Source organism: Clostridium sp. Cult3 (assembly GCF_021655115.1).
In the GTDB taxonomy this organism is placed as follows: Bacteria; Bacillota; Clostridia; order Tissierellales; family Tepidimicrobiaceae; genus PPXY01.
The window spans coordinates 1-41,284 of sequence record NZ_PPXY01000011.1 but is presented as its reverse complement, the minus strand read 5'-3'; the positions used below and the strand labels follow the sequence as shown (position 1 = coordinate 41,284).

The window sequence follows — 41,284 nt, the reverse complement described above, 5'->3', positions numbered from 1 at the left end:
TCTCTTTCTTAGATATTAATATATCTATATACATAAGACGGTCTACCTAAAGAACCATATTCTGCTTCTTGTTTTACCAAGCCTATTTTTTGTAAATAGTTCATATATCTTCGTACTGTTGCTTTGGTAACTCCTATTCCTTTTGCTATTTCATCACCACTCATAGTTTCAGATTGGTTGGATTTCATAAAGGATATAACTCTATCTAAAGTTAGTTTATTCAATCCTTTCGGTAAACTAACCTCAAAAGTAGATGCACCAGTCATCATAGCATCAATATCTTCTTGGTCAACAGAATCTTTGTTTTTTAATATATTTGCCCTCATAGTATAGTTTTCAAGGGATTTTTTCAACCTTTCATATTCAAAAGGCTTTATTAGATAATCTACTACCCCTAATTGCATAGCATCATGAATTTTATCGACTTCCTTAGCAGCTGTCACCATAATAACATCCGAATCTACTTGATTTTTACGCATTTTTTTCAGAAAGTCTATGCCATCTAGTTTTGGCATATAAATATCCAGTATTATCAAATCAACAGTTTTTTTGTCAAGATATTCTAATGCTTTGTTTCCATCACCAAAAATGTTGACCACTTTAAATCCTTCTACACTTTCAATATAATTCTTGTTAATCTGTGCAACCATAGGGTCATCTTCAATTATTAACACCCTAGTCATGTTTATCCTCCTTTGGTATCCATGCTACTATCTTTGTACCTTGTCCAAGTATAGATTCTACATCTATTCTACCACTGTAGTTTTCCACCCTCTCCTTGACCAGTGAAAGTCCTATGCCTCTACCACTAGATTTTGTACTGTAACCATATTCAAATATCCTATGGAGATCTTCTTCGGATATTCCTTTGCCTGTATCCTCTACTTCTATTTTTATACTCTCCCTATTTTCATTTAGTCGCAGTAATATCCTTTTATTATCCTTTTCATCTTCAATAATGGATTCTAAAGCATTTTCTATAAAATTGCCCAAAATAGTAGTCAATACATTGCTATGTATTTTGCCATGATTTTTTTCTATATTGGATTCCTCATCTAAAATTAACTCTATACCTAATTCCTCCCCCCGACTATATTTTCCTATTATCAACGCTGAAACTACTGGATCTTTAATCTTATCCATAACCAAGCTGGTTATGTTTTGTTGTTGTTCTCTTATATCTACTATCTGTTTTTTAGCTTGATCTAATTTTCCCGTTTGAATTAATCCTAATATTACATGTAATTTGTTCATAAATTCATGGGTATTTGCTCTTAAGGCATCCACTATTTGGTTTACTCCAGTAATCTCCTCAGCTAATCTGGTTACTTCCGTTCTATCCCTAAAGGTACTTATGACTCCAATAGTATTTCCTTCATAGACGATAGGTATGGTGTTGATTACCACATTGATACCATTTAATATCCTTTCCTTTTCAATCTCTGTTTCTCCTGTAGCAAGAACCCTTTCTAAGCTATTGTTTGGAAATACTTTTCCTATTTCCATGCCCACGACATTTCCATCGTCAACTCCCAATATCTTTAAAGCAGAATCATTTATGGTAGTAATTCTTGAATTATGATCTATGGCAATAATGCCTTCTTGAATTGCCTCTAACATGGCATTTTTTTCATTATATAATCTAGTTATTTCATAAGGTTCTAATCCCAACAAGCTCTCTTTAATATCTGTTGCCAGTAGTATTGCTCCTATAACTCCTAAAGATAATCCACCGATGGCATAGAATACCATATTCTTTGCTGCAATATATTGATCATCTATTATACCATCAGTTAAAGTTCCTACCATTACAAAACCCACTTGTTCCTCATTACTGTCATGGATAGGTACAAAAGCTCTAAGGGAATGTCCAAGAGTTCCTGTAGCTTCTGATATATATTTATGGCCTGTCTCAATAACCCTTTTTTCATCTCCGCCAACAAAATATTGTCCTAATCGAGCTTTGTTAGGATGAGCATATCTTAAACCATACATATCTGCTACCACTATCATGTTTATATCTTTTAAAGAATCCAATACCTTATCAGTATAGTTTTGAATTATTCCTTCTGGATCTCCTTCTCTAAGAATGTCACCAATAAATGGTGCATTAGCCACATTGATCGCTGTATTCATATTGTTGTTCTCCACTTTTAACTTCACATTATTTGTAGCCCATCTTGTAACAAAAAACAAAGTAATAGTTACGGACGATAGCAAGATTATTATGGTATATAATATTATTTTCCTCTTCAGGCTAATTCTTGTTTCATTCATATATATCACCACGATACAAATTTTAATTAAATTCTCTATCCAATAGATAAAACATTATAGTAGCAGCTAAAAGGTCTGCACTTCCTCCTGGACTAATGGTTTTTTCGATAAATAATCTGTCCATCTTCTCTATGGCATTTTTTCCTTTTGTAGTAGTAATACCCCCTAAATTCAAAGCTTTTTTTGCTGAATTTTGCATAAGTTCTAAGGCTTCCATGCCGCCTCTCCACACCACATTGGTATCTTCTGCATAGATCATTATTTGTAGTAGAGTGTTGACAAAAGCATTGTTTAAGCTTAAGCCTCTATCTAAGCTACTATAAAGTTTAGGTAAACCATATTTCCTAACTGTAGGAAAGCCATTCTCCACCTCCCCCCTTATTCCAGTTATCCCATATTTTAAATATATTATTTCTCCTGCTGTCAATTTATCCGGTTTCTTAGTTTTGTCTAAATAGACAAGTTCCCTATCCACAATACCTTGAACCATATTAGATGAAAGACGACAAAGTTCTCCTATACATATCTTGTTATCGCTAGATATCTGTCTGGCTGCATTAGCACATATAATACCTAAAATAAATATCAATCCCTTTTGTGTATTAACTCCCTTTGTTGCACTAAACATTACTCTCTCCGCTTTGATACCAATATCCCTTAAATATTTAAACAGTTCATCTGGATTATTTCTTCCATATCTATAGCCTAATCGACTACACTTATACATATAAGGATAAAGGGAAATGGAGCTGTCTATAAAAGTAAATACATCCATATCCTTATGAGAACCAGTATTGTAACTATCTACAAGTCCAGGTTTAGGTGCTGTAACTACTTCATATAGCATTGATTTCAAAGCTAATTCAGCTATTTTTTTCGAAATTATCTGCTCCATTGGGGTTCTCCTCCATTAACTTGTACTTGGATACTAGCTCATCTATAACAATTAGAAGGTCTTTCAAAGTATGAGTGTTTGACAATATGCATTTCCTAGCGGGATTATCACATATTAAACATCTTCTTTCATCTAAACCCAAATCCCTTCTGCTCACCATTTTTTTATCCTTTCCTTTTACATCTATATCTGCAACTCTACCTAAAAAGTGGTTTTCTTCAAAATCAATGGCTATTTTTTTCAGATCATTAATGCTGGAATTAACTATGATAAAGACTTCTGGACCGTCTTTATCAACTCTAGCCTCAAAATAAAGGATAGATAATTTCCTAGAGTATAACCAATCTACAAAATCCTTTGTTATGGCATTGTGGCAGTATAAATAATCTTCATTATACTTATGCTCTCCAGGGATGTTTAGGGTGATTATTATTACAGGTAGTTTATATGTTTCTACTAAAGTATTAGTATACAACCATCTGTTTTCTCTAGCTGTTAAAATTTCCATCATCATTATTCTCAACTACACAATATTATAGATAGAATCTATTATATTGCCATCCCTATATTCCACTAGGCCTACTACCTTGTCTCCAGTTTTAATTTTGTTAGGTTTCCCAGTCATAGATTCCGCTTTTTTCTTTAAGTCCTGAATATCTACTATAGGTAAACCTGCCTCCATAAGTCTTTCCCTTAAATCTTTATTTCTGGGGTTTACTGCTATACCCCTTTCCGTTACTATTACATCAATGTCATTTCCAGGAGTAGTAGTGGTAAGAACTTCATCTACTATTATAGGTAGCCTTGCCCTAATTAAAGGTGTTACAATTATGGAAAGCTTAGATCCTGCTGCTGTATCATTGTGCCCTCCTGATCCTCCAATAATGAAGCCATTAGAATTGGTATGGACATTAACATTAAAGGATGTGTCTATTTCAGTAGCTCCTAATATAACTATATCTAGATTGTCAACAGCACAGCCTTTTGAGTTTGGATTTGCATAAAATGAAGCGGAAACTTCTAGGTGATCTGGATTAGATTTTATAGATCTTACCGCATCTAAATCAAAACATTGTACATCTATTAGTTTTTTAAACAAACCTTCCTCTAGAAAGTCTACAAAATATTTGGTTATACCTCCCATACCAAAACTACCTACGATATTTTTTTCAATCATAATTTGCTTTAAGTAATAGGCTGCAGCAAGGGAAGATCCACCTGCTCCCGTTTGAAAAGAGAAGCCATCCTTCAAAAGCCCAGAATGCTCTATTACTCTGGCAGCATATTTAGCAATGGTAAGTCCAATAGGATCCCTAGTTATCTGAGTAGTACCTGATACTATTCCACTAGCTTCACCTATGGCATCTACCTCTACCACATAATCTACTTGAGTCTGATCTATTGATATTGGCGATATAGGATAATCCATTAAATTATCTGTAATGGCTACAACCTTTTTTCCATGGCGTGCATCAGGGAAGGCATACCCTAAAGAACCACAGGCCGACGGTCCATCTACTCCATTGATATTTCCGTAATAATCTGCTGTTGGAGCTGCTATAAAGGCTACATCTATTTCCAGCTCCCCTGATTCAATAGCCCTAGGTCTTCCACCGTGACTTCTAAAAGTTACTGGTTCATCCATTATTCCTTCAGAAATTGCCTCTCCAACTACCCCACTCATATAGTTCGTATCAATTGATGTAACTACGCCCTCTTGTATATGCTTTATGAGTGGTTCATGTATTGGGAAAATGGAACTTGCTGCCAGTTTGATGTCTTTGTAACCCATTTCAGCAATAGTAGCCATAACCATATTTAATACATAGTCTCCATTTCTTAGATGATGATGGAATGAAATAGTATCTCCATCTTTAAGATTACATAGTTTGATTGCTTCCTTAATGGAACCAACTAATTTTTTCATATTTTCATGCCTCCCCCTATGCTTTCCCACATGTTAATAATCTGTTTTGCCCTATTGACTATAGGAGCATCTACCATTTTTCCATCAAGGGCTATTACACCTTTACCTTCTTTTTCCGCTCTCTCTATTGCATTTACAACTCTTCTTGCATACTGATATTCTTCGATACTAGGTGTAAATACATGGTTAACAGTATCTATATGTCTTGGGGATATGACGGATTTGCCTGTGAAGCCTAAATCCTTAGCAAATTCAGCGTCGTTCCGCAATCCTTCGTCATCATTAACATCTGTAAAAGGTGTATCTATAATGTCAACTCCAGCGGCTCTACCAGCTACTACAAGTCTAGATCTACTGTAGAATATTTCCAGCCCCTCTTTGGTTCGTTTAGCACCTAAATCAGCAGTTAAATCTTCAGCTCCTAAAAATAGGGCGGTTATTCTACTGCTAGCTTTAGCTATTTCAAAGGCGTTTTCTACCCCCAATGCAGTTTCTATTAGAGGTATTATAGTCACCTTACTTACATCTATACTTAGCCTTTCCCCGACTTCTCCCAAATAGGATTCAACTATATGTATATCTTCTTTGTTTTCTACTTTTGGTATTAGGAAACCGTCAATATCTGCTAGCAATATTTCATCTAAGTCCTTCTTCCAATATTCTGTATTTATAGCATTGATTCTCACTATCTTCTCTATATTGCCAAAGTCACTCTGAGATAGAACATTTCTCACCAATATCCTAGCCGAATCCTTCTCTCCTGGTGAAACAGCATCCTCTAGATCATAGATAATGCTATCTGAACCAAAAACATCTCCATTTATTATCATAGAGGGACTGTTTCCTGGTATAAATAGCATAGTTCTTCTTATCCTAGTCATATTAATCAGCACCTCCCCTAAGTACTGCCGTCTCTATTCTAGCTTCCAACACACAATCTAAGGCTCCTCTATCCTGTATCTTCAATGAGACACTATCCACTCCCAATCCTTCCAAAGTCCTATAGGCAACTTCCTCAATCCTATCAAAAAATTGTTTACCTACTATGCTATCAATTTCCAACTTTATTCCCCCTTCTATAGGCCTAATAGTTACTAAGGCATCGTTGGACTCTAGTGAGCCTGCTATAGCTATTTTGTTAATTTTCATATCTATCACCTCTCTATTTTTCTATACTTTGAATCTTTTTCATGATATCTTTTCCCTTGGAAGACATTATAAAATTATAGGTTGATTGAGGTACTATGTTTTTAATGCCCTCAATATCACCTGTTCTCATAGCCTCTCTAACCCTAGAAGCACTAACCCAACTTCCTTCTATTTCCAGCCTTGGTATCTCAACCACTTCTATGCCCCTTCCTGGAAGAAGTTTCTTCATAGTCTGATTATAAATAGAAGTCACTGGGCAATAGGGCTCTTCCCCTACATATCGCTTTTTAACCTTTAAAGATGGCCCAATATATCTTGAAAATAAATCTAAATCTAACGACGTCTGAGCTATGGCTAAATCTAGCTCCTTAGTAAAATAGGAAGGAAAAGTAGCAGCCGATATAATATAATTCCCACCTGCTATAACTTCTATATTTTCTATATCCTTTACTCCTTCCTTAGTAAGCTCAAACCTTATATCAAAGGGAAATATGGACTTGTCTTCTTCTACTACCAAAACGTACAAGAAGGGACTATGGGTTACAGCCTTTTCAATTAGATATCTATGACCTAGGGTAAATGGATTTCCATTAATAACAATGCAAGAAGCATTGGAAGGCTTGTCCATAGAAATTTGTTTAAGATTAGAAACATAATCGTCTATATGACCACCCCATTCTAACAACACTGCATGAGGCAAAGCTTCAGCTATCTTTTTAAATCCCAATTCTAAGAACATGAATTGAGAATTGGGATTTGTATAGATAAAAATATTATATATTTCGTTTTCTATGGCCTTTTTAATTAAATTGGTGATTATTAAGGATGCTATGCCTTTTCCTTGATATTCTGGAGAAATGCCTACTCCTTTAATAATATTCTTACCTAAAGAGCCTGTCCCAATTAGAGCATCATCATGATAGATTCCAATAGTATAATCTAAATTTTCTGGCATCCTTAGGTTTAAATCTTTTAGAAAGGTTTTAACTTCCATATAATCCTTATTTTCATCTAAATACAACTCTCTTTCAGTATACATTTTATCACTCCAAGGTTTTAGCTTTCCAATTTAAGTTCATTATAATGAAAATTCAAATCTTTGTATTATGATTTGCTATACTTTTCCCTAAACAATTCTTTTATTCCACCTTTTTCGATTATATTTAAAATATATGGTGAAATCTTTTCCCCTTGCAATATTTCATCAGTACTTTGGTTGATTATAGTTCCTTCGTGAATATGAATTTCTAATACATTTCCATCTTCCACCTTCCTACTTATATCCTTGCATACCATTAAAGGTAAAGCTAAATTAGTAGCATTTCTATAAAATATCCTAGCAAAAGATTCAGCCACTATCATTGATACTCCACAGGAAATAAGGGCAATGGCTGCATGTTCTCTACTAGATCCACACCCAAAATTTTTTCCTGCGATTACTATATCCCCTTTTTCAACTTCATTAGCAAACTCCCTGTCTACGCCTTCCATACAATGTAATTTTATATCTTCAGGTTTTACAAGTTCTAAATATCTACCTGGATAAATTTGATCAGTATCAATATTATCTCCGAATACAAATGCTTTCCCAATTATAATATCCTTCATCTATATCCCTCCCTTATATTGTATGTGCTGTAATATATCCATTCAGGGCAGAAGCAGCTACTGTCATAGAAGAGCTAATATAGATAGAAGCCTTAGTACTTCCCATCCTCCCTGGGAAGTTTCTATTAGTAGATGTAATACATACTTCATCATCTGCTAGTAATCCCCCATGAGTTCCTAAACAGGGACCACATCCGGGGGCTGTGAAAGTAGCTCCTGCTTCAATTAACTCTTGCACATAGCCTTTTTCTATAGATTCCTTTAGTACCTCATCTGAGGCAGGAATTATTATTAGTCTTACATCAGAATGAACTTTTCTGCCCTTAAGAACTTCATAAGCAGCTTTTATATCATCTACACGTCCACCAGTACAAGAACCTATAAAAGCTTGGTCAATTTTAATACCTTCAGTCTTTTTTACAGGGATAACATTGTCTACACTATGAGGAGCTGCCAATTGAGGCTCTAGGCCCCCTACGTCAAAGATATAATGCTCATGGTAATCATAGTTTTCATCGGTTTCAAATATTGTATATTCTTTGTTAGCCCTACTATTTACATAGTCAATCACCGCTTGATTTGGCTTCATATAAGCAGTTTTTGCCCCCATTTCTACGGACATGTTACAAATTACCATTCTTTCAGGTACACCTAGATTCTCTATATAATCACCACAATATTCTATGGCTTTATATACAGCTCCATCGGTCTTTAACTTTCCTAAAATATATAGAATAACATCTTTAGCATATACATTTTCTCTTGGCTTTCCTCTTATCTCCACTTTTATTATTTCAGGTACTCTAAACCATAATTTGCCGCTAATCAATATAGTAGCCATATCCGTGGCTCCTACTCCAGTTCCAAAAGCGCCAAAGGCCCCATGAGTTGTCGTATGGGAATCAGTTGCTACTATAATCATTCCTGGATATATTAGTCCTGCTTCGGGCATTACCTGGTGACAAACACCCTTATTAATATCAAAATGATAGGTAAGCCCCTGTTCTTTGGCAAAATCTCTCATTTCCTTATGTATCTGCGCTGTATTTATAGTAGGTGCAGGAGCATAGTGGTCAAAAACAAAAGCTATCTTGTCCTTATCGAACACTTTATCTCCTCCCATCTCATAAAAAGAATATACAGTCTGTAAATATAGATCATTTATTTCGGCAAAATCTATATCGCAGTTTATAATATCTCCAGGCTTAACGCTGTCCAGTTTTGCGGCCCTAGTTAAAATCTTTTCTAACGCATGCATAAAATTCCTCCTTTATGTTATGTTTCAAAATATTCTGACATAAATGAGTGTATATATTTAGTCGATATGTTTTCTATTTCTTGATAGAATAATAGATTTAGCACTTAATAGAGACGAGAATTAATTACTATAAAGATGTACAAATATTCTTCTAGAAATTTTATATATTGAAGTAATGTTACGTGGATAATTGATAGGTTTAATTTATTTTATTATATACAAACTTTCCCCCACATGCAAGCAATTCACCAAATGTCTAATGTCTTTCTCATCCTAATCTTGGCATTAAAATCATATAAAGAGGAATAAATACCAAACTTACTAATGTAGTTATTGTTACTGCTGTAGCTACATACTGAGAATCTGCATTATATGTTTCACTTACAGTAACGGTTTGGATCATTACTGGCATGGCTGTTTGTACAGTAAATACTTGAGTGGCTATTTCTTCTAATCCAGCTCCTCTAGAAACAAAAAAAGTTAACATAGGAGCCAATACAAATCTCATAAGCATTATAAAAAGGATTGAAATATCTATGTTAATATTTTTTAAACCAATCTCATACATAATTCCACCAATAAATATTAAGGATAAGGGTGTGCTCATATTTCCTAAATATTTAGCAGTATTTAATATTAAATTTGGTGGCTTAAAGTCTAGAAGTACTAGTGCTAAACATACCAACACCGTAATTAATGGTACGGAAAATATATTTTTAATAAATTCTTTAAAATTGAAAACTTTCCCTTGTCCATCTTCTTTTATCTTAGGGCTACATAATCCCCAAAACACGATGGTATTTGCTATATAATAAAACATTACATAAGGAATGCTCTTTTCTCCAAATAATCCCATAGATACAGGTAGCCCCATAAATATACTGTTAGACACAGTACACATGGCTATGAAGCTACCTCTTCTTGATCTTTCAATATTTAATATACTGCTTAAAAAAATACCCAATCCGAAGGAAATCAACATTGTTGTTAAAGGTATCAAAAGTAATTTACCCGATGATAACATCATGGCTCTAGGAAAAGAATTAAAAAAATTATTTATAGTCACTGCAGGAATAGAAATGTTTACAACCAATTTAGTCATTAAAGATTTATGTTCTTTTGTATACCAGCCCTTCCAAGAGATAAAAAATCCTACTAACATCAATAATAAAATTACCAATACGGTCTCAATTGCATTAAATATCACACAAACACCTCCAACTTCTATTATGATACACTTTTATTATCCGAGGATTCCATAACTTATAGTTGATACTATTATTCCAGCCGTTAACACTCCTGATAAGATTACAAACAAAGCCTTTTTGTAATCTAACTTTAGCAAAGACGCAGCTATACAGCCTGTCCATGCTCCAGTAGTAGGTATAGGGATGGCTACCAATATAAATAGGCCTAGTAGACTATATTTTTTAATGGTGTTTCTAGTCCTTTTCATGGTTCTTCTCTTAACCCAGCCGATGAATTTAGAAAACAGGGCAGTCCTTTCCAGATAATTCATCAATGGGTTTAATATCTTAAGCAATATAGGTACTATCATCATATTACCTAATATACTGATTATAGTACTATGTATAGGGCTTAATCCTAAAGATATACCTAAAGGAATAGCTCCTCTAAGTTCAGATAAAGGCATTGCAGCTACAATTATAACTAGTATTTCTCTTTTTACTTCCTCCAATAGTTCCCACATAAGCATATCTCCTTTTTTTGCTCCCTTAGATTATATTATATTCTATTCCTTATGTCCAAAGTCCTCTATTGATTTATAAAAATTATTTTCGGATTAGATGGAAATAAGTTAGTAAGTTAGTGCCGGGGGTAGATATTTACCGGGGGTAGATATTTACCAGGGATGGATATTTACCGGGGGTGGATATTTGGGGGGGAGGTGTTTAGGGAGCTGTCCCTGTTGTCCTATATAAAATTCATAGATAAATTACGATTTAGTTATATTTTTAATGATAATCGTCATTTTTGATTCTTTTTAACTGTTTTTGCCCCATTTTCATATCTTGCATTTATAGTGAATTTCCCCTATACTATAATAGTCAGCGGTTGCGGGGTGTAGCGCAGTTTGGTAGCGCACGTGGTTTGGGACCATGGGGCCGGGGGTTCAAATCCCTCCACCCCGACCATATTAAAAAAAGAAGGATTGAGAATCTCAATCCTTCTTTTTTTATATTATATCATTTGTCAATGTATTGTAATACTATTGTAACCATATTGATATATTCAAATTATATAATCATATTGTAAACCTATATAAAATGGGTTTTCTTGTAGAAAGGTGGATATTGTGAAAAAGATATTAGGTCTTACTAGACGATGTACTCAGGATTTTCATATGATTGAAGATGGAGATAGGATAGGGGTTGGAGTTTCTGGCGGAAAGGACAGCCTAGTTCTTTTGTACGCCTTGAAATTATATCAAAATTTTAGTCCAGAAAATTTTGAACTAGAGGCCTTTACCATAGATTTAGGCTTCGATGGATTTGATGTAGATACTATCAAAAACTATTGCAATACTATAGAAGTACCCCTTAACGTAAAAAAAACCAATATAAAAAATATAGTATTCGATATTCGCCAAGAGAAAAATCCCTGTTCTCTATGTGCCAATATGAGAAGGGGAGCTCTTCATAACGCTTTGAAGGACAAGGGTTTTAACAAACTAGCCTTAGGTCATCATGCCGATGATGCTATAGAAACCCTGTTTTTAAGTATGTTCTATGAGGGAAGATTTAAAACCCTACCTCCCAAATCCTATTTAACTCGAAAAGAATTATATGTTATAAGACCTTTTTTGTACGTAGCTGAAAAAGATATTGAAGGAGCTGTGGACAAATTTCAGATCCCTGTAGTAAAAAGTCCTTGTTATGTAGATAAGAAGACTAAAAGGGAAGAGATTCATAATTTACTACAGGATATCTACAAGAAAATACCAGGAGCAAGGGATAAAATCCTTACAGCTATAAAGAACGAGGAAGAGATCAACTTGTGGTTTTAACTTTAGAAGAGGTGATGATTATGAACAAGTATTTTAAAAAGTATTTTGCTTATCTGTTAATTTTATGCACCATCGTTTCTTGGGCTACACCCTCCCTTGCTGCTAAGTCAGTCAGTATGCCCTATGTAATCCACGAAACCGTAGATTCCCAATACCTAGGATCAGGAATAAAGTATGAAAACGTAAAGAAATTCACATCTAAGGGTTGGTGGAATATCAATGTAGTTAGAGTGGATTTAACGGATGAATACGCAGAGGTCAAGGGCCTTATGAATAGCAAGGGATTATCTAATAGTACTACTGTAAGCAATATGGTCAATGACCAAAAAGCAGTAGCAGGTGTAAATGGGGACTTCTTTAATTTTAGACCTATACCCCATCCTATGGGAACTTTTATTGAGGACGGAGAAATCATATCTTCTCCTATTGAAAGAGCCTATGCCTTGCCTACTTTTTATTTAGATAATGATAACAAGGCAGATATTACATTTTTCGATAGAAGGATGAATATTGTTAATGTTAATTCAGGAATAAGCGTAGCTATAAGTCTAATCAACAAGGCAGCGGATATGAATATGGTCACCTTGTTAAATAAAAATTGGGGATACCAGTCTTTTGGAAATAAATTTAATAAAGACACCGTTGAATTAGTAGTCATAGATAATATTGTACAGGAGATAAGAATTGGACAGCCTCCTATCAATATCCCAGAAAACGGATACATAATCACCGTTAGTGGAGATAGAAAACAACCTTTGCTTGATAATTTCAATGTAGGGGATGAGGTCAAATTAAATATGGGCACTACCCCAAATCTAGAAAATATCAAATTTGCCATTGGTGGCGGTAGTATTATCCTAAAAAATGGAGTGCCTACCAATTCCAATATTAATATAAAAGGAGACCAACCTAGAACGGGATTAGGTATTTCAAAGGACGGCAAAGAACTTATCATAGCCACTATAGATGGTAGAAATACTTCCTATAAGGGAGTAAGTCAAGAGATATTTGCAGTCATCCTTAGAGACTTAGGAGCCTACAATGCAATCAATCTAGATGGTGGGGGTTCCACTACTATGGCAGTAAAACCTGTAGATGAACAGGTAGCCAAGGTTGTAAATAGACCTTCTGATGGCGGTCAACGTCGGGTAGTTAACGGTGTAGGAGTTTTTTCCAACGCACCTAAGGGAGAACTTAGCTATATAAAGGTTACTACCGATGATGCTAATATGTTCTTAAATACCTCTAGGAGATTTTCTATTAAAGGTTATGATCAATACCACAACCCAATAGAAGTAAATCAAGCTGGGGTTGAATACAGCTTTGAAGGAATAGAAGGGGAAATGGAAGGAAACCTACTAAAGGCTAAATCTAAAGGAAAAGCTACTATTACAGCTAATTATAATGGACTAACTGCTAGCATGGATGTAAAGGTATTAGACGAAGTAAAATCCTTCACTCCAGCCTTAGACAAGTTTAATATAAGTACCAACAGTCAAAAGAATATTGGAGCCCTATCTGGTATAGATAGGAATGGATTTAAAGCAAAACTATATCCAGAAGATGTTAACTGGACTGTAAACAAGGATATAGGATATGTGGAGAATGGAATATTCTATAGTGGTGAAAAGCTAGGTTCTGGTGCTATAACTGGACGCATCGGTCAAGGGGTCAACAATATTTTAGTATCCATTGGCAGCACCGGAGTACTGACAGAAGGCTTTGAAGATACAAATAGTATTAAATTTAACTCCTATCCTGAATATGTAAAGGGTAGTGTAGACATAAGTCCTGATGCTAAACAAGGAAATAACAGCGTTGTACTAAGATATGATTTCTCCCAAGGAGATGCAACTAGAGCAGCTTATTTAGACTTTATGCCAGCAGGTAAAAAGGGATTGACCTTTAACGAAGCTCCAATTAAATTAGGCCTTTGGGTTAAAGGTGATGGACAAGGTAGTTGGTTAAGAGGAACTATTAGGGATAAGGACGATAAGGAATATACCATAGATTTTGTAAAGTCCATAAACTTTACAGATTGGCAATATGTAGAAGCAACTATTCCTAATATAGCTAATCCAATTACACTGGATAGAATATACGTAGTAGAAACAAATCCAGAGAAAAAACATTCTGGAGAAATACTAATAGATGGATTGACTGCCGTATATCCAGCAAAATACGATAGTACTGGATTACCAAAACCAACTAGTTTCACTGACGAAAAAAATATAAAAAGTGAGAAAACTCAGGAGGGTTTTTCCTTCATAGTGACTAAGGCTCAACCAGATATAGATAAGATAGCTGAATTTAATGCTAGCGGCCAGATTCAAAACAAAGCCAATGCCCACGATGTTAGTATATTTATGGGTGGATCTAATACAGAGTTTATTAAAAGCATACAATCTAAATTAGTATTAAATACAGGCATCAATTATATGAAGAGAGAATACCAAAATGTACTATTTATCGACGCCAATAGCTCTAAGGGCGGAATAAGACCTACAAACCCAGAACAATGGAAGTGGCTAAAAAGCGATTTAGCTAATTCCACAAAGGATCATATAGTATTAATACTAAATACGCCTATATTTGGTAATGGCGGATTTACGGACAAACTAGAGGCTGATCTATTACATGATGTATTAGTAGAAACAGGAGAAACTGGAAAGACCATATGGGTTATCCATGGCGGTAATAGTACTACAACCCAAGTAAAAGACGGTATTAGATATATTCAATACGACAATAGGGCTGTAAAAGATACTAATCAAATAAAAAGCATAAAAGCAATAGAATTCATAGTAAATGGTAAGGATATAACCTATCAGATAAACCCAATGTTTGGGAATTAAGAGATTGGAAAACCTGGATAAAAAACTATCCAGGTTTTTAGTTATATAGTATTATACCTAGGGCTAATATAGTTAATATGATGGCAAAAGCACTATAGACATATCTTTTTCTCATAAAAATCCTCCCTTCAGCTGTTAATATTATAAACAACTAAAGGGAGGATTATTCTTAATAACATCAATTATCAATTTTAGAAATCCAATTTCCATATACCCACCCGACATCCTTCTTTCCATCTATTTGAACCTTGTAAAAATAAAATCCTTTGTTTAACACTGGCTCTTCCATTATGGTCATAATTGCATCTTTTTTTACTCTGCCTATTTCTTTACCTCTAGGTTTATCGAATAACACTAAAAAATCCTTCCCGTCTATAGCTACCACATCCCCTGGGTCATACTTCAATATGTCTCCCTTATGATATGCCTTAGGAGTTGGGATATTTTTGCCTTTCTTAGGATACCCCTTCTTAGGTATATGCTCCCTACCAATAGGGGTTATCTTCTGACCATAGTCCTTCAATGCTACTTGAAATATCTTATCCTGATAGGTCTTGTTATAGTTTACATTAGGATTATTCCTATCCAATAATCCATTATAAGCCCATAGGGCAAAATACCAATGTTCCAAAATATTAGGGTCTGTATTACCTATTTGTGGCATCTTGTCATTTACCCATTTCCATTTAGCCAGTAGATGATCTGCTCCAGCCTCAATATTATATACGGGATCATTTTTTAGCTTAGCCAGATCATATCTACCATCTCTTCCGCTTATCTGCATTATGCCAATATGTCCACCTCTACTAACCTTTGGTCTGCCATCTCTATTATACTGCATTAAAGTGGATTCCACTTTACCGATGGATTTTAATATAACACTAGGTATCCCCCTTTTGGTGGCTATATCTTCTATAAGAGCTTCTACTTCTTTTCTGGATAAGTTTTTATCAGCACAGATTGTGGTATTGGCAAACCCAAATATCAAAGCACAGAAAATCAGAACAGAGGCCATCCTTCTTTTCATCTTTCTAACCTCCTACCAACTTACATACCCTTTTTTAAACTGTTGATACATCATATCCGCTATACCCAATCCAGCATCTTGTTTAGCAACCTCATTAGATATTTCTTCCACATACAAATCCTCAAATATCCTAGTACCAAGACCTTTCTCTACTAAGTCTCCTTCTGGAACTGTCTTTTTCATCTCCTTGAACATCATAGATAGAAATAGGGCTTCAAACTCCTTACAAGCTTCCATGAGAGTTTCATCATCCTGATCCTTGTTGATCTTATTATGTAATAGTTTTGGATCCTCCATCTCTCCTATTATGAAACTATTGTTTATTATTTCCACCTAGACCACTCCTCTATCTTTTCAAGTTGTTTACTAGTTGAAGCATTTCATCAGCTGTTTGTATGGTCTTTGAGTTGATTTCATAGGCTCTTTGAGCAGTAATCATCTTCACCATTTCATCTACTACTTGAACATTGGAAGCTTCTAAATAGCCTTGTACTACTCTTCCTTCCATTTCATCAGCCTCAACGGGTATCTCTTCTCCCGAAGCTGGTGTAGCACTATATAGGTTTAGTCCCTCGCTTTGAAGTCCTTCTGGATTGGTAAATTTAACTAATGCAATCCTACCTAAATCCACTATATCACCATATTCATCTACTCCTGTAATATAGCCTAAATCGTCTATGGCTATATCACTAAGACCTGATTCTATGATTATCTCATCATCATCTTCCGATAATACTATATAGCCTTCAGATGTAACTAACATACCTTCTTCATCCTCTACGCTTAGCTTAAAACTTCCATCCCTAGTATATCTAATATCTCCATTTGGCAACTCTACTACGAAGAAACCATCTCCATCAATAGCCAAATCAAAGGTGCCATTGGTCTCGATAAAACTACCATTTCTAAAGTCCTTTTTAGTAGCTGTAGGCATAACTCCATGTCCTACTTCTAAATTTACCGGTCTACCCTCTTCATCTACTATATTATTCCTCTTTAAGTTGGCATAGAACAAATCTTTAAATTCAGCCCTAGATGTCTTGTAGGATGTAGTGTTTACATTGGATAAATTGTTGGAAATAGTATCTATATTAAACTGTTGTGCTCTCATACCTGTAGCGGCAGTCCATAAAGCTCTCATAACTTTCTCCTCCTATACTCTTCCTATTTCATTTGAAGCCTTCTCTAACATCTCATCTTGTACCCTTATGGCCCTTTGTCCAGCCTCAAATTCCCTTAAGAGGGTGATCATCTCTACCATTTCACTTATAGCATTTACATTGGAACCTTCCAACGCCCCTTGAAGTACATCTCCTTCAAAAGGAACCTCTTCTGCTGGTATTTCCTCGCCATTTTCATTTACTTCCATCTGAAATAGATTATCTCCTATTTTCCTCAAAAATTCTTTGTTTTCTATATCTACTATATCTAAAGAACCTACTACATTTCCATCTACTCTTACCACACCATCAGAGTTTATTTCTACCTCTTCCCCATCGATTGCTATTGGACCTCCCGTCCCTAGAACCATCTCTCCTCTTAGGGTAGTAAGATAGCCTTCCTCATTTACTAGGAAGGAGCCATCTCTAGTATAGTAGGTATCCCCTTCTTCACCTTGTATTTTGAAAAAACCTTCTCCTATTAGAGCCAAATCATAGGTACCACCAGTTTCAATCAGATTACCTGGTGAATAATCGGTGGCTATTTTTTTAAACTTAACCCCTGCATTCATGGTCCCTATAACGTGGGAAGGTGGATGGTAGACTATTTCATCAAGCAATCCTTCCAAATTCCCAGCTCCTTGAATAGGATTTCCTGCCCCATCGGTAATATAGTTTTCGTAATCCGTCTTGTACTCACCTTTATCATCTTTATAATACGTCCTTAGATATCCTTCATCGTCAATGATAAATTGAATCTCCTTTACATAGCTATCTTCCCCATAAGGAGTCCTAACTACGAAGTATCCATTTGGAGTTCTAGCCCTATGTACTTCACCAATTTGTTCATAATCTATCTGGTTTTCGCCAGTCCTTCTAACCTTTGGTTTTGTATCCTTTATTCTAGATAGTAACTTTTCCGGAAAACTTTCCGTTAAGGATACATCCTTCTTGTATCCAGTAGTATTTACATTGGCTAAGTTATTAGCCAGAACATCTAATTTTCTTTGATTAGTGGCCAAAGATGTGGCACTAATATATAGCCCTCGGTTCATTTAAATCCCCTTCCTAAGCTAATCCTTTTCCTCATCCAATATTATCGTCATATAAAATGTATACTTTAGTAGTTATTTGTACCTATAGAATCGGAATTAATTAAGTCATTTTCCATTAAATCAACCCAATCCAAAGCTTTCCCCGTACCTATAGCAACAGAGCCAATAGGGTTGTCCGATATATTAACCTCAATTCCCGTCTTAGATGTAATTAACTTGTCCATACCCTGTAGCAAGGCTCCTCCGCCACTCATGAGTATTCCCTTATCTCCTATATCTGCTGCCAATTCTGGAGGCGTCCTCTCCAGTACTGAGTGAATAGTTTCTACTATTTGGTATAGGGGTTCTTCCATGGCTTCTAACATTTCACTAGATGATATGGTGATGGTCTTTGGTAGCCCTGTCAATAGGTTTCTACCTCTAACCTCCATAAACACTTCCTTATCTCTTGGGAATGCTGCTCCTATGTTAACTTTCAAATCCTCTGCCGATCTTTCACCTATCATCATATTGTACTTCTTCCTTATATACCTAGCTACAGCCTCATCACAATCATCTCCAGCAATCTTTATGGAACGGGATAGGACTATGCCTCCTAAGGAAATTACAGCTACATCTGTAGTTCCACCACCTATATCTACTATCATGTTTCCATTAGGCTCAGTAATATCTACTCCTGCACCAATAGCAGCTGCAATAGGCTCCTCTATGAGGAAGGTCTTTCTAGCTCCAGCATGGATACTAGCTTCTAATACTGCTCTTTTTTCTACTTCCGTTACTCCACTAGGTACACATATAACAGCCCTTGGTTTAAAAAGGGATTTGCCAATGGCCTTGGTAAAAAAGTATTTTAGCATCCTCTCAGTAATTTGATAATCGGAAATTACTCCATCTCTCATAGGTCTTAAGGCTACAATATTGCCAGGAGTTCGCCCTAACATCTTTCTAGCCTCTTCTCCTACGGCCAAAAACTTACCATTAGTTTGATCTATGGCAACTACAGAGGGTTCGTTTAATACAATGCCCTTACCCTTGGCGTAAACTAATATGCTTGCCGTTCCTAAATCTATACCCAAATCGGTTCTAAAAAAAGCCATATTTGATTTTCCCCCTTTATCATCTACTATATAATAATATATCACAACATATAAATAATTCTATATAAATCCAAAAATTCCTTCTCCATTATGCAAAATTATCCAAAAAGACCGAAAGGTCCTCAAGGGATATACCCTTAAGAACCTATTTAATCGTTCACAGCTTTGTATTTTAATTTTGTTGCTTTGCCGCCTCTAATATGTCTTTCCGCTTTGTTCTGCTCTAAGACCTGCTTTACCATAGATGCTATAAGAGGGTTTATCTTTGGAAGCCTTTCTGTAACATCTTTATGAACGGTGCTCTTTGAAACACCAAAAACACCTGCTGCTTGGCGGACAGTAGCCTTTTCGCTTATTATGTACTTTGCAATTTCTAATGCCCTTTCCTCTATATAATCCTTCACTTATAGTTAACCCCCTTTGAACTTAATTTTGGGTTTTTAATCTTTGTAAATACTTATGCATATTAACTTTCTATTAGAACAAATATAATCAGTGTAAATGGCTAAATGCTGGCAAAATTTTAGTAGGATCTATATTAATTCCATCTTGGATCACCTCAAAATGAATATGGGGCTCCATCATCATCTCGATGGCAGCTGTTCTACCAACTTTTGATATAGGTTGACCCTGGTTTACCCTTTGACCTTCTCTTACCATATCTTTAGTAGATAGATTAGCATACTTAGTCATTAGGCCTTCCCCATGATCCATTATGATTACTATTCCCCAAAGCTCATCTTCATATACCTCCATTATGGTACCAGATAGAGCTGCATTAACCTGAGTACCTTCATCGGCAAATAGATCTATGCCCTTGTGACTGGTCCATTCTTCTAAAGTATCTGAATAGACTAAGCTATCAGTGGTAAATGTTGCTCCTAACTTTCCCTCTACTGGCAATATCATCTCTACTTTGTCCTTTAACGGTTCTGGTTCTTCATCTGCTACAAAATCTAAATCCTCTTCCATATCCTCATCCTCAGGATTTTCCCCTTCTACTGTATCATCTGCTTCCCCTACTTCCTCTGCTTCTCCTACTTCCCCTACATACTCTTCCCTAAGGTGTTCTTCGGGGATCAATTCTTCCATCCGAGCTATTTCCAGAGAAGGCTCTGAATTCTCTTCATCTACTATGATAAAATCCTCTACCTTTGATAGTTTGTCTTCCTTTGTCTTTTGAACATTGTCTCTAGTGACCATTGTCGCCGTTACTGCCACAATGCATACACAGATAAATAGAATAATATAAAATCCGTCTTTCTCCATTAAATTTATCAATCTATTTCTCATTCCCCCACCTCCATTAGGTATTATTTCCACAAATAACTATTTAATACATGTAGAAATAAAATTTTTTTCAATAAAAAAATCCTGGTTATATAACCAGGATTGGGACGGTGGGGACGGTTCTCAATGTCCCACTAATCTTTCTTTTCAATTGTGCTTTGTGCATCATCCCCAGTGAATTGTCTAATCTCCACCCCTGTGTAGAAATGTTTTAATATTTCTTCATAATCACTGCCTTTTTTCGCCATGCCGTTGGCTCCCCATTGACTCATGCCTACCCCATGGCCATAACCAATAGTCTCTATATCCACTATATTGGTCTTTGGATTATAGGTTATTGTAAAATTAGTTGAATTTAGCTCAAATAAATCCCTTATTTCTCTTCCATTTACTACTGTGCCATCTATAGCCAATTTCTTTATCCTGCCCGATTGGGTTTTCTCCACCAATTTTATCTTTTCCCCTAAATTATCCTTGGTAATATTAGACCCAGGATATTTCATAAGAAGTTTCTTCACGAATTCATCTCCTGTTAAGGTTACTAGTGATTTATATTTGGGTGCCTCTTCCTCATAAGGGCTTACAACCGACTTTAAATAAGGTCTGTCTACTTGAAATACATCTAGAGCGTCTTCTGTCATACCTCCACTGGTAGAATGGTATAAAGGTTCAATTATCTCCCCATCATGGTATAATATCTGACCTTCCGTAGCCCTAACAGCTTCTTCTATTTTAGGCCAGTACTTCTCTTCCCAATCCTTAGCGTGCATAGAATTTAGCTCCTCTAGAGTTAAATAGGCTTGACAATGGATGCCTGTACAAATAGGAGCTTCTATGTGGTCTGGATGGCCTTCAGGAAAACTTAGGCTTCGACTTAATGCATAGGTCCTGCTAGCAATAGCTTGAGCCTTTAAAGCTTCTATATGGAACTCTGCTGGCATCTCAGCTGCCACTACTCCTTTTACATATTCCTCTAGTGCCATAGTTTGAACCTTATCATTTCTAGTATCGTAGATCTTTATATATCCATCAAAAATAATTTCATCTATTTCTAGCTCTCCCTCTTTATTTTTTCCCTCCTTATGAGGTCTCTCAGATTTGGTAGGATTTATATTTAATCTATCTCCTATAGGGACAAATTTAAAGGTTTTAACTATGATAGTTGGAAGAATTATTGTTATTATTAGAACTATCACAGTATATATGCCAAGTTTTTTCATCTCTTCCCCCTCTTTAACTTCAGTATAGAATATAATATGCAAAGGAAAGTGAAATTATAACAATAAAAAAAGAGCGTACTAGACGCTCTACAATTGTGCATTGTCTAAACTCTATATATCTTTGCACCTAATTTGCTAAACTTCTCCTCTATATTGTCATATCCTCTGTCTATATGGTAGATATCGCCAATTTCAGTTATTCCATCGGCAACTAAACCTGCCAACACCAAAGCAGCTCCTGCTCTTAAATCTGTAGCTTTTACTGGTGCTGACATAAGATCGTCTACCCCTTGTATAATGGCAGATCTACCATCTATTTTAATATCCGCTCCCATCCTCTTCAGTTCATCCACATGCATAAAACGATTCTCAAACACCGTCTCTATTACAACACTTGTCCCTTCACAGATACTCATCAATGCCATAAATTGAGCCTGCATATCCGTTGGAAAACCTGGATAAGGCAATGTCTTAATATCTGTGGCCTTTAAATTTTGTGTTCCTATTACCCTAATCTTATCTCCATTTTCATAGACTTCACAGCCTACCTCTCTAAGCTTTGCAATGACCGGCTTAATATGACTAGAGATTACGTTTTCTACTATTACATCCCCTTTAGTTATAGCACTAGCCACCATGAAGGTTCCCGCCTCAATTCTGTCGGGGATAATTGAATGAGTAGCTCCACCTAATTCCTTTACTCCTTTGATCCTAATGCTACTGGTACCAGCACCTTTGATATCAGCACCTAATTTATTTAAAAAGTTAGACAAATCCACTATTTCCGGCTCCATAGCCGCATTATCTATTATGGTTTCCCCTTCAGCCATAACTGCTGCCATCATTATGTTCTCCGTAGCTCCTACACTAGGAAAGTCTAAATATATCCTATCACCAACCAATTTATCGGCATAAGCACCAATATTTCCATGATCCACATCTATCTCAGCTCCTAGAGCTCTAAATCCTTTTAGGTGTAAATCTATAGGTCTAGTTCCAATGGCGCATCCTCCTGGTAAAGATGTCTTAGTCTTGCCTATCCGGGTCAATAATGGCCCCATTACCAAAAAAGAAGCTCTCATCTTACTCATCAGTTCATAGGGAGTTTCATAATTATCTATATTTTTAGAATTGATCTTAATAACTCCTTCATCTAAAAACTCTACCTTTGCTCCTAAACATGTCAATACCTCACAGATTACCTCTACGTCCTTCAATTTAGGTACATCTTCTAAAATTATATCCTCTGTACCCAGTAAAGATGCTGCCAAAATTGGCAATGCAGAATTCTTAGCACCACTAACCCTTACATTTCCTTTTAATGGAGGACTTTTTTCCACCATTATTTTATCCAAATGAATCCCCTCCTACTTCTAATAACCAATAGTAATAATAGGTGTTCCTATCCAAATATAATTTTTGTTTTCATATTCATTATTCCTTACTACAATATTTAAATTCATCTTTTTCCTACCTGTATATATATGTTCTTCTATATAGGGGGTAAATATGGAGAAACTCAATACTTCCTCATCCCTATACTTTTCTACTACTTTTCCTTTACAAGCTTTGGTAGCCCTAAGGATATCTTTTTCCCTTTGTTCCAATTTAATATCATCATCAAAGGTTCCAACAATACAAGTAGTAATATTGGCAGGCTTGTTATATTTTTGAAAAATTTTTTCTACCCTATCTATTATATCATTAATTTCAACAAATTGCTCCCTTTTTATTAAATTTATGAACAGAGAGGTTTCACTATAGTCTCTATCTTCATATGAGGACAATGTAAAGGTTATCTGATTTTGATGGTCATCGTAGCCTTGGACTATTAATTGGATAAAGCCTTCATCTTCCACTAATTCCTCCCAATAATATCCCTTTACATCTACATCTCCTTTTATCTTGTTAATTTCTAACTCCCTACTGATTTCATCTCCGATATCCTCCAAATACTCTTTTCCTACAAAGTTATCTAGAATAACACCACCTATATCTACATCCCCTTCTACAAAATCTGCTCCCAATTCGTCAAGGATTCCCATCAATAAATCCCTTTCTTCTACATTTTCCTGAGATCTGCTACATACTGGAATAGATAAAGAAATAATAATACCTAATAATAATAGATGTTTTAAACTTTTCATACCCTTCCCTCCTAGGCCTTAAGGCCAACTTTTAGTTGTGAATTGTACAAAGGAAGGGTATCATAATAAAAATGTAAAGGGGGACAAAACATTTTTATCATAAAAAAATACCCTTTCCTTATGATAAAAGTATTGCCAAGAAAGGGTACTTTTTATACCTTATTGGTTAAATTTTTCATCGTCAAATTTTTTTAGATTTGCCACTTCTAGCCTATTTAATGCACGCCTTAAGGCTAGCTCAGCCCTATCTATATCAAGGCCTTCTGGCTTTTCCTTTAGACGTTTTTCAGCTCTTAATTTTGCTTCTTCTGCTCTTTTAACGTCTATTTCTCCAGGCCATTCAGCAGAATCGGTAATGACGGTGGTAGAATCCTTATCTACACTTATATATCCATTTACAGCTGCTGCTATTCTTTCCTCTTCACCTTGTAATATCCTAATCTTCCCAATGGCCAAAGGTGTAACAATTGGTGCTCTATTCTTTAGTATAGCTAGATCTCCTTCTATTCCACGTACTATTATTCTATCTACTTCACCGGAGAAGAATTCTCTTTCTGGAGTAACTATTTTAAGCATAAAACCCATGAATTATCCCTCCATCTTTTTAGCTTTTTCCAATACTTCATCGATAGTTCCTACCATGAAGAAGGCTTGCTCAGGGACATCATCATGTTTTCCGTCTAATATCTCCTTGAAACCTCTTACGGTTTCCTTAATAGGTACATATTTCCCTTCCATTCCCGTAAACTGTTCTGCTACGGAGAAGGGTTGAGATAGGAATCTTTGAATCTTTCTTGCCCGAGCTACTGTTAATTTGTCCTCGTCAGAAAGTTCGTCTATTCCAAGGATAGCTATTATATCTTGAAGATCTTTGTATCTCTGTAATACCTCTTGAACTCCTCTAGCTACCTCATAATGTTCATTCCCCACTACTTCTGGGTCTAAAATTCTTGATGTAGAATCCAATGGATCTACTGCTGGATATATACCTAATTCAGCTATTTGCCTAGATAGTACTGTAGTAGCATCTAAGTGGGCAAAAGTAGTAGCTGGTGCTGGGTCTGTCAAGTCGTCAGCAGGTACATATACAGCTTGCACGGAAGTAATGGATCCTTTCTTAGTAGAGGTAATCCTCTCTTGAAGAGCACCCATTTCCGTTGCTAATGTAGGCTGATAACCTACTGCTGAAGGCATCCTGCCTAGAAGGGCAGAAACTTCTGACCCGGCTTGGGTAAATCTAAATATATTGTCAATAAACAGTAGTACGTCTTGACCTTCTACATCCCTAAAGTACTCTGCCATAGTAAGACCTGTAAGCCCAACCCTCATCCTGGCTCCAGGAGGCTCATTCATCTGACCAAATACTAGAGCAGTCTTGTCTATTACTCCAGATTCAATCATCTCGTAGTAAAGGTCATTTCCCTCTCTGGTACGCTCTCCTACTCCAGCAAATACGGAAAGCCCACCATGTTGAATTGCTATATTGTTGATAAGTTCCATTATCAAAACGGTTTTACCTACTCCAGCCCCGCCGAATAGTCCTATCTTACCACCTTTTGAATAAGGGGCAATTAAGTCTACAACCTTGATACCGGTTTCAAATATCTCCCTAGATGTTTCCTGTTCCTCAAAGGATGGTGCAGCCCTATGGATAGGTGCAGTTTGCTTAACCTTTACTTCGCCCTTTTCATCTATAGGCTCACCTAATACGTTAAATAGTCTTCCTAAAGTTTCATCCCCAACAGGCACTGCTATAGGTTCACCTGTATCCACACCTTCCATACCTCTTACAAGTCCATCGGTAGAACCCATGGATACACATCTTACGGTATCATCACCAATATGTTGTGCTACCTCTACAACTAATCTTTCTCCATGATTATCTATTTCAATAGCATTTAACAACTCTGGTAAATTTTCTTCACTAAATCGGATATCTACTACGGGGCCAATTATCTGAACTATTTTGCCTATGTTCTTTTCCATATCCCCACTCCTTTCTCTGTTACTCAAGAGCTTCAGCACCTGAAACAATTTCCGAAATTTCTGCAGTAATGGCAGCTTGACGAGCTCTATTAAAGCTTAGTTGTAGCTCATCTATCATCTCTTCTGCATTTTCTGTTGCCGATTCCATAGCCGTTCGCCTGGCTCCTTGTTGACTACTAGAAGATTCTATCAACGCCCCATATATGACGGATTCTATATATTTTGGAATCAAGTAGTCTAAAACCTCCTCTGGGGAAGGTTCAAATTCTACTACAGATCCTTTTTGGCTTACGCCCTCTCTCATCTCTTCACTTGGTAGTAGTTTCAACTTCTTTACCTGTTGGGATATAGTAGTAACAAATTCAGTATATACGATATATACTTCATCTATCTCTTTCTCTTCAAACATATCCATTGCTATCTTGCCTATATCCTGGGCATGGGAAAAGGTAGGATTCTCCGTCATACCTACAAATTCCCCAGCTACATTATATCCTCTTCCCTTGAAATATTCTCTACCTTTTAAACCAACTAGTATTAGTTGAGTATTTTCCTTCTTATCTCTTATTTCATGTTCTACACTTCTAATTACATTGGAATTAAATCCTCCCGCCAAACCTCGATCGGCAGTGATTACTATATATAGGGAGTTTTCCACATCCCTTACATCTAAATAGGGATGTTTAATATTCCCCGTTTGGCCAAGAACCTGCTTAATATTATCATAGACCGTATTGTAATAGGGCCTAGACCTTGCCATCTTTTCCCTTGCCTTTCTAAGCTTAGCAGAGGATACTAATTCCATAGCCTTCGTTATCTGTCTAGTATTAGATATTCCTCGTATTCGCCTTTTAATATCTCGTGTTGATTCCGCCAATTAATCCACCCCCAATTTAAGGGAATATTAAATACTCTTTTTGAATTCCGTAACAGCTTCAATTATTTTTTGTTCCGTTTCCTCTGTCAAGTCCTTAGTCTCTTTAATAGAGTCAACTATTTCAGGGAAATTGTTGTCTACAAAGTTTAAGAACTCTCTCTCAAATTGGCTAATTTGGTCCACTGGTATATCCGATAGGTATCTGTTTAATACAGTGTAAAGGATTATAACCTGATGTTCTACCCTTACCGGCTTATATTGAGGTTGTTTTAATATTTCCATTATTCTTTCCCCTTGGGCCAGTCTTTCCCTAGTATCCTTATCCAGTTCTGAACCAAATTGAGCAAAGGCTGCTAAGTCTCTATATTGGGCTAGTTCAAGCTTTAAGCTTCCTGCTACCTTCTTCATAGCCTTGATCTGAGCAGCTCCTCCAACTCTGGATACGGAAAGTCCAGTGTTTATAGCTGGTCTTTGGCCAGCAAAGAATAGATCCGTCTCCAAGAATATTTGACCATCGGTTATGGATATAACATTAGTTGGAATATATGCGGAGATATCTCCTGCCAAAGTCTCTATAATAGGCAGCGCTGTAATACTACCTCCTCCATATTTTTCATCCAATCTTGCAGATCTTTCCAACAATCTTGAGTGAAGATAGAATACATCTCCTGGAAAAGCTTCCCTTCCTGGTGGACGTCTTAATAATAAAGACATAGCCCTATAGGCAATAGCGTGCTTAGACAAATCGTCATACACTATAAGTACATCCTTGCCATTATCCATAAACTCTTCTCCCATACTGACTCCAGCATAAGGAGCAATATATTGTAATGGCGCCAATTCACTAGCTGTAGCTGAAACTACAATAGTGTAGTCCATGGCTCCTTGTTTTTCCAATACATCTACTATTTGCGCTACTGTAGATTGTTTTTGGCCAATAGCTACATATATACATATTACATCCTGACCTTTTTGATTTATTATGGTATCTACTGCTATAGCAGTTTTACCCGTCTGTCTATCTCCAATGATAAGCTCCCTTTGGCCTCGGCCTATGGGGAACATGGAGTCAATGGATTTTATACCGGTTTGCAAAGGTTGGTCTACGGATTTTCTAGTAATAACCCCAGGGGCTATTCTCTCTATAGGTCTAAATTTAGTAGCATTAATAGGTCCTTTACCATCTATTGGCTGACCTAAGGCATTAACTACCCTACCTATCATTACATCTCCTACGGGGACCTCTACTATTCTATCGGTTTTTTTAACTATATCCCCTTCCTTAATGCCCTTATCTGATCCTAAAAGTACACAACCTACATTATCTTCTTCTAGGTTTAGGGCCATCCCATATACTTCTCCAGGGAATTCAATCAGCTCTCCAGCCATACAGCCTTCCAGTCCATGAACCCTGGCAATACCATCTCCTACTTGAATGACAGTACCTACATCTACCATATCAAGCTTTTTTTCGTATTTTTTTATCTGTTCCTTTATAACTGAACTAATTTCTTCTGGTCTTAACTCCATTTTATCACCCCAGCTTTCCTATAATGATACGTTCTTTATGGCTTTTTCCATCGATTCTAGCTGTCCTTTTACGGTTCCATCTATGATCTTGTTTTCTACCTTTAGTAGTACTCCTCCTATTATGTCCTTATCTACGATATTTCTTAATCTTATTGTTTTATTTATTTTGTTGCCAAGGACTACTGCTAATCTATCTTGTGCTTTTCTATCCATGGGTACTGCCGTTATAGCAGTAACTTCTACAATATTCTTATGTTCATTAAACAACTCATTAAATTGATCAGATATTTCCATCAAATTTCCTTCTCGTCTTTTATCTACTATGATATATAAGAAGTTTAGCATCTCTTGGGATACTTTTTCCCCAAAAATACTTGATAGTAGATCCTTTTTTTCATCCTTTGAAATCTTTGGATGGGATAGTATCTTCTGAATTTGCGGCTCCACATTTAATACATGGGCTATAACCTGCAAATCCTCTTTAAATACATCTAATTTGTTTAACTCTAAACCAGCTTCAAATAAGGCATAGGCGTATCTTTTGCTAACTAATTTTGCCATTCTCTTGTACCTACCTCATCGACAAATTGGTTGATTAAATCCTGTTGCTTTGCCATGTCTATATTTTGTTCTACTATTTTTGATGCAATTAAAACCGCCATTTCTCCTGCCTGCATCTGTACATCTAGCATAGCCTTTTCCTTTTCTACTTGTATTTCCCTTCTTGCCTTTTCTATTATATTGTTTGCTTCTTCTTTAGCTTCAAGGATTATATCTTCCCTTACTTCTTCTCCACGCTTTCTGCCTTGTTCTACTATGCCTTGAGATTCCTTCTTGGCTTCTTGAATTCTATTTTCGTATTGTTCCTTCAAGGCCAAAGCTTCTTCTTTAGAGGTTTTAGCTTCGTCAATATTTTTTTGAATATTATCTTGTCTATCTCTTAAGGCTTTTGAAACTGGTTTGTATAGTAGTTTTCTAAGTCCAAATAGCAATACTAAAAATGCTAATAGTGTCAAGATCATGGACATGAAATCTGGTATGACGTTTACATTTATATCCATTATGAAACCTCCTTTTCATAAGGCCCTTCTTAATTTAGGAGCCCTGAGGGCCCCTGGATGTGATTATAGTCCTAAATTTACATATGCTGATAATAATGGTCTAACGAATAGTAGTATTATAGCTATTAATAAACTATAGATACCAGTTGTCTCAGCTACCGCTTGACCTAAAAGCATGGTTCTAGTAATATCTGCTGCTGCTTCTGGTTGTCTACCTACTGCCTCAGCACCTGCTGCTGCTGCACGGCCTTGACCAATTCCAGGTCCTAAACCTGCTATCATTGCAATACCTGCTCCTATTGCTGAACACCCTAATATAAAAGCTTCACTAGTTATTCCTTGTAACATTTTATTTCCTCCTCCCAAATTTTAAAAAGTTAGTCTAAATTGCCACCTATAAATACCATGGTTAGCATGGTAAATATAAAGCTTTGTAATACTCCTGAAAACAAATCAAAATAAGCATGAAATGGTGGCGCAATTAACGGCGCCAAAAATCCTACAGCACTATAAAACAATGTCATAATCAATCCCCCTGCCAATATGTTTCCAAATAGACGGAAGGACAGGGACACTGGGTTAGCCAACTCTCCTATAACATTAAGGGGAGTTAAAAGAGCTATAGGTTCGGTGAACCCCTTTAAGTATCCTATGAAACCATTGTTTTTCAAACCATAGTACTGTGTCAATGTAAAGGTGATCAATGCCAATGTAAGGGTTACACTATAATCTGATGTAGGCGGTGTAAGACCTATTAAACCAATTAGATTGGCAAACAACAAAAATGTCATGAGAGTAAATATATAAGGTCCAAACCTTATGTGTTTCTCTCCCATAGTATCACCAATTAGATTGTTTATCATCTCTACATACATCTCAATCACATTTAAGAAATTTGAAGGTTTTTCGTCAACGCTTGCCTGTTTCACTTTTCGATTTACAACTGCAGCAAATATTAATAGTGCGATAACTATGATCCAAACATTTACAATAGTTTCCGGTATTATAAAAGATTTACCAAACATATTTACTGTAAATTCTATTGTCAAATTCTCATCAACCTCCTTTCCAAAATCTCTAATTAATAGTATAACAAATTTCTCAAAGGTGATTAAGGATTATTGAAATTTATCTTTAAAATAATCAATAATTGCAAAGGATGTGATTACCATCTTTACCATAAGAAGCCCTATAGCTACCGTAAGAAAGCTTAGATAATCGGCTAAAGCTCCTATGATTAATACTATAGCATATATGAAATATCTTATAAAATACTGACGTACTGAATAACCATAGGCCCTTGAAGGTTTCATAGTTACCGCCTTTTCAGCGGATTTTTCCATTAGTTTAAATGTTAGTATGCTAATAGAAGTTCCAAATATATATCCTAGTATATAAGGTTTTGGCTCTTTAATTCCTATAAGCATTATGCCGATAATTATAAGGCCTAATACGGCAGTTCTTTTAATTATTATAGTTACTATATTTTCATCACCAAACATGCTGTCACTTCCCATAGCATTACTTTTTATCGATAAATTTAAACAAATTTAAAAAACCAGCCCCAGCTCCTATTACTATGAATGTTAATGTAAAAATCATTTCTGTCTTTAGTTTTTTATCCAATAATCCACCTAAATATACCCCTAATAATATAGGAGTTATAATGGATAAACCTATTTGAGTTATAAGAGCTAAATTCTTATACATATTCTTGTTATTCTTTTTTTTCAAACCAAACACTCCTAGGCCGATTAACCATTTAATATTATAGTACGTTAATGCATAAGTCCATAATATACATAATATAAATATACATAATATCTCAAAATATTGCAAATGTTTTATTAAGAAATTTATGGATTATTATTGCATTAATCCATGTCTATTTAACCTAAAGGAGTCCTTGTTAACAAGGACTCCAATCTATTTAAACTTCCATCTTTGTTAATTCCTCTGATATTATCAATTCCGCTTCTGTGGCTTTTTGTACTTCTTCTATTGTATACTCTGGATTTATCTCTTTAAGTACCAAACCTTCTTCAGTGATTTCCATAACTCCCATTTCGGTAATTATCATATTTACTTGTTTTGCTGCAGTTAGAGGTAGATTACATTTTTTAAGTATTTTGTGATTTCCTTTTACCGTATGTTCCATGGCGATGATTACCTTTTTAGCTCCTACTACTAAGTCCATAGCGCCACCCATACCTGGAACCATCTTGCCTGGTATCATCCAGTTGGCTAGATTTCCCTCCTGATCTACCTGTAGCGCTCCAAGAACTGTTACATCAACATGACCACCACGGATTATCCCAAAGGATGTAGCTGAGTCAAAAAATGCTCCTCCAGGTAGTATAGTTACATATTGACCTCCAGCATTTACTATATCCTTGTCCTCTTTTCCTTCTTCAGGAGCTGGTCCTAAGCCTATGAAACCGTTTTCTGATTGGAATAAAATATTTACCCCTTCGGGTACATAATTAGCTACAGCCGTAGGTAGGCCTATACCTAAATTTACAACATCACCATCTTCTAATTCACGGGCAACTCTTTTAGCTATGAATTGTTTCATTTGGTTTCTATCCATTAATGGTCACCTCCAACTACTATATAGTCTACAAACAAACCTGGAGTAACTACATTATTAGGATCTATCTCTCCCACTTCTACTAAATTTTCTGCCTCAACTATTACCATATCAGCTGCTGTTGCCATCAAAGTATTGAAATTCCTTGTAGCCCCTCTGTAGACTATATTACCATTCTTATCTACCTTGTGTCCCAGGATCAAAGCTACATCGGCTCTCAAGGGCAATTCTAGTAGATAGGTCTTCCCATCTACTTCTACCTTCTCTTTTCCTTCTTCTACAACGGTGCCTAATCCTGTAGGAGTTAGAAAACCTCCTAGTCCTGCCCCTCCAGCTCTAATTTGCTCAGCTAAAGTTCCCTGAGGCACTAAAACCACTTCCATCTCCCCAGAATTCATCTGGTTGCCTGTTTCCCTATTGGTTCCAATATGGGAAGCAATGAGCTTTTTAATCTGTTTGTTTACTACCAATTTTCCTACGCCAAAATCTTCAAATCCTGAGTCGTTGCAGATTAGTGTTAGATTCTTGATGCCCTTTTCTACCAATGCATCTACTAGTTTGTGGGGAGTACCACATCCTAAAAATCCACCAACCATAATGGTCATGCCGTCTTCAATATGATTGATGGCCTCATCAATACTTACAAGTTTAGCCACAAAACCACCTCCGAGTTTTTTCAGTCCACATTCCTTAATCTGTCATTGTGAACAACAATTGTCGGTGCTTGTCATAATTTTATCAAAGTTTTCATGATTAATCAACATAAATTTGCTTCTATTAAATTAAATATGGGACAGGAACCGTCCCCAGTGTCCCATTATCTTTCAACGATTAAGGATATGCCTTGGCCTCCGCCTATACATAGGGTTGCTAGGCCAGTTTTAGCATCCCTTTTGTCCATTTCATGGAGGAGGGTTACCAATATCCTAGCTCCTGATGCACCTATAGGGTGTCCTAGAGCTATAGCGCCACCATTTACATTGAGCTTTTCTAGATCTAAATTTAATTCTTTGGCTACCGATAGGGATTGAGATGCAAAAGCTTCGTTTCCTTCTATTAAATCTATGTCTTCTACGGCCATTCCTGCCTTTTCCAAAGCTTTCTTAGTAGCAGGTATTGGTCCCGTCCCCATTAAACTTGGATCTACTCCTGCTGCTGCATAAGCTTTAATAGTAGCTAAAGGTTTAATCCCTAATTCCTCCGCTTTATCCTTAGACATGATGACTAAAGCAGCTGCCCCATCATTTATACCCGAAGCATTACCTGCTGTTACTGTCCCGTCTTTTTTGAAGGCAGGTCTAAGCTTTCCTAAGGCTTCTATAGTAGAGCCAAATCGTGGATGCTCATCGGTGTCAATTATTATTGGGTCTCCCTTCCTCTGAGGTACTTCTACTGAAACTATTTCATCTTTAAACCTACCACCCTTTATAGCCTTCTCCGCCCTTTGTTGACTAGTCAATGCAAATTCATCTTGTTCTTCTCTAGTCAAATTATATTTTTCTACTAAATTTTCTGCAGTAATTCCCATGTGATAATCGTTAAATATATCCCAAAGTCCATCTTTTATCATATAATCCTCTAATACCCCATCTCCCATTCTTTGACCCCATCGAGCCTTTTTCAATAGATATGGAGCTTGAGACATATTTTCCGTACCTCCAGCTACTATTATATCCCCTTCTCCAACCATAATGGATTGGGCTGCCAAAGTTACTGCTTTAAGTCCTGAACCACAAACCTTGTTTACGGTATGAGAAGGTACTTCTACAGGAATTCCAGAATGGATAGATACTTGTCTGGCTACGTTTTGCCCTAATCCAGCTTGTAGTACATTGCCAAATATGACTTCGTCTACCATATTGGGTTCTATATTGGCTCTTTTCAAAGCTTCCTTAACGGCTATAGTCCCTAAATTTACTGCTGACACATCTTTTAGGCTTCCTCCAAAGGCACCAATAGGTGTCCTAACTGCAGATACGATAACTACTTCTCTCATATTAATAAACCTCCCTTTTATTATTCAGATGATTTTGTATTCTTCTGCTATAATATAGAAGCAATATTCATGCCAACTTAATTACGATTTATAATTATCTATTACAGTCAGCTTAATTACACATTTAGGAAGGTTAATTATTTTTCCAAGCTCCTTTTGTTTCTACATAAATAAAAGAAGTGTAGAAATATATCTACACTTGAACTTCGTTAAACCTTAGATTATCCTCAGTTTTCAATGGTTATAAAATCTTTATGACAAAAATACTTTCTTTATTATTGTATACTTTAAGCTACACTATACAGCCTATTGTAGACCCTAGGCTACAGTTACAGATCTAATCCATATCTATTTATCTTCTTATATAGGGCCGTTCGATGGATACCTAATCTTTCCGCTGCTAAAGTTTTGTTCCCCTTGGTCTTAGCTATTGCATTGATAATAGCCTCCTTTTCTGCTTCAGCTACTACCTCTTGTAGTGGATATATTTCATCTTCTCTGTCTACTTTCCTATCTACATTCATTAGAATTCGCTCTGGTAGATGTTTAGGCAATATGGTGTTTCCTGAGGATAGATTGATGCCCCTCTCCAGTACATTTCTAAGCTCTCTTACATTACCAGGCCAGTGATATTCCTTTAAGATGCTTAGGGTATTAGGGGATAGGCTTTTCTTCTGGGTGTCTAACTCCTGGGTCAAATACTCTAGTAGGCTTTCTGCAATTAGGGGAATATCCCCTATTCTATCTCTTAAAGGAGGTATATCTATGGTTATTACATTTAATCGATAGTATAAGTCCTCCCTAAACTTCCCTTTTTTTACTGCTTCTTCTATGTTCTCATTAGTGGCAGCGATTATCCTAGCATCTAGGAGGATTTTTTTAGTGCCTCCTACCCGTTCAAACTTTCTCTCTTCTAGGACTCGCAATAGTTTAGCTTGCATTTCCAAAGACATATTGCCTATTTCATCTAAAAATATGGTGCCACCATTGGCCAATTCAAATTTTCCTGGTTTGCCGCCTTTCCTAGCTCCTGTAAAAGCTCCCCCTTCGTATCCAAATAATTCCGATTCCAATAGCTCCTTAGGTATGGCTGCACAGTTTATAGGTATGAAAGATTCTACTTTTCTATAGCTAGCTTTGTGAATAGCCTGGGCGAACATCTCTTTTCCAGTTCCCGATTCCCCAAGTATCAATACGGTAGAATTAGATTCGGCGGCTTTTCTACTCAGTTTTTTTAGATACTCCATCTTAGGATCTTGGGTTATGATACTATCAAAAGAATATCTATTGTCTTGTAGCCTTTCTAGCTCCCCTTTATATTCGTTTATCTTGTTTTCCAATTGGATCAATTCCCGGGCCAATTCCTTTACCTCACTAGCATCCCTAAATAGGACAGTACCTACCCCACCTATTACCTTGCCATCTCTTATGATGGGAACTCGATTGGTAATCATATCATAGCCTTGAATCCTCTGAACATGCCTAAGCTCCTTTTTCCCGGTTTTGACTACTATATGCATTCTAGTGTTTTCTATTACATCCTGAACGGGTTTCCCTAGAGCATCTTCCTCTTTTATGCCCATGAGCTTTTCATAGTTCATCTTTACTACTTTGCCTTCTCCATCCACTAATACAAAGCCTTCATAGGCATATTCTAATATATCCTCTATATTGTCTAAACTGGTCTTTAATTCTTTTAATTGGGTTCTAGAATCTTTGATCTCCGTTATATCCTTTAGTATGAATACATGGGCTAGAAGTCTATCCTCTTTTATATAGGGAATAGACTTTATCAATAGATGAGTACCTTCAAAATACTTTTCTTCATCCTCTGTATCCTTTATAGAAATGAAAAATTTCCGCAATCTATCGTTTTCAATAAAATAGGGAAAAGCTTGGGATTCGAACTGTTTTCGATCTATATTGACTAGTTTTAAAAAGGCAAGATTTCCATACATAACCTTGCCCTTGTCGTCTATTATCAATATGCCATCTTCTATGGAATCTAACAAAAATTTTAACAATGCCTCTTCTTCAACATCAAAATCCATGGAATCCCTCCTAAATTGTAGATTTTCCATGCTCTAGGATTATATCCACGATCCTCTCCGATGCCTTTCCATCTCCATAGGGATTTACTGCGTTAGCCATCTTATGGTATTCCTCTTTTTGGGATAATAGTATATCTAGTTCCTTATAGATGCTGTCATAGTTTGTACCTACTAATTTAGCAGTACCAGCTTCTATTCCTTCTGGTCTTTCCGTCTCCTCCCTTACTACCAATACAGGTTTTCCTAAGCTAGGAGCTTCTTCTTGTAATCCACCTGAGTCTGTAACTACTATGTAGGATTTAGCCATTAGATTAGTAAAGGGTTCATAGTCTAGAGGTTCTATGATATGGATCCTTTCGTTGTCACCAAATACTCTATAAGCTATATCCCTCACCTTAGGATTTAAGTGGATGGGAAATACCACTTCTACATCATCGTATTTTGTGACTACATCCTTTACCGCTGAAAATATATTCTCCATAGGTTTTCCTATATTCTCCCTTCTGTGGGAAGTAAGTAGGATTACCCTTTGGTTTTGGTAGTCTATATGGTTAAGATTGGATTGGCTAAATTCATAATCCTCCTGGATTACATAGTGAAGGGCATCTATGACGGTATTTCCTGTGATAAATATCTTATCATCAGAATAACCCTCCCCTAGAAGGTTTTGCCTATTGTTTTCCGTAGGGGCAAAGTGAAAATCCGTAAGGATACCTGTAAGTTTCCTATTTGCCTCTTCTGGATAAGGAGAGTAGATATTTCCCGATCTAAGGCCTGCTTCTACATGGCCAATCTTTACCTTTTGGTAAAAGGCTGCCAAAGCTCCAGAAAACACAGTGGTAGTATCCCCTTGAACCAATAGTACATCAGGTTTGGTTTCCACAATGACCTTTTCCAATCCTTCCAATGCCCTTTTGGTTATCTCTGTTAGACTTTGGCCTGGTTTAAATATGTTCAAATCATAGTCTGGTTTTATATTAAATAGGTTCAACACCTGATCTAGCATCTGTCTGTGCTGAGCTGTTATACATATGATATTTTCAATTTCTTCGGTCTTTTCCATGGTCTTTATAATGGGAGCCATCTTTATTCCTTCAGGTCTTGTCCCAAATACTGTCAAAACTTTAATCTTACTCATTTTCGTCCTCCTTTTTAGAACTATAAAGCCCCATCTTCCCCGCTAACAATATGGTAATTATAAATACTATTATAGCCATGGTAACTGCCCTCTTGCTATTGGCTTTGGCTATCAAAACAGCACACAATCCAAATATTGCACTGATAGCATATAATATAAGCACGGTCTTTTTCTGAGAATATCCCATTTTCAACAATCTATGATGAAGATGACCTTTGTCCGCTTCTGCTATGGACTTACCGTTTAGCAACCGTCTAAATATAGCAAAGGTAGTATCGAATATAGGGACTCCTAAGATTATTATAGGAACTACTACTGCAATAGTAGCTACGGATTTCATAACTCCCTCTATAGACAAACTGGCCAGCATAAATCCTAAGAACAACGCTCCTGTATCCCCCATAAAAATCTTAGCTGGATTAAAATTATATGGTAAAAATCCCAAACAGCCACCTGCTATTATTGCAGACATAATCATTACCGGTATATAGTTAAACTTGCCAGCTACGAATAAAAAGGATAGACTGGCTATCATGGCTACTCCTGCAGCCAAACCATCTAGTCCGTCAATTAAGTTTAATGTGTTGGTAATCCCTACCACCCAAAATATGGTTATAGGTATGGAAAAAATGCCTAGTTCAATTAATTTACTAGTCTTGGTAAAGGGATTGGTTATGGCATCGATTTTCACATCTCCAAGGATCAGTACTATAGCTGCAATTATTTGAAATACTAATTTTGCTCTAGGGCTTAAGTCCTTTATATCATCTATTATTCCTGAAATGCATATTATACTTCCTCCAATGATGATGGATATGAGAGTTTTATCGATTGGAAGAAAGAGCAGAGAGGTAACAATAACGGATATATACAAGGCTAAGCCTCCCATCAGAGGCATGGACTTTTTATGTACTCTTCTTTCATCTTTTGGAATGTCTATTGCACCAACTTTAACTGCGATTTTTTTGACTATAGGGGTCATAGATAATGATAAAGCTACTGATATAATAAATGGCATAATAATATTTCCCATCCTGTTTCGCTCCTTTTATGATGTTCTGATAAGATTTTATATTAGAATGGTGAATAAGTCAATTCTTACAAAAATATTATATAGAAAAAAATCCCTCCATTTGGAAGATCCTTTATTTTTATATTTATATTTTAAGATAATCGGTTTATTATATATAATAAAAAAATACGTCATAGTTTTGTGACCAGTCCCGACATATTTGGAAAGAACGCCACATAATCCTACTTATTGAAACTAATAAAATTGGGCGACTTGTTGTCGCCCTACGTTTGCCCTATTCTATTTAGTTCCGAACAATCTATCTCCTGCATCCCCTAGACCTGGAACTATATAAGCATGTTCATCTAATTTCTCATCGATGCTTGCTACATATATATCCACATCAGGATGGGCTTTTTGTACTGCATCTATTCCTTCTGGAGCTGCAATTAGGCAAACCAGCTTTATGGAATTAGAACCCTTATCCTTTAAGAATTCAATGGCTGCTGTTGCTGACCCACCAGTAGCTAACATTGGATCCAATACTATCAGCTCCCTTTCTTCAATATCATAAGGTAGCTTGCAATAGTATTCTACTGGCTTTAAGGTTTCTGGATCCCTATACAAGCCTACATGGCCAACTTTAGCAGCAGGAAGTAAATTCAACATCCCATCTACCATACCTAGACCAGCTCTTAGTATAGGAATCAATCCCAATTTTTTCCCTGAGATGATCTGAGCTTTGGTGGTTGTAATAGGAGTTTCTACCTCTATCTCCTCCAAAGGCAAATCTCGAGTAACTTCATAGGCCATAAGCATGGATACTTCCTTTACCAGTTCCCTAAATTCCTTGGAACCTGTATCTTTATCCCTGATAAATGTGAGCTTGTGCTTGATTAGTGGATGATCTAAAACTATAACTTTCCCCATGTCTAAGACTCCTTTCTTTGTTAGGTCTATGGGATATACCCAAAGTCCATTTTAATTTCTATTAATTAAACTTCCTGAGTGATTATATCACATTTAAGCTTCTATATCAGAAATTTTATTTATTCTTCTTTCATGTCTCCCGCCTTGAAACTCTGCCTTTAGCCAGGTAGACACAATTTCAATAGCTAAATCTTTCCCAACAACTCTTCCACCTAGGGCTAAAATATTAGCATCATTGTGCTCCCTACTCATTCGTGCAGAATAGGTATCGCTACATAGGGCACATCTAATTCCACGTACCTTGTTACAGCTGATGGATATTCCAATTCCAGTGCCACATATGGCTATACCCTTGTCTACTTCTCCTGAAATGACGGCTTTAGAAAGTTTCAATCCATAGTCAGGATAATCTACGGAATCGAAAGAATCGGTACCATAATCTATATACTCAATTTCCTGTTGTTCTAAATATTCCTTTATATATTCCTTTAGTTCATACCCACCATGGTCACTACCTATACCTATTTTCATCGATTAAACCCTCCCTTATAAATAATTTCTTCTAATGCATCTTTGATCTCCTCTTTAGTATGTCTATAGACATCTATTCCCCTACCAAAGGGGTCTAGTATATCTTCCTCTAATCCATAGGCGTATTCCTTCAATGTAAATACCTTTCCCTCAATAAAATCATACTTTGATAGCAAAGCTTCTTTATGGGATTTAGACATAGTAAGGATTAAGTCTGATTCTTCTACTAGATCCCTATGGATCATATTGGCCCTATGATGGCTTATATTTATGCCTTCCTCCCTCAGCACCTGAACAGCTTCTCTAGAAACACTTTGTCCATCTAATGCAAATACTCCTGCTGATCTCACCACTATATCTAAATCCTTTTTCCTAGCCATGTCCTCTAACAGACCTTGAGCCATAGGACTTCTACAAGTGTTGCCAGTACAAACAAAAAGTATATTCACATTTCTCTCTCCTTATACCTTTATAATATTCCCTCCAGCGGCTTTTTTCATCCTATTCATGATGGCAGTGCCTATGCCTTCTAAATCCACTGCCTCTGCAAGGATTATATCTATATCCTCTTCATCAAATAACCTTAGAGTGTTAAATAGATTGTGGGCTATAGTCTCCTTGTTCTTTCGACTGCCTAGAGATATTACAATTCCCTTTTGATATTGGTCCTTGGTTTCCTCAGTAGCCATAATTCCTACCTTTTTTCCCAAGCTTATATATCTATTAGCATATTCATCTATGATCTTTACTATATTATCCACTGAACCAACAAACAGATACATCTCTGCCTTAGGAGCATAGTGTTTGTATTTTTGTCCCGGAGATTTAGGTACTATATCCTTATCCTCCCGGATAAGACTCGGATCCTCTTCCACTTGAGGAAGTTCCTCCCTTAGTTCCTCTATTGTTACACCACCAGGTCGTAGTATTAAAGGTCTATCCCCAGATAAATCCAGTACCGTAGACTCTACCCCTATCCCTGTCCTTCCTCCATCTAATATAATATGAACTTTTCCATTTAAATCCTCCATCACATGACTAGCCAATGTAGGACTAGGTTTACCAGAAGTATTGGCACTAGGAGCAGCTAAAGGTACTCCACTAGCCCTAATCAACTCTAGAGCTATGGGATGGTTAGGCATCCTTATAGCCACTGTATCAAGTCCTGCAGTAATACTATAGGGAACTAGATTGCTTCTTTTAAATAATATAGTCAATGGCCCTGGCCAAAACCTTTTCATCAACCTTTGGGCTGTTTCTGGAATGGACTCTACCAAAGGTACTATCTGTTTAACATTGGCTACATGAAGTATTAAGGGGTTATCCTGAGGACGTCCCTTAGCTATAAATATATTCTTTACCGCTTCCTCATCTAATCCATTGGCCCCCAGTCCATATACGGTTTCCGTTGGAAAAGCCACTAGCCCACCAGATTTAATTATACCAGCCCCTTTGTCCATTAGGGGTTTTTCTGGATTTGTTGCATCTACTTTAATCATCATTGTTTTTATTTCTTTCATAATTCCCCTTCTTCTCTGCTTTTATTTCCTCATTATATTATACATTATTTTAGTCATTATTAAAAAAAT

44 protein-coding genes and 1 tRNA gene are annotated in these 41,284 nt (G+C 36.3%); 3 read left to right on the top strand and 42 right to left on the bottom strand.

From position 1 onward, the window contains the following. Positions 1-8 precede the first annotated feature (8 nt). From C3E88_RS02660 to C3E88_RS02605, 12 genes are all read right to left on the bottom strand, one after another. On the bottom strand, positions 9-683 hold the full coding sequence (locus C3E88_RS02660; RefSeq protein WP_236908500.1) for a response regulator: 675 nt from the start codon (positions 681-683) through the stop codon (positions 9-11). Beyond that, a complete protein-coding gene (locus tag C3E88_RS02655; protein WP_236908499.1) occupies positions 676-2,277 on the bottom strand; it encodes an ATP-binding protein in 1,602 nt (533 codons plus the stop codon). The genes C3E88_RS02660 and C3E88_RS02655 overlap by 8 nt, the downstream gene beginning before the upstream one ends. Positions 2,278-2,299: 22 nt before the next feature. Then, the gene (citG, locus tag C3E88_RS02650) at positions 2,300-3,172 is read right to left on the bottom strand and encodes a triphosphoribosyl-dephospho-CoA synthase CitG (RefSeq protein WP_236908498.1); all 873 of its coding nucleotides are present in this window, start codon (positions 3,170-3,172) and stop codon (positions 2,300-2,302) included. Further along, entirely contained in the window at positions 3,141-3,686 is a 546-nt protein-coding gene (gene citX, locus C3E88_RS02645) for a citrate lyase holo-[acyl-carrier protein] synthase (RefSeq protein WP_236908497.1), read from the bottom strand. Before citX ends, citG begins: the two co-directional genes overlap by 32 nt. Before the next feature lie 9 nt (positions 3,687-3,695). Beyond that, entirely contained in the window at positions 3,696-5,099 is a 1,404-nt protein-coding gene (citF, locus tag C3E88_RS02640) for a citrate lyase subunit alpha (RefSeq protein ID WP_236908496.1), read from the bottom strand. Continuing rightward, positions 5,096-5,980 (bottom strand): HpcH/HpaI aldolase/citrate lyase family protein, encoded by an 885-nt coding sequence (locus tag C3E88_RS02635; RefSeq protein WP_272878378.1) that lies wholly within the window; start codon positions 5,978-5,980, stop codon positions 5,096-5,098. The genes citF and C3E88_RS02635 overlap by 4 nt, the downstream gene beginning before the upstream one ends. Before the next feature lies 1 nt (position 5,981). Beyond that, positions 5,982-6,248, bottom strand: a complete 267-nt coding sequence (gene citD / locus C3E88_RS02630) for a citrate lyase acyl carrier protein (RefSeq protein ID WP_236908495.1) — start codon at positions 6,246-6,248, stop codon at positions 5,982-5,984. A 13-nt stretch (positions 6,249-6,261) separates the two neighbouring features. Then, positions 6,262-7,287 carry a [citrate (pro-3S)-lyase] ligase gene (citC, locus tag C3E88_RS02625; RefSeq protein WP_236908494.1) on the bottom strand — a complete coding sequence of 342 codons (1,026 nt, stop codon included), beginning with the start codon at positions 7,285-7,287 and terminating at the stop codon, positions 6,262-6,264. A gap of 65 nt (positions 7,288-7,352) precedes the next feature. Beyond that, positions 7,353-7,856: a LeuD/DmdB family oxidoreductase small subunit gene (locus C3E88_RS02620; RefSeq protein ID WP_236908493.1), complete on the bottom strand. Its 504-nt coding sequence runs from the start codon at positions 7,854-7,856 to the stop codon at positions 7,353-7,355. A 13-nt stretch (positions 7,857-7,869) separates the two neighbouring features. After that, the gene (locus C3E88_RS02615; RefSeq protein ID WP_236908492.1) at positions 7,870-9,114 is read right to left on the bottom strand and encodes a 3-isopropylmalate dehydratase large subunit; all 1,245 of its coding nucleotides are present in this window, start codon (positions 9,112-9,114) and stop codon (positions 7,870-7,872) included. Between the two features lie 268 nt (positions 9,115-9,382). Continuing rightward, on the bottom strand, positions 9,383-10,321 hold the full coding sequence (locus C3E88_RS02610; RefSeq protein WP_236908491.1) for an AEC family transporter: 939 nt from the start codon (positions 10,319-10,321) through the stop codon (positions 9,383-9,385). Positions 10,322-10,357: 36 nt separating this feature from the next. Next, complete coding sequence (locus C3E88_RS02605) at positions 10,358-10,825, bottom strand: COG2426 family protein (RefSeq protein WP_236908490.1); 468 nt, start codon at positions 10,823-10,825, stop codon at positions 10,358-10,360. 368 nt (positions 10,826-11,193) lie between these two features. On the opposite strand from C3E88_RS02605, the gene C3E88_RS02600 reads away from it, so the two are divergent. The 3 genes from C3E88_RS02600 (at position 11,194) to C3E88_RS02590 (ending at position 14,997) form a co-directional block, all read left to right on the top strand. After that, a tRNA-Pro gene (locus C3E88_RS02600) sits at positions 11,194-11,270 on the top strand. Positions 11,271-11,431: 161 nt separating this feature from the next. Further along, positions 11,432-12,142 carry a tRNA lysidine(34) synthetase gene (locus C3E88_RS02595; protein ID WP_236908489.1) on the top strand — a complete coding sequence of 237 codons (711 nt, stop codon included), beginning with the start codon at positions 11,432-11,434 and terminating at the stop codon, positions 12,140-12,142. A 20-nt stretch (positions 12,143-12,162) separates the two neighbouring features. Then, entirely contained in the window at positions 12,163-14,997 is a 2,835-nt protein-coding gene (locus C3E88_RS02590; RefSeq protein ID WP_236908488.1) for a phosphodiester glycosidase family protein, read from the top strand. A gap of 178 nt (positions 14,998-15,175) precedes the next feature. On the opposite strand, the gene C3E88_RS02585 is transcribed toward C3E88_RS02590, so the two are convergent. The 30 genes from C3E88_RS02585 to C3E88_RS02440 all read right to left on the bottom strand — a co-directional run bounded on the left by C3E88_RS02585 (position 15,176) and on the right by C3E88_RS02440 (position 41,206). Beyond that, entirely contained in the window at positions 15,176-16,024 is an 849-nt protein-coding gene (locus tag C3E88_RS02585) for a transglycosylase SLT domain-containing protein (RefSeq protein WP_236908487.1), read from the bottom strand. 12 nt (positions 16,025-16,036) lie between these two features. Beyond that, positions 16,037-16,357 (bottom strand): rod-binding protein, encoded by a 321-nt coding sequence (locus C3E88_RS12405; RefSeq protein ID WP_236908486.1) that lies wholly within the window; start codon positions 16,355-16,357, stop codon positions 16,037-16,039. A 13-nt stretch (positions 16,358-16,370) separates the two neighbouring features. Beyond that, complete coding sequence (flgG, locus tag C3E88_RS02575) at positions 16,371-17,165, bottom strand: flagellar basal-body rod protein FlgG (RefSeq protein ID WP_236908485.1); 795 nt, start codon at positions 17,163-17,165, stop codon at positions 16,371-16,373. 12 nt (positions 17,166-17,177) lie between these two features. Next, on the bottom strand, positions 17,178-18,239 hold the full coding sequence (locus C3E88_RS02570) for a flagellar hook-basal body protein (RefSeq protein ID WP_236908484.1): 1,062 nt from the start codon (positions 18,237-18,239) through the stop codon (positions 17,178-17,180). 65 nt (positions 18,240-18,304) lie between these two features. Further along, a complete protein-coding gene (locus C3E88_RS02565) occupies positions 18,305-19,336 on the bottom strand; it encodes a rod shape-determining protein (protein WP_236908483.1) in 1,032 nt (343 codons plus the stop codon). A 149-nt stretch (positions 19,337-19,485) separates the two neighbouring features. Further along, a complete protein-coding gene (gene spoIIID, locus C3E88_RS02560) occupies positions 19,486-19,740 on the bottom strand; it encodes a sporulation transcriptional regulator SpoIIID (protein ID WP_236908482.1) in 255 nt (84 codons plus the stop codon). An 88-nt stretch (positions 19,741-19,828) separates the two neighbouring features. Beyond that, the gene (locus C3E88_RS02555) at positions 19,829-20,629 is read right to left on the bottom strand and encodes a M23 family metallopeptidase (protein WP_236908481.1); all 801 of its coding nucleotides are present in this window, start codon (positions 20,627-20,629) and stop codon (positions 19,829-19,831) included. 131 nt (positions 20,630-20,760) lie between these two features. After that, positions 20,761-21,846 (bottom strand): stage II sporulation protein D, encoded by a 1,086-nt coding sequence (gene spoIID, locus C3E88_RS02550; protein WP_236908480.1) that lies wholly within the window; start codon positions 21,844-21,846, stop codon positions 20,761-20,763. Between the two features lie 104 nt (positions 21,847-21,950). Next, positions 21,951-23,201 carry a UDP-N-acetylglucosamine 1-carboxyvinyltransferase gene (murA, locus tag C3E88_RS02545; protein ID WP_236908479.1) on the bottom strand — a complete coding sequence of 417 codons (1,251 nt, stop codon included), beginning with the start codon at positions 23,199-23,201 and terminating at the stop codon, positions 21,951-21,953. A gap of 18 nt (positions 23,202-23,219) precedes the next feature. Beyond that, positions 23,220-23,993, bottom strand: coding sequence for a YwmB family TATA-box binding protein (locus C3E88_RS02540; RefSeq protein WP_236908478.1), 774 nt, complete (start codon positions 23,991-23,993; stop codon positions 23,220-23,222). A 159-nt stretch (positions 23,994-24,152) separates the two neighbouring features. Continuing rightward, a complete protein-coding gene (gene atpC / locus C3E88_RS02535; protein WP_236908477.1) occupies positions 24,153-24,578 on the bottom strand; it encodes an ATP synthase F1 subunit epsilon in 426 nt (141 codons plus the stop codon). 3 nt (positions 24,579-24,581) lie between these two features. Further along, positions 24,582-25,979 carry a F0F1 ATP synthase subunit beta gene (gene atpD, locus C3E88_RS02530; protein ID WP_236908476.1) on the bottom strand — a complete coding sequence of 466 codons (1,398 nt, stop codon included), beginning with the start codon at positions 25,977-25,979 and terminating at the stop codon, positions 24,582-24,584. Between the two features lie 19 nt (positions 25,980-25,998). Continuing rightward, complete coding sequence (atpG, locus tag C3E88_RS02525; protein WP_236908475.1) at positions 25,999-26,856, bottom strand: ATP synthase F1 subunit gamma; 858 nt, start codon at positions 26,854-26,856, stop codon at positions 25,999-26,001. Positions 26,857-26,883: 27 nt separating this feature from the next. Next, on the bottom strand, positions 26,884-28,386 hold the full coding sequence (gene atpA, locus C3E88_RS02520; RefSeq protein WP_236908474.1) for a F0F1 ATP synthase subunit alpha: 1,503 nt from the start codon (positions 28,384-28,386) through the stop codon (positions 26,884-26,886). A gap of 18 nt (positions 28,387-28,404) precedes the next feature. Next, on the bottom strand, positions 28,405-28,947 hold the full coding sequence (locus C3E88_RS02515) for a F0F1 ATP synthase subunit delta (protein WP_236908473.1): 543 nt from the start codon (positions 28,945-28,947) through the stop codon (positions 28,405-28,407). Beyond that, positions 28,935-29,447 (bottom strand): F0F1 ATP synthase subunit B, encoded by a 513-nt coding sequence (gene atpF / locus C3E88_RS02510; protein ID WP_236908472.1) that lies wholly within the window; start codon positions 29,445-29,447, stop codon positions 28,935-28,937. The genes C3E88_RS02515 and atpF overlap by 13 nt, the downstream gene beginning before the upstream one ends. A 63-nt stretch (positions 29,448-29,510) precedes the next feature. Beyond that, positions 29,511-29,795 (bottom strand): ATP synthase F0 subunit C, encoded by a 285-nt coding sequence (atpE, locus tag C3E88_RS02505; protein ID WP_236908471.1) that lies wholly within the window; start codon positions 29,793-29,795, stop codon positions 29,511-29,513. Between the two features lie 29 nt (positions 29,796-29,824). Then, a complete protein-coding gene (atpB, locus tag C3E88_RS02500) occupies positions 29,825-30,496 on the bottom strand; it encodes a F0F1 ATP synthase subunit A (protein WP_236908470.1) in 672 nt (223 codons plus the stop codon). Positions 30,497-30,565: 69 nt separating this feature from the next. Further along, complete coding sequence (locus C3E88_RS02495; RefSeq protein ID WP_236908469.1) at positions 30,566-30,949, bottom strand: ATP synthase subunit I; 384 nt, start codon at positions 30,947-30,949, stop codon at positions 30,566-30,568. Between the two features lie 19 nt (positions 30,950-30,968). Beyond that, a complete protein-coding gene (locus tag C3E88_RS02490; RefSeq protein ID WP_236908468.1) occupies positions 30,969-31,181 on the bottom strand; it encodes an AtpZ/AtpI family protein in 213 nt (70 codons plus the stop codon). Positions 31,182-31,377: 196 nt separating this feature from the next. Continuing rightward, complete coding sequence (locus tag C3E88_RS02485; RefSeq protein WP_236908467.1) at positions 31,378-32,037, bottom strand: CoA transferase subunit B; 660 nt, start codon at positions 32,035-32,037, stop codon at positions 31,378-31,380. Then, entirely contained in the window at positions 32,037-32,693 is a 657-nt protein-coding gene (gene atoD / locus C3E88_RS02480; protein WP_336513054.1) for an acetate CoA-transferase subunit alpha, read from the bottom strand. The genes C3E88_RS02485 and atoD overlap by 1 nt, the downstream gene beginning before the upstream one ends. Positions 32,694-32,854: 161 nt before the next feature. Then, on the bottom strand, positions 32,855-34,033 hold the full coding sequence (locus C3E88_RS02475) for an acetyl-CoA C-acetyltransferase (RefSeq protein ID WP_236908466.1): 1,179 nt from the start codon (positions 34,031-34,033) through the stop codon (positions 32,855-32,857). Positions 34,034-34,362: 329 nt separating this feature from the next. Next, complete coding sequence (locus C3E88_RS02470) at positions 34,363-36,084, bottom strand: sigma 54-interacting transcriptional regulator (protein ID WP_236908465.1); 1,722 nt, start codon at positions 36,082-36,084, stop codon at positions 34,363-34,365. Positions 36,085-36,094: 10 nt separating this feature from the next. Next, on the bottom strand, positions 36,095-37,222 hold the full coding sequence (gene wecB, locus C3E88_RS02465) for a non-hydrolyzing UDP-N-acetylglucosamine 2-epimerase (RefSeq protein WP_236908464.1): 1,128 nt from the start codon (positions 37,220-37,222) through the stop codon (positions 36,095-36,097). Next, positions 37,215-38,255, bottom strand: a complete 1,041-nt coding sequence (locus C3E88_RS02460; RefSeq protein ID WP_236908463.1) for a glycosyltransferase family 4 protein — start codon at positions 38,253-38,255, stop codon at positions 37,215-37,217. Before C3E88_RS02460 ends, wecB begins: the two co-directional genes overlap by 8 nt. A gap of 279 nt (positions 38,256-38,534) precedes the next feature. Continuing rightward, entirely contained in the window at positions 38,535-39,164 is a 630-nt protein-coding gene (gene upp, locus C3E88_RS02455; RefSeq protein ID WP_236908462.1) for a uracil phosphoribosyltransferase, read from the bottom strand. Positions 39,165-39,257: 93 nt separating this feature from the next. After that, positions 39,258-39,695, bottom strand: a complete 438-nt coding sequence (gene rpiB / locus C3E88_RS02450) for a ribose 5-phosphate isomerase B (protein WP_236908461.1) — start codon at positions 39,693-39,695, stop codon at positions 39,258-39,260. Next, positions 39,692-40,144, bottom strand: coding sequence for a low molecular weight protein arginine phosphatase (locus C3E88_RS02445; RefSeq protein WP_236908460.1), 453 nt, complete (start codon positions 40,142-40,144; stop codon positions 39,692-39,694). The genes rpiB and C3E88_RS02445 overlap by 4 nt, the downstream gene beginning before the upstream one ends. Before the next feature lie 12 nt (positions 40,145-40,156). Then, entirely contained in the window at positions 40,157-41,206 is a 1,050-nt protein-coding gene (locus C3E88_RS02440; protein WP_236908501.1) for an L-threonylcarbamoyladenylate synthase, read from the bottom strand. Positions 41,207-41,284 lie beyond the last annotated feature (78 nt).

Coding starts and splice junctions, on each gene's coding strand:
- C3E88_RS02660 (WP_236908500.1), bottom strand. CDS start 683: ATGACTAGGGTGTTAATAATTGAAGATGACCCTATGGTTGCACAGATT.
- C3E88_RS02655 (WP_236908499.1), bottom strand. CDS start 2,277: ATGAATGAAACAAGAATTAGCCTGAAGAGGAAAATAATATTATATACC.
- citG (WP_236908498.1), bottom strand. CDS start 3,172: ATGGAGCAGATAATTTCGAAAAAAATAGCTGAATTAGCTTTGAAATCA.
- citX (WP_236908497.1), bottom strand. CDS start 3,686: ATGATGATGGAAATTTTAACAGCTAGAGAAAACAGATGGTTGTATACT.
- citF (WP_236908496.1), bottom strand. CDS start 5,099: ATGAAAAAATTAGTTGGTTCCATTAAGGAAGCAATCAAACTATGTAAT.
- C3E88_RS02635 (WP_272878378.1), bottom strand. CDS start 5,980: ATGACTAGGATAAGAAGAACTATGCTATTTATACCAGGAAACAGTCCC.
- citD (WP_236908495.1), bottom strand. CDS start 6,248: ATGAAAATTAACAAAATAGCTATAGCAGGCTCACTAGAGTCCAACGAT.
- citC (WP_236908494.1), bottom strand. CDS start 7,287: ATGTATACTGAAAGAGAGTTGTATTTAGATGAAAATAAGGATTATATG.
- C3E88_RS02620 (WP_236908493.1), bottom strand. CDS start 7,856: ATGAAGGATATTATAATTGGGAAAGCATTTGTATTCGGAGATAATATT.
- C3E88_RS02615 (WP_236908492.1), bottom strand. CDS start 9,114: ATGCATGCGTTAGAAAAGATTTTAACTAGGGCCGCAAAACTGGACAGC.
- C3E88_RS02605 (WP_236908490.1), bottom strand. CDS start 10,825: ATGTGGGAACTATTGGAGGAAGTAAAAAGAGAAATACTAGTTATAATT.
- C3E88_RS02590 (WP_236908488.1), top strand. CDS start 12,163: ATGAACAAGTATTTTAAAAAGTATTTTGCTTATCTGTTAATTTTATGC.
- C3E88_RS02585 (WP_236908487.1), bottom strand. CDS start 16,024: ATGAAAAGAAGGATGGCCTCTGTTCTGATTTTCTGTGCTTTGATATTT.
- flgG (WP_236908485.1), bottom strand. CDS start 17,165: ATGAGAGCTTTATGGACTGCCGCTACAGGTATGAGAGCACAACAGTTT.
- C3E88_RS02570 (WP_236908484.1), bottom strand. CDS start 18,239: ATGAACCGAGGGCTATATATTAGTGCCACATCTTTGGCCACTAATCAA.
- C3E88_RS02565 (WP_236908483.1), bottom strand. CDS start 19,336: ATGGCTTTTTTTAGAACCGATTTGGGTATAGATTTAGGAACGGCAAGC.
- C3E88_RS02555 (WP_236908481.1), bottom strand. CDS start 20,629: ATGAGAAATAGATTGATAAATTTAATGGAGAAAGACGGATTTTATATT.
- spoIID (WP_236908480.1), bottom strand. CDS start 21,846: ATGAAAAAACTTGGCATATATACTGTGATAGTTCTAATAATAACAATA.
- C3E88_RS02540 (WP_236908478.1), bottom strand. CDS start 23,993: ATGAAAAGTTTAAAACATCTATTATTATTAGGTATTATTATTTCTTTA.
- atpC (WP_236908477.1), bottom strand. CDS start 24,578: ATGGGTTTTATGCTTAAAATAGTTACTCCAGAAAGAGAATTCTTCTCC.
- atpD (WP_236908476.1), bottom strand. CDS start 25,979: ATGGAAAAGAACATAGGCAAAATAGTTCAGATAATTGGCCCCGTAGTA.
- atpA (WP_236908474.1), bottom strand. CDS start 28,386: ATGGAGTTAAGACCAGAAGAAATTAGTTCAGTTATAAAGGAACAGATA.
- C3E88_RS02515 (WP_236908473.1), bottom strand. CDS start 28,947: ATGGCAAAATTAGTTAGCAAAAGATACGCCTATGCCTTATTTGAAGCT.
- atpF (WP_236908472.1), bottom strand. CDS start 29,447: ATGGATATAAATGTAAACGTCATACCAGATTTCATGTCCATGATCTTG.
- atpE (WP_236908471.1), bottom strand. CDS start 29,795: ATGTTACAAGGAATAACTAGTGAAGCTTTTATATTAGGGTGTTCAGCA.
- C3E88_RS02495 (WP_236908469.1), bottom strand. CDS start 30,949: ATGTTTGGTGATGAAAATATAGTAACTATAATAATTAAAAGAACTGCC.
- C3E88_RS02485 (WP_236908467.1), bottom strand. CDS start 32,037: ATGGATAGAAACCAAATGAAACAATTCATAGCTAAAAGAGTTGCCCGT.
- C3E88_RS02475 (WP_236908466.1), bottom strand. CDS start 34,033: ATGAGAGAAGTAGTTATCGTATCTGCAGTTAGGACACCTATTGGTGCC.
- C3E88_RS02470 (WP_236908465.1), bottom strand. CDS start 36,084: ATGGATTTTGATGTTGAAGAAGAGGCATTGTTAAAATTTTTGTTAGAT.
- wecB (WP_236908464.1), bottom strand. CDS start 37,222: ATGAGTAAGATTAAAGTTTTGACAGTATTTGGGACAAGACCTGAAGGA.
- C3E88_RS02460 (WP_236908463.1), bottom strand. CDS start 38,255: ATGGGAAATATTATTATGCCATTTATTATATCAGTAGCTTTATCATTA.
- upp (WP_236908462.1), bottom strand. CDS start 39,164: ATGGGGAAAGTTATAGTTTTAGATCATCCACTAATCAAGCACAAGCTC.
- rpiB (WP_236908461.1), bottom strand. CDS start 39,695: ATGAAAATAGGTATAGGTAGTGACCATGGTGGGTATGAACTAAAGGAA.